Raw genomic sequence first — 55,540 nt, forward strand, 5'->3', positions numbered from 1 at the left:
GGCGTGACACCCAAAGATCTCATCCTACACATTATCGGCGTGATCGGCACGGCGGGCGGCACCGGCCATGTGATCGAATATCGCGGCAAAGTGTTCGAGGAAATGAGCGTAGAAGGCCGCCTGACTGTCGCCAATATGAGCATCGAGGGCGGCGCGCGCGCGGGCCTGATCGCGCCCGACGAGACGACCTTCGCCTATCTGAAAAACCGCCCGCTCGCACCGCAGGGCGAGGAATGGGACAAGGCCGTCGCATACTGGCGCACGCTCGCCACCGATCCGGGCGCGCAGTTCGACAAATCGGTGACGATCCTCGCCCGCGATATCGAGCCGACCGTGACATGGGGCACCAGTCCCGAAGACACCGTCGCCATTGGCGGGGTTGTCCCCTCGCCCGAGAGCTTCGCCGATCCGTCCAAGCAGGAGGCCGCAAGAAAGAGCCTCGACTACATGGGCCTCACCCCCGGCACGCCGATGCGCGAGGTGGAGGTGCAGAACGTCTTCATCGGCTCTTGCACCAACAGCCGCATCGAAGATTTGCGTGCCGCCGCCGACGTGCTGCGCGGACGCAAGAAGGCGGACGGTGTGAAATGGGCGATTGTGGTGCCGGGATCGGGCCTTGTTAAAGCGCAGGCGGAGGCCGAGGGGCTCGACAAGGTCTTCACCGAAGCGGGGCTCGAATGGCGCGAGCCGGGCTGCTCCGCCTGCCTCGGCATGAACCCGGACAAGGTGCCGCCGGGCGAACGCTGCGCCTCCACCTCGAACCGCAACTTCGTCGGCCGCCAAGGGCCGGGAAGCCGCACGCATCTGGTGAGCCCCGCAATGGCCGCCGCCGCGGCCGTGACCGGCAAGCTCACCGATGTGCGCGAGCTGACAGGCTGATCTTGAAACGCTGCACAAACAGGCGCATTTGAGTTCCATGACAGACAAGACCAAGAAGGCCGCCATTGCTGCGGCAGGTGCTATCGGTTCGGCGGCGATTGCTGCGGCGCTTCTGTATGTGAACAAGCGCAAGAAAAAGAACGAGCCGACCCAGCCCGGGCCGATCCCCAGCGGCGAGAAGCCCGAGACCGATTGATGGAAAAGCTGCGCGCCGTGGAAGGCCGGGCGATCCCGTTCGGCCGCAAGAATGTCGATACCGATCTCATCATCCCCGCGCGCTGGCTGAAGACGATCAGCCGCGAGGGGCTAGGCGCAGGCGCGTTCGAAGCGGTGCGTGCGGACGATCCCGCCAATGTGTTCGACAATCCCGAATTTGCGGGCGCGCCGATCCTGATTGCGGGCGACAATTTCGGCTGCGGCTCCAGCCGCGAACACGCTGCATGGGCGCTGCTCGATATGGGCGTGCGCGCGGTTATTGCGCCGAGTTTCTCGGACATTTTCGCAGGCAATGCGTTCAAGAACGGCATCCTGACCGTCGCCTTGCCGCAAGAGGCGGTGGACCGCCTGCTCGAAGTCGCCGCGACCGATCCGATCAGCATCGATCTGGAAGCGCAGAGCGTTACCACGCCGTTCCAGGACCGTTTCGCGTTCGAAATCGATTCGTTCCGGAAGCATTGCCTGCTCGAAGGGCTCGACGAAGTCGGGCTGACGCTGGAACGCGGCGATGCAATTGCCGCCTATGAGGCGAAGCAAGCGCAGCACCGCCCGTGGCTCGCGCGCGGAACAGGTGTTGCGGGCTAGGCTCACAGGTCTTATCCCGCTCATGCTGAGCTTGTCGAAGCATCGTCCTTCACTTGTGGTACCACGCCAAAAGGAAAAGCGATCCTTCGACAGGCTCAGGATGAGCGGATTTTCAAAGGGATGACTAACAAATGACCGATTTCAAAGACCGCGAACGCGCCGAAGAAGCCAAATATGCGATGGACGAAGAAACCGCGTTCAAGATCGCCGCGCGGCGCAATCGGCTGCTGGGTGAATGGGCCGCTGGTTTGATGAGCCTCACGCCCGAAGAAACCGAAGCCTATAAGAAGGCCGTCGTGCAGGCGGATTTCGAGGAAGCGGGCGACGAAGATGTCATCCGCAAGGTGCTGGGCGATCTGACCCAGGCCGGCACCGATATTGACGAAGCGACGGTGCGCGCCAAGCTTGAGGAAATGATGATCGAGGCCAAGCGCCAGTTCATGGCGCAAGGCTAAGCCCATGCCCATGCCCGCCGAAGACATCGCGGCGCTGATCAAGGCCGCCATCCCCGATGCGACGGTCGAGATGGAAGCGCTCGCCAATGATAACGACCACTGGCTCGCCCGCGTCACCTCGTCCGAGTTCGCGGGCAAAAGCCGCGTGCAGCAGCACAAGATGGTCTTCGCCGCACTCGGCGGGCGTATGGGCGGCGAGCTGCACGCCTTGCAACTGCACACCAGCGTTCCCAACTGACGGGTAACGACAGACAAACCGGGTGGGACACGTGACCGATCTAAACACCGAAACGAATGACCGCATCGCCAAGATCGTTGGCGAGAATGATGTTGTGCTTTTCATGAAAGGCACGCCGCTTTTCCCGCAATGCGGCTTCTCCAACCGCGCCGTGGCGATTCTCGACCACTGCAATGTCGCGTTCGAAAGCGTCGACGTGCTGCAGGACATGGAAATCCGCCAGGGCATCAAGGCCTTCTCCGACTGGCCGACCATCCCGCAACTATATGTCAAAGGCGAATTCGTCGGCGGCAGCGACATCATGATGGAAATGTTCGAAGCGGGCGAGTTGCAGACGCTGATGACCGAAAAGCAGGTTGCTAAGGCTGAGGGTTGATAAGGCTGCTCATGTTTGAGCAATCTCCCCTTCCCTAAATCCCGGTTGCCCTGAGCTTGCCTGCGCCCGCGTAGGCGGGTGTCGAAGGGCTGTCCTTCCTTTTTGGAGTGGGCACATACTCAGAAGAAAAGCAGTCCTTCGACAGGCTCAGGACAGTCGGGACCTTGGGGCTGAAACGGGATTTTAATGCTCAAACACGCTCTCACCCTTGCGGCCCTTTTTGTCGCCCCCACCACACTCGCGGCGCAGGACTTTTCCGCCGGGGAGGCCGCGCAGCGCACCGCTGACGAGATGCTCGCGGTCCAGCAGGCCACCGCGATTGCGCAGCGGCAGTTTTCCGGCATGGTCTCAGGCAATATCGGCTCAAGCTATCAAGGCGCGATAGCGCTGCCCGGTGCGCAGGATGGCGAGTGGCTTGCCATTATCGTGGGCCGGCGCGGCGACGGGCCGGATGCCGACTATGTCGCGCTCGCCGAGTACGAGATCGTGGGCGGCGCGATCATTTCCGAAGTGATCCACTTGTCAGGCGATGCCCCGCTGTTGGACGGCGTGGCCTCCGCGATGGCGCAGGCGCGCAGTTTCGCCCCGCGCGCGGTGCTGGCGACGAGCGCGGCATTGTGCGTGGACGAGGGATCGAACGGATCGGTCAACCTTTCCACCATCGTCCTGCCCCCGCGCGAGGATGCGAGCTTCGATGCCTATGTCCTCAACGGCCCGATCGAGGATGGCGCGGTGCCGCTGGGCAAGCATTGGCGCGTGTCGTTCGACGAATTCGGCATCAGCGGCGATCCGGAACTGCTCACCGATACGTGTGAAGTGGTGACGTGGACGCAAGAGACGCCGGGCTTGGAATTCATGATCCATGTTACCGAACATTCGGGCGCCGCGCCTTCGCCTGTGCACATTTTCCTCTCGACCCTCGTGCCTATGGAACTGGGCGTGGTGACAGGCGAGGTGCTTTGGCCGATAGAAGCTGGAACGCTGGGCGCGCCAACCGGATTGCCGGAGGCGGCGCGCGATCTGCCGGAGTAGGAAACGCCCATGTGCAACCTCTACAAAATGTCCAAATCGGCGGACGAGGTTGCACAATTTTTCTCCGACATCGCGCAGGACATGCGCGTCTCACCCGGCGGGAACGCGCCCGAAATGCTCTATCCCGGCTATCCCGGCATGGTGCTGGCAGAGGACACGCTGCAACCGATGGTCTGGGGCTTCCCGCTCCAGCGCAAGGGCGCGAAGGGTCAGCCGCTCAAGCCCAAGCCGGTCAACAATGCGCGCACCGACAAGCTGGGCAGCAGCTTCTGGAAGCCGAGCTTCGAAGCACGCCGCTGCCTGATCCCCGTCAGCGCTTTTGCCGAAGCCGAAGGGCCGACCGGCGGCAAGACGCGCACATGGTTCTCGCCAGCGGATGCGGAGTTGTTCGCCATCGCCGGTTTCTGGCGCGATACCACCGAATGGGGCCGCGCCTATACGATGCTGATGACGCAAGCGAATGCGACGGTGCGCGGCGTGCACGACCGGATGCCGGTGATCCTCGCGCCCGCTGACTGGCACAGCTACCTCACCGCCGAACCGCGCGACGCCTATGCGTTATGCGTGCCTTATGCGGGCGCAATGCGGAAGGATGCCACGGACGAGCCTTGGGCGGGCAGACGCTGAGTTTTTGTAGAGGGAAAGTCGGGGAGGCGGGACCGGGAGACTGGTCGGGTAAACCAAAGCAGTCCCGCCTCTATCGAAGACTTGGGTATCGCATTTTACTTTGCACACCCCGTGCCAGTTTCGCGCATTGGCAGATTCCTGCGGGAGACGATGGTTGGCGAAAAGTTAACGGGGTATCGCGGTGTAAAAAAGTTCGACATTCACCCGGCTAACCCGTCATTGCGAGCCGCAGGCGAAGCAATCCAGTTTCAACGCCGGACTGGATTGCCGCGTCGCCTAACGGCTCCTCGCAATGACGAGGTTGAAAGGGACTGCCGAAGGCCCGAGGGCGACCGCCCGACCGCAGATGCCGCGCAGCCGGAACGAAGTCCCGGCGGAGCGAACAGCATCGAGGACGATTGCGCGGATGCGCAATCGAAAAGCAAACAAGCCATTCTTTGCAACAGCAAAGAATGGCGCGCCCGGCAGGACTCGAACCTGCTGCCTCAAGATTAGAAGTCTCGCGCTCTATCCAGATGAGCTACGGGCGCGCGCTCCACGTGCGAATAGCGATGTTTGCTGTCCGCGCAAATGGAGATACACCGCGCAAATGAGCGATCATCCCCAAAAACTCGAAGGCGACGCGCTGCGGGCCGCGTCCTTCCGCTATTTCCCCTATGTCATGGCGGCCTTCGTCGCGATCTTGCTGCTCAGCAATATCATCGGGGCGGCCAAGCCGAGTTACGTCACGCTGCCTAACGGCACGCAGTGGGCGTTCGGCGCGGGGGTTTTGTTCTTTCCGATCAGCTACATCATCGGCGACGTGCTGACCGAAGTATATGGCTACGCCAATGCGCGCCGCGTGATCTGGACGGGGTTTGCCGCGCTTATCTTCATGGCGTTTATGGCATGGGTCGTCGTCGCGCTGCCGCCTGCCGAGGGCTGGCCGGGGCAGGAATCCTATGAATTCGTGTTCGGGAACAGCTGGCGCATCGTGCTTGCCAGCATTGTCGCTTTCTGGGCGGGGGAATTTGCCAATTCCATCGTCATGGCCAAGATGAAAGTCTGGACGAAGGGAAAGATGCTGTGGAGCCGCACAATCGGTTCAACCTTCGTGGGCCAGGGCATTGACAGCCTGATCTTCTATCCGCTGGCCTTTTACGGGCTGGCAGGATGGCCGATTGAGCAATTGTGGCAGGTCGTGCTGTCCAGTGGCTCATCAAGACGGGGTGGGAAGCGCTCCTCACCCCGGTTACCTATCAGGTGGTCGGTTTCCTGAAACGCCGCGAAGGCGTGGAGGTGTTCGATACCGACACCGATTTCTCGCCATTTGGCAGAGGTGGCGCTGGCCGTTGAGCGCGTAAGCTCAGTTGGCCAGCAACCAGATCAGCAAGTAGATCAGGATGAAGCTGCCGACACCGGCAACCGCACCGATGGCGAAGACGATGCGCACGATCAGCGGATCGACATTGAAATAGTTGGCAAGCCCGCCGCACACGCCGGCGATTTTCGCATTTCCCCTGTCGAGGCGGAAGCCTGCAGGGCGGTTGCCGTTCGAATTCTGGATATTGCTCACATCAGCACCTGTGAAATCGTGGTTGCGGTGGGGTTGGCAAAGCTGCTGACAAACAGCGTGGCGGTCAAGGCCATGGCGCCGAAAATGGCAGCGATGCGGTTAGAATACGTCTGGGTCATTATCGTTGTTCCTTTGTTTCGGTCGGGTCAGACCAGCGTGCCAGGGGTGGCGAAGCTGCTGACGAGAAGCGTTGCGGTGATCGCGAGTGCGCCAAGAGCAGCGAAAACGCGGGCAGAAATGTCGTTGGTCATGGTCATTGTTCTGTTTCCTTGTTCAGTAGTCTTGGTTGGATCAGACGAGCGTGCCGGGGGTGGCGAAGCTGCTGACAAAGAGCGTTGCGGTCATGGCGAAGGCGCCGAGGACTGCGAAAACGCGGGCGGTGAAGTCGTTGGTGTTGGTCATGTCAAAAAGCTCCTGTTGGATGGGGTCGTTGGTGTGTAGTTACGCGATCAGCATCAGCACGCTGGGCGAACCGGGGTTGGCAAAGCTGCTGATGAACAGCGTGGCCGAGATGACAACCGCGCCAAGTGCGGCGCCGATTTTGCCGAGAATGTCGTTCGAGTTGCTCATGGTCTATTTCCTATTCTGAGAGACTGTTGGTCTGTATCGTCCCATGCCGACTACTTTGCAGAGCGCGTGCCAAACTGGAAAAACCGCAGAATTCTGCCATTCCCGTTCATCGCGTAGACAGTTTACATTCTGTTACTCCCTATTCATCGGGAATTAATCCCAACATTTGGGAATTGAATTTCAGGTGGAACGGGCTCCCGCGCTGGAATAGGGACGATCCGACCTATGGCGCTCGACCGCATCACCCTTTCCCGCTTCCGCAACCACGCCGAAACCCGGCTTGAAGGCACGCGGGCGATCAATTTGCTGGTGGGCGAAAACGGCGCGGGGAAGACCAATGTGCTGGAAGCGCTCTCGCTCTTTGCTCCCGGGCGCGGAATGCGGCGCGCGGCGCTGGCCGATATGGCGGGAGTGGGGGGTGACGGCGCATTCGCGGCCAGTTGCCAGCTCGATACCGGCGATGGCGGGGAGCCGGTCAGGCTCGGCACCGGAATGCAGGCGGCGCGACCCGGCAGGCGGATCGTGCAGGTCAATGGCGCGGAGGCGACTGCGATCAGCCTTGGCGAATGGCTTGGCCTTGGCTGGCTCACGCCTGCAATGGACCGCCTGTTTATGGACAGCGCGGGCACGCGGCGGCGCTATCTTGACCGGCTGGCGGTGGCGCTGGAGCCAGGTCACGCGCGCTATGCCAGCCGCTACGAAGCAGCTTTGCGCGAACGCAACAAGCTGCTCTCGGCGGAGTACGCCCCCGATCCTGCATGGCTGGACTCGATAGAGGCGCAACTCGCGGCAGAAGGCGCAGGGCTAGCGCAAGGACGCGCGCGGCTGGTGGGCACGCTGATGGAAGAATTGCAGGCCCTGCCGCCGCAGCCCTTCGCGCGGCCTGCCCTCACCTATATCCCCGGCGGCGCGCTGGAAGAAGGCGAGTTGCGCCAGCAATTCGCCGACAACCGTACGCGTGAACGCGCGGCGCAGCGCACACTCATCGGCCCGCACCGCGATGAATTGCAGGTGGTGATGGACGCGAAATCCATGCCCGCCGCCGAATGCTCGACCGGCGAGCAAAAGGCGATGCTGATCGCCATCACCCTCGCCCATGCGGCATTGGCCGCGCGCGGGCGGCCCAGCCTGCTTTTGCTCGACGAAGTGGCAGCGCATCTCGATCCCGTGCGGCGCGATGCCCTGTTTGACCGATTGAGAGGCAGCGGCACGCAGGTCTGGCTCACCGGCACCGAACGCGTGCCGTTTGAGGGCATTCTGGAAGAGGCAGCGGTCTGGCGCGTCGCGGGCGGCGCGGTGGAGCGGCTTTCGTGAGCATGATTTACGGCGTGATGGCGCGCGGCAGCAAGCGCGTGCCGCCTGACTGGATCGCCGCGATGGACGAGCGCGCGGCGAAATGGCCCGCCGACTACTGTGAAAGCGACACGTCTGCCGCCGCGCACATCGCCATCGGCGAGCGCTCGCCCTATGCGGGTGCGCCTCCGCAAGGCTTCGTCCACAACGCATCCGGCACACTCGTTTTTGACGGGCGGCTGGACAATCGCGGCGAGCTGACAGCCGCCTTGGAGCTTGGCAAGGCGAGCGATGCCGAGGTCGCGCTTGCCGCTTGGCAGACATGGGGGGCAGACTTCGCACGGCATCTGGTCGGCGACTTCGCCATTGCCGCGCTCGATCCCGGTGGCGGGCATTTGACACTCGCCCGCGATGCGATGGGCATTCGCCCGCTCTTCGTCGCCGAGACGCAGGACTTTGTTGCTTTCGCCAGCAATATGGACGTGCTGCTCGCACTGCCATGGGTGGATCGCGCTCCCGAAGCGATGTGGCTGGTCGATTGCATGGAGCAGATCAAGGGCGAAGAGCCTTACACGCCCTATCAGGGCATCCGTATCATCAAGCCCGCGCACGCACTTGCGATCACAGCTTCACAGCGTAGCGAAACGCGGCACTGGTCGCCCCCGCCGCTCGACGACTTACTCGATATCACGGCGGACGAGGCAATCGCCGAATACCGCCGCCTGTTCGATCAGGCGGTCATTTGCCGTCTGCCAGCCAAAGGCGTCGTTGCCAGCGAATTCAGCGGGGGAATCGACTCTGGCGCCATCACGCTGACCGCCGCGCCGGTCTTGGCGGAAAGGGGGCAGCGTTTCCTGACACTGTCCCATGTCCTCGGCGAAGCGGCGGTGCTCAACGAAACGTTTCAGGACGAGCGCGAGCAGATCGAGGCGATGCGCGCGGTGATGCCCGAAACCGACCACCGCTGGCTCGACGATCAGCCGCAATCGCAGATTGCGCTCACGGCAGCGATGGTCGCCCGCCATGGCGGGCCGGCACAGCGCGATTTCGCATTTCTCCAGCCACGCCTTGCCGAAATCATGCGCGAGGAGGACTGCCGGGTCATCTTCTCCGGCCACGGCGGAGACCAATGCGCGACCGGCCAGGGCGAAGGCTATGGCGAGAGCCTCGCGAAAGCGGGCGCGTGGGAAGATCTCGCGCAAATCGCGGACTGGAAATGGCGCTTCCTGTGGCGAACCGGCCCCGGCCGCGCGATTCTGAAGCGACGTGCTTTCGCCCAGCGGCACGCGGTGCTGGGCCGTCGCCACCGCACGACCAAGCCGGCATGGATTTCCGATGCCGCATTGCGCGCACGTCACAACGCGCATCCCATGCGCCCGCTATGGGGCACCATTGGCGAACGCGAGCGTGAAGTCATCGCCAGCCCGCATATTGCCCAGCGCACGCAAGACACGGCTGTCGGCTCCGGGCCGAACGGCTTCGCGCACACCTACCCCATGCTGGACACCCGCCTCGTCGAATTCTGCCTGCGCGTTCCCGACCTGCTCAAGCGCACGCCCACGCAGCGCCGTGTGCTTGTGCGCGGCGCAATGAAAGGCCGGATGCCCGACAGCGTAAGGCTGCGCGACAACAAGCAGGGCGGCGCATCCATGCCCGTGGCCATTGCCGGCTTCTATGCGGAAATACCTGCGTTGCAGTCGTTGCTTGAGCAGAATCGCGATACCTGGTTGGGGCGCGAGCTTCTGGACCTGGACACCATCCTTGCCGAATTGGAGCGGGTGCGCGTGACTGCACAGCCCGGAGAAAAGGTGCGAACGGGCCAGTTTCGAAAGGCTATGCAATTGTGTCTTTGGCGCAAATCGCCAAATCCGCCCGCCGAGCTGCCCTGAAACCGATAGTGCAGATTGGTTGACCACGGGCAGTGATTGGTTGACTTTACAAATGGGTGCTGGCAACCCGTCCGAAACTAGCGCCTGTGGGGGAAAACCATGTCAAAGAAATCTTCGGACAGCACCAAGCTCGATTGGGAAAAGCCAACACTCGAAGTGGTCGCCATGACGAGCGATGTTCACGCCAACATGGCCATGGACGTTGACGAGGATTTTGACGGCCTGCCGTCCTGATCTTTCGCTCGATTATGAAACGCATAGCGGCTCCGGCATTCGGGGCCGTTTGTGTTTCGGGATGAGATAAATTGGCCAATGCGCTACACCGTGCATGGACTTGAGCTGCAGTCCGACTTGCCGTTGCCGCCGCTTGCTGCGGCAGGCAGCGCAAAGCAGTCGACTGCGACAGCTGAGATAATGGCCGGGTGTGTCCCCGAAGCTCTCGAAAATGCGGAAGTCACCCGCACACATTATCAAAGCGCGCCGGGAGAAGCGCTGCTGCGGGCACCCGGCGTCGGGCGGATGCTAATCAGTGGCGGGTCGGCGATCACCTATGAACTGGCCAGCCAGCAAAGCGCCGCCGATATGGCCGCGCATATCCTTGGCAGCGGCTGCGCGCTCCTGCACCAGCAGCGCGGTAATGTGGTGCTGCACGGCGCGAGCGTCTGCCTCGATGGAAAGGCGTTTCTGGTCTGCGGGCCTTCCGGAGCGGGTAAATCGACCATTGCCGCGCATCTGCTCGAAGCGGGCGGACAAACGCTTGGCGATGATGTTGTGCACATCGGCGAGGCGCCCGAATTTCTCGCCTTCCCCGGCCCCGCATCGGCCAAGCTTGCAGCAGATGCCTTGGCCAGCCTGCCCTCCTATGCCGCAAGCGAGAAGCTGGGCACTTGTCCAAGCGGCAAGGCGATCCTTGCAACAGCCGAACGGTTTGTGCTCGCGCGACAAAAGCTGGCCGGTATCATCGTTCTCGAATGGGCGTTCGCGCATGAAGAGGTTGCCGCCACACGCCTCCCGCACGGTGAAGCCCTCGCCGCGCTGCGCGACAACACCTTTCGCAAACGCTGCATCACCAGCGACATTGCACAGAGGCTGTTCAGCAAATGGAGCGCGATTGCGGATGGCGTGCCGATGTGGCGGATTACCCGCCCCGAAGGACGTGACACGCGCGGCGAAATCGTCAAGATTGCGAGCGAGCTTATCGCTCAGATGCAAAACCGGCCGGACAGGGCAGCGGGATCGCCCGAACCGGTCGACGGGGTGAGACAGTGACGGAGAAAACGGAAATGCAGCAGGTGTTCGCACCCGCAGAGGATGTCCTCATGTCGGATTCGGGCGAGAAGAAAGTCCTGATGTCGATGCAGCAGGGGCAGTTCGTGGAATTGAACGCAACGGGCAAGGCGATTTGGGAACGGCTCGACGGCCAATCCTCGCTCGCCGAAATTGCTGCGGCATTGCACGAGGTTTACGATATCCCGCAGGATCTGTGCGAGGCGGAAGTCCTGCAATTTGTCGGCCATCTGCGCGATCACAGACTGGTCGAACCGGTCGGCGCATAGCGGCGCGCCGTGCACGAAGATACGCGCATCCAGTACGGCCAGCTTGCACGGCTTGGCGATGCCTCCGTCAACGCGGCGATGCTCGCGCAGCTGGAGGGGAAGTCTTCCGATCAGGCACAGATGCTCCGCGCCAATCTGTTGCGGCGGAGCGGCGATCTGGCAGCGGCGCGCAAGATCCTTATCGGCGAGGATGGACAATCCATCGAGGAACTCGCCATTCCCGCAGGCCTGACGACCCCGCCCGACAACTTCATTGCACCGCTGATTGTGATCGACGATCTGCTTGCCCCCGAAGAGATGGCAACGCTGTTCCGTCACGCGTGCGAGCGCGAGGAGCATTTCAAAAAGGCGCGGCTGTCATCGGGCGACCAGCCGTACGATCCCGACAAGCGGGAGACGCTGCTTGATTGGCACTTTACCGAGCGAAAGGACTGGTTTCTCGCCTTCATCGAAGACAATCTTGCGCGCTTCCAGCAGGCGATGGGATTGCCGGGTTTCACGATCACCAAGTCTGAGATCAAGCTGACCAACCATGTGGAAGGCGGCTTCTTCAATACCCATCGCGACAACCACAATCCGCCAAATGAGGCGGGGCGCGCGCTGACATGGCTGTATTATTTCGGACACGAGACACCGCGCTTCACTGGCGGCGAACTGTTCGTTTTCGATTCCAACTTCGCCAAGGGCCAAATCTCGGACAGTTTCTTCACCAAGGTCGTGCCACGCCCCAACCGCTTTGTTGCTTTCCCCAGCTGGTTCTACCACGCGGTCGGATCGACGCAGGTGCCGGGGAACGGTTTTGCCGATGGCCGTTTCGCGGTAAGCGGACACGTCAGCAAGGGTGAAGACACAGCGCAATGGCCTGGCCTGTGAGCGCGCCGGACTTTCTGCCGATCCGCGTTCAGCGGGCGGGCGAGCATCTGCTGCTTCGCCTGATCGACATTGCGGATTTCGACTGGTCGGCGGGCTTCTTCCGCGACGGCGTGCCCATGAATGCAAAGGCGCACGCAATGCGCGCCTTTCCCGAATGGCAAGCCGCACTGGGTCAGCGCGATCCCGACTACAGCGACGTGACGTTGATCTTCCATGTCGCGCGCTGCGGATCGACGTTGCTCGCGCGCAATATCGAAGCGACGGGCCAGGCGCTGGTGCTGCGCGAACCGCCGTTCTTTTCGGTGCTTCATGGACGCGATGCGCCGGATGCGACGCCGTCCGCGCGGATGGATATCGCGCTCGCCATTCTGGAGCCTTGGCGCAGGTTTGCGAAGAGACGGGGCAAGCCGCTGGTTATGAAACTGTCGAGCCGTCTCAACCGCTTTATGCCGGAGCTTGTCGAGGCGATGCCCGGCGCGCGGATCATAGCGCTGCACCGCGAACCGCTGGCCGTGCTCGAATCGCTCGACCGCAAGCGTAGCGACCGTCCCGAAGTGGTAGCTGCTGCGAGGGAAGCGCCCCTCCCCGAACCACTCGCCGGGTTCCAAGGCGACCCGTACGTGCTGGGCAGTGCTAGCATCTATCTGCGTACGCTGGACGCGATGCGGGACTTGCCGGAGCGCGCGCTGGTGCTGGGCTATGCGGAGATGGCCGAAAGGTTCGGCGAAGTCCTGACGCATATCGGACTGGAGCAGGCTACGGCTCCAGAGTGGACTAGCGCCAGCAACGCCAAAGCGAGTGGCACAATGGCGGCGGAACCTTACGTTCCCGTCGCGCCTGCAAGGCTGGCAGACTTCGCCTCGGCTAACGGCCCTCTGATCGAGCGGCTTGAGAAACACTATACCGCATTCTGCGAAACGATCCGACAAACGGAGCCCGTGCTGTGAACGATGCCACTTTCACCTCCTTGGCGCCGATCGCTGAAAAGCGGCGCGACTACCGGCTCTGGCTGGTGATTGCGCTGACAATCGCGCTGGCGGTCTTTTTCTGGTCGGGCAGCCGTTATCCGGCGTTGAGCGAGAAGGCTCTGATGGGCGGCGACACCCCGCTCTCCGGCCTGTCCTTCGATATCGCCATCGAAGTGGTGCCGGGCTCCGGCTTCCTCTCCGTGCTGTGGGCGAACACGATCAACTGGATCGTCACCAATATGAAGGGCATGACCTTCGGCGTGCTGTTTGGAGCGATGGCGCTGACTTTGTTGTCGCTGATCCAGCGGCGCAGCTTCAAGAACGGCTTTGCCAACTCCGCGCTGGGCGCGGTGATCGGTGCTCCGCTCGGCGTGTGCGTCAATTGCGCAGTGCCGATTGCGATGGGTCTGCACGCCGGGCGCTTGCGGCTGGAGACAACGCTGTCCGCCATGCTCGCCAGCCCGACGCTGAACGTGATCGTGGTGACGATGAGCTTCGCGCTGCTGCCCGTGCAGGTGGCGGCGGTAAAGCTGCTAGCCGCGCTGGCGATGGTGCTGGTCGGCGTACCGCTGCTGTGCCGCTTCATCCTGAAGGATGAAACCGAGGCAACACGCCATACCAGCGCCGCCAGCGAAGTCGGGCAGAAGCTGACCGGCCTTTCCGGATGGCTGATGCGGCACCTCGCCCCGCGCGAATACGAGGCGGGCGAATATGGCGTAGTGGACACACTAATCTGGTTCGTGCGGCATTATGCGCGCAATTTCTTCTTCATCTTCATCGTCACCGTGCCGATGATGTTTCTGGCGGCATTGCTCGGCGCGCTGTTTGTCGAAATATTCAGCCCCAGCGCCTTTGTCGGCGTGCTGCCAAGTTCCAGCCTGCTGGCCATTGCCGGCGGGATGCTGATCGTCGCGCTTTTCCTCAGCTTTGCCCCTGCCCCCATGGCACTCGATGTCATTCTGACGGCAGTCTTGCTGAGTATCGGCATGAACGATGCCTATGGCGCGGCGGCGGTTGTCGCGCTGGGATCGTTCAGCGTTTACGCCTTCATCGTCATCTGGCGCGCGATTTCGCTGCGCACAGCGGTCTCGATGTGGCTGATGGTGGTCGCGGCGGCGGTTTGTGCGGGCTTGCTGGCGCAAGCACTGGCCGAACCGGCGCGCGATTTCCGCCTCGCCAGCTATCGCGCGATCATCGCGGCAAGCCCGCCGGTTGAGTGGCCCGAAGCCCCCGATACCGAGCAGGCGGTGCCGCTGGCCGAGCTGCGCCCGCTTCTTGACGAACAGACGGTGCGCGGAGAGCGCGTCGCTTTCACCAGCGAGGGCGAAAGCATTGCCGCGCTCGACCTGCTGCCGATCACCACCGCGCCTTCACCCACAAGCGATGGCCCCGTCTTCTCCCGCATCATCGGCCGCGATATCGGCATCGGCATCAGCGAGCCGCTGCATTCCATGGCGCGCTCCTTCTTCCACCAGTTTGACGGCGGCGTGGCAGCGGGGGACATTCACGGCGATGGCTGGACGGACATCGTCCTGCGCAAGAGCTTCCTTGCCACCGGCGCCGCGATCTACGCCAATATCGGCGGGACTTTCGTCCGCCAGCAGGCCGATCTCGGCCCGGTTGACGCGGCAATCGTCCACAATATCGCGCTGGCCGATCTGGATGCCGACGGCGCGCTTGATCTGTTCGTCTCGACGCGGGCTGACGGCAATTACCTGTTCTGGAACCGTGGCGGCGGTTTCGATGCCGGTGCCATGGTGAAGCTGGAAGGCGATGACCGTTCGATCACGCAATCGGTGGCCTTCGCCGATTTCAACCGCGACGGGGTGCTCGATATCGCGCTCGGCAATGCCGGGGTTGGCCTGTCCGCGCCCGGTTTCAACAACCACACCGCCGAAACGCAGCAGAATTTCATCCTCTACGGCGATGGCGAAGGCGGCTTTACGCGCGCGCCATTTGCTGATTTCAACGGCCAGACGCTGACCCTGCTTGCCAGCGATTTCGACCGCAACGGCACGATCGACATTTTGTCGGGTGATGACGTCGCAGTGACCGACGAATTCCAGCTGTTTGACCGCGAAGGCCAAATGTCATCGCCGCGCGGTGCCGAGGTGCCCTTCCCGTTCCGCTTGCGCACGTCGATGAGCTACGACGAAGGCGACTTCAACAATGACCTCGTCCCCGATTACTACGGCGGCCAGATCGCGCCCGCAGACCGCGCGGGGACAACGGGAGAGCGGATTGCCAATCTGCGCACGCTCTGCGCGCAAATGGGCGACGATGAAGGCTGGGACGCAGACAGGCGCGAGGCCTGCGTGGCGCAGCTCAACGCCATCGCGCAGCTGAAGGGCGGCTATCAGGCGGGCCTGCAATCGGGCTGCGAGACGATGCGTGACCCCGGCCTGCGCGTGCAATGCGCGGCGCGTGCCTTCACCCAGTATTACGCCAATGCGCGCAGCGATGCGCCGGACCAAGGGCTCTACCGGCGTTGCCGTCAGGACATGGCGGGCAATCCCCGCTTCGTTGAACTCTGCGATTCGCTGCTGCTGCGCACGCAGCCGCAACCGTCGAGCCGCGAGATGGAGCGACTGCTGGGCCCGAGCTACAGCGATCGCAACATCCTGCTCCTTGGACGAGCCGATGGCGGTTTTGACGAAGTAGCAGCACCGCAAGGGGTGAACCGCCCCGGCTGGACGTGGGATGCGCGCTTCACCGATCTCGATCAGGATGGCTGGCAGGATCTGCTGGTGATGACCGGATATTGGGCGCGCACACCGGAGGATGATCGCAATGTCTTCTACCGCAATGTGCGCGGGCAATTCGAGGATGCGAGCGCGGCTTTCGGGCTCGACGATCCGCTGCCTTCCTACAGCGCCGCACGGCTCGATTTCGACCGCGATGGCGATGTCGACCTGATCCGCTCGCTGTCCGGCCCCAATGTCATCGCCCACCGCAACGACCGCCCCGCCGGACGCGGGCTATGGGTACATTTGCGGCAGAGCGGCGGCAACACCATGGCGATTGGCGCGCGGGTTACGATCTGCACCGGCGGCGTGACACAGGTGACAGTGGGTTTGTGCCAGGTACGCCCGATCAAGGCGAGCGGCGGTTACCAGTCCTTCGACCCCATCGCCGCGCATTTCGGCCTCGGCAGCGCGGGTGCGGTGTCGCTGATCGCGGTGACATGGCCCGACGGCAGCGAAAGCCTCATCCGCCCTCGATCCTTGCGCGGTGGTGAGGTTGTGGTGACGCGGGGGCGTTAAGCGCCCTCGTCCTCCTCGGGCAGCGCGCCGATCACCGTATCGACCGTCGCCGCGACCATCGCGTCGACGCCCTCGGCGGTGGGGTGGATGCGGTCGGGCAGCAGCAGGTCGGGATTGGCGGCGAGGGGTTCCATAAAGAACGGCACCAAGGTCGCGCCATATTGTTCGGCGAGCGCGGGATAGAGCCCGTCAAACGCCGCTTGGTATTCCGGCCCCAGATTGGGCGGCGCGCGCATTCCCATCAGCACCACGGGAATGTCCCGCTCGGCGAAGGTCTGCAACATGGCTTCGAGATTGGCGCGGGTCTGTTCGGGTGAAAGCTGGCGCAGCAGATCATTGCCGCCCAGCTCCAGAATGGCCAGTTCAGGCGTTTCGCCCAGATTATCGAGCACGAAGGCGAGCCGGTCACGCCCCGCCTGTGTCGTGTCACCCGAAACGCCCGCATCGATCACCCGCGCATTGATCCCGCGCGCGCGCATCACCGCTTCGAGCCGTTCGGGATAGCCCTCTTCGTCTTCGAGATTGTATCCCGCCATCAGACTGTCGCCAAAACCGAGGATCACCCGCTCCGGCCCCATCACCGGCAGCACCTCTTCAATCGGCGCATCGACTTCCGCCTGCGCCTCGCTAACAGGCGGAGCTTCGGCACCGCACGCGGCCAGCGCCAGCGCGGGAATGATCGACGAAAAGCGCATCACGCTCTTCCACGGGATTAGGGATGGGTTGTTCATAGCCACTAGCTATGCCATCGGCAGCGCGTGACAAGCCCCCAAGATACATCCCCCGTCATTTCCGCACGCGATCTGCGCCTTACCCTGGGCGAAGGCGAAGCGGCTGTTGAAATCCTGCGCGGCATCGATCTGGATGTTGCCCCCGGCGAAACGCTGGCTTTGCTCGGCCCTTCGGGCAGCGGCAAAAGCTCGCTAATGTCGGTGCTGTCCGGATTGGAGCAAGCCACATCGGGCCAGCTCACGGTCGCGGGCAAGGACTTCACCACGTTGAGCGAGGATGAACTTGCCCTCGCCCGCCGTGGCCGCATCGGCATCGTGTTGCAGGCGTTCCACCTGCTGCCGACGATGAACGCGCTGGAAAACGTCGCCACGCCGATGGAACTCGCGGGCGATGCTGCGGCGTGGAAAAAGGCGGAGGCGGAGCTGACCGCCGTCGGCCTCGGCCATCGCCTCACCCATTATCCGGCGCAGCTTTCGGGCGGCGAGCAGCAGCGCGTTGCCATCGCCCGCGCCATCGCCGCGCGCCCGCCGCTGATCTTCGCGGACGAGCCGACCGGCAATCTCGACACCACCACCGGCACCAGCGTGGAAGACGTGTTGTTTGACCGCCGCGCGGAAACCGGCGCAACGCTGGTGGTGATTACCCACGATCCGAAGCTCGCCGAACGCTGCAACCGCGTGGTAACGCTGGGCGATGGCGTGATTGTGAGCGATACCGCTAATCCTCCCCCATCGGGGGAGGGGAACCATGCGTAGCATGGTGGAGGGGCACCCCCATCATTCGCGCGCGGTGATGCCGTTTTCAGCCACACCCTGCCCCTCCACCAGACTACGTCTGGTTCCCCTCCCCGTGCCGGGGAGGAACTGGTGAGCTGGGCCCGCGCCTGGACGATTGCGCGTCGCGACCTTTCCAGCGGGTTCCGCGGGCTGCGGCTGCTGCTCGTGTGCCTGTTCCTCGGCGTGGGGGCGCTTGCGGCCATCGGCTCGCTGACCTCGGCAATCCAGAACGAGCTTGACGGCCAAGGGCAGGCGCTGCTCGGCGGTGATATGGAAGTCGAGCTGTGGCAACGCCCGCTCAACGCAGAAGAAACCGCGCTGCTCGAACAATATGGCGAACTGTCGCCCGGCTACCGGATGCAGGCCATGGCCAGCACCGAAGAGGCTGCGGTTCCGGTCGAGCTGAAAGCGGTTGCGGGCAATTACCCGATGTATGGCACGCTGCTGCTCGAAAGCGGCGCGGCGCAGGCTCCTGAAGGCAATAATGCCTATCTCGCACCCGGCGCGGCGGAGCGTCTCGACGTGGCGGTGGGCGAGACGATCACTATCGGCACCGAAAGCGTCACCGTCAGCGGGATCATCGCCGAAGAGCCCGACCGGCTGAGCGAAGGCTTTGCCCTGGGCCAGACGGTGATCGTCGCGCGTGACCTTCCCGAGCGCGCGGGGCTCACAGCACCCGGCGCGCTTTACGAGACCAAGACCCGCCTGCGTTTTGACGGTGCTTACGACGCCGAAGCCATCGAAGAAGAGCTGCGCGTTGCCGCGCCCAATGTCTCCTACGATATCCGCACTGCCGGACGCGCATCACCGGGCGCGGACCGCTTTGTGAGCCGCATGGGCGAGTTTCTGACGCTGGTGGGGCTAGCCGCTCTGGTGATTGCAGGGATCGGTATTGGCGGCGGGGTCAATTCCTATCTGGAGGCACGACGCAATTCGATTGCGACGCTCAAAATCCTCGGCGCTACCTCGCGCGATATTTCCCGCATCTACGCGCTCGAAGTCGGCGCGGCTGCACTGGCGGGCTCGCTGGCGGGACTGTTGGTCGGCGTGCTCGTCACACCCTTGCTGGCGACCCTGCTCGGCTCGCTGCTGCCGGTTTCGACCACTTTCGTGATCGACCCGTGGGCGCTGGCCCGTGCGTTGCTGTTCGGCCTGCTGGTGGCGCTGATCTTTGCCGCGCCCCCGCTTGCCCGAGCCAAGACATTCCCCGCCATGGCACTGATGCGTGCGCGCGTTTCTCCGCTGGCGCGGCAGTGGAAGGATGCGGCGATCCCTGTCGGTATCGGGCTTATCGGCATCACCGTATTGGCGGTCGCCTTCTCGCCCACCCCGCTATTGTCGGCGGGCTTCCTCGGCGGAGCCGCCGCGATCCTCGGCTTTCTCGCGCTGCTCGGCTGGGCCATCCGCAAGGCGGCTGCGAAGGCGCCGCGCCCCTCCAACCCCATCGCCCGCGCTGCCATCGCCAATATGCACCGCCCCGGCGCGGCGACCGGTTCGCTGGTGACCGCATTGGGCTTCGGCCTTGCCGCATTCGTCCTGCTCGCCGCTTTGCAGACGAGCCTCGGCAACAACATCCAGCGCAGCGTGCCCGATTTGGCGCCCGACTATTTCGTGCTCGATATCCCCAAGGACGAGCTCGCGAATTTCAATGCCGTGGTCGAGGAAACCGTGCCCGGCGCGCAGATCGACGCGGTGCCGACAATGCGCGGGACGATCATTTCTTTCGGGCCGGAAGACAACCAGCAGATCGTCGCCGAGATCGAGGAACTGCCTGATGGCGCATGGGGTTTGCGCGGCGAACGCGGGCTGACCTATGCCGCCGCTTTGCCCGACGGCAATGTTATTACCGAAGGCGAATGGTGGCCCCCGCTTTATCGCGGCGAGAATCTCGTCTCGGTCGATGTCGATCTGGCCGAGGCCGCAGGGCTCAATATCGGCGATATGATCACCGTCTCGATCCTCGGCGTGGAGCGCACCGCGCGGATTGCCAGCTTCCGCCGGATCGATTGGGAGAGCCTTGGCTTCAACAATGTCTGGGTGTTTTCGCCCAGCACGCTGGAGGATACGCCGCACAATCTCGCCGCGACGATTTCCCTGCCCGAAGACGCAGAAACCGGCGGGCTGCTGCGCAATCTTGTGCGCGCTTTCCCAAGCTCAAGTGTAATTGAGGTTGGGCCGCTGCTGACCGAGGCGCGCGCCGTGCTCGATCAGGTGTCGCTGGCTATCCTTGCGGCGGCTTCGGTGGCGGTGCTGGCGGGCATAGCGGTGCTGCTGGGCGCGATTGCAGCGGCGCGGGCGGCGCGGATTTACGACACGGTGATCCTGCGCGTGCTTGGCGCGAGCCGTCGCCAACTGCTTGCGCTGCAATTCGCCGAGTTTGGCCTGCTCGCTGCGGTTCTGGCGGGCGTTGCCCTGGCACTGGGATCGGGCGTCGCGTGGCTTATCATCACGCAATTGTTCGAATTCGACTGGCTGCCTGATTGGGGCCAGATCTTTGCCGTCCTCGGCGGGGGGCTGGTGCTGGTGCTCGGTTTTGCGCTGGGAGCCTCTCTCCCGCTGCTGCGCGCACGACCGGCGCAAACGCTGCGGTCGCTTTAAGGCGCATACGAAAAGCCCGCCGCTGAGCTTCCTCACCGACGGGCCTTTTCTCGCCAAAATCGCGCTTATTCGAAGGTCGCGCTGACGCTTGCGGCGGGCGAGAGCCCAGCGTGCAAGGCCGACATAAAGCTCGACATGACCATCGCGCCCAGCGCAGAAAGCAAACCAAAGGCAACCAGCGCAAGGATAACCCCGCCCGACATCGCCGCCATGCTTTCTGTACCCGACGCACCCATCATGGTCGCTGCCAAGCCGCCACCGAGCACCGCGAAGACAAGAAACGACAGCACGATCAAGAGCACAGCGAAGACCAGCACCGTGGCGAATATCCGCAGGGCGTTGCCGCTGGTGAGGCTCCATGAGCGGGTGATCGCGTTGATCGGATTGCGTTCTCCCTCAACCGCGATGATCGGCATGGTGAGGATGAGACGGCACACGATCCAGAGGAACACCAGCACGGCAGCAAGCGCGCCGATGGTAGAGCCAAAATCGCCCGCGATGGAAAGGATCGCCACCACAATCGCCAGCGCGATGCCGATAATGAAATAGCCGACGATGAAAATCAGCACGAGGCCGAGCGCGGTCGGAATGCTCTTGATCCCGGTCATGAAAGACGTGCCGATATCGGGCGAGAGCAAGGGCGATGCCTGGTGCGCCAGCGAAATCTGCGAGGCGAAAGAGACAACGAAAAACGCGAAGTAAAAGACGAAAATCATTGCAAACAAGCCGATCCCGAGGCCCGCTGCTCCCGCCGGAGATTCGAAATCTCCCATCCCCGCCAACATGAATTGCGAACCGATCGCGCCGAAGACGACGAACATCAGCACGATTTGCAGTGCGAAATAGATCGCCCAAACACCCAGCAAGCCGCCGAAGCGCTGCTTCACCATGCCGAATGTGTTGGATATCACCTGCCCGATATTGAGTTCCATGATTGAGCCCCTTCCCCTGAAAACAGCAGGCAACAAGCCATCACAGTTTGGCAAGCAAGGCAAGCGCGAACAATCAACACTGCACCGCTTTGCGCTTTGAAAAGCCGCATGAAAAAGGGGGCCCGAAAGCCCCCTTTCCCAAATCCCGTTTGAACGATGCCGTTACCAGTTGAAACGCAGCGTTGCACCGTAGGTGCGCGGATCGTTCGGGTAGCCCGACACGCTGCGCGGCTGCGCGGGGCTGTCGAACACCGTACCGAAGTCGCGGTGGTCAAGCAGGTTGCGGCCCCAGAATTGCAGCGCGAAGCCGCTATCGTCTTCATAGGTGATCGACGCGGTCAGATTGCTCTGGCGTGCGGTGAAGGGCAGGCCGGCGTCGATCGCGGGCTGGCCGTTGGCAATCGTGCCGTCGGGCGCGCGCACTGCGAATGCGGGCAGGCCTTCGACCAGCTGGTACTCGGTCGACCACAGATAGTTCACGCGCGGGATGAGCATACCGCGACGCAGCTGTCCTTCATACTGCGCGCCGACAATCACGGTATATTCGGGGATGCCCGAAGGACGGGTGCCCGAAATATCGCCCTGCGCAGACTGGATGAAGCTGTCGAAGGTCGGATCGAGATAGGTGACCGCAGCGTTGAGGGTCAGGCCGTCAGCCGGGAACCACTGCGTTTCCAGTTCGACACCGAAGGTCGACTGGCTGCCCGCATTGGCCAGCACAAAGCCCGCACCGGTGAAGATGTTGGTCTGGAACCCTTCGATTTCCTGATCGAACACGGTCAGGTTGATCGAGGCGAAATCGTAATTCGCCTTGATGCCCGCTTCCATCACGGTCGATTCTTCGGGGCCGGCAAAGCGCGAACCATAGGTCTGGTTCGGCTGGGCAAGACCCGCATTGATGATCGCCTGACGATCCGCCAGCGAAGGACGGGCGTCACGCGACAGGTTGATCGAGCTGGCCTTGAAACCGGTGGCGTAGCTCAGATAGATGTTCACATCGGGCGTCACGTCATATGCGAGGCGCGCGGTGTAGCTGAAATTGCTGTCATTGGTCGTGCCGTCTTCAACGGAGTTGGGAACGCCAAGGAAAGGCGGCAGGAACTGCAATGCGCGCAGCGGGTTCAGCGGGTTTGCCAGCGGGTTGTTGACATTAGCGGCAGCAAACTGGCCAGCCTGGATCTGGATCTGCTGGAAGGCAGCAAAGTTCGCCGCGCTCGATCCGGCGAAGGCAGCAACTTCGGCAGCCGTCGCGCCGCGACCAAGACCAAGCACGGTTCCCACGGCCTGCGACACGAAGCCTTGGCCCAGCACCTGCCCGCGGAAAGGCGCCAGCTGCGGCGCATTGAAGTCGATCGACGAGAACACGTCGGTCGACACCGCATCCTGCGTGAAGACCTTGCTGTCATCGGTGTAGTTGCCGCCCAGCGTCAGCACCAGACCATCGACGATTTCGAAGTCGACCTGCCCGAACAGCGAGTAGGCTTCCGAATCCAGCGTGTAGTTTTCGGTGAAACCCTGACCCTGATTGAAGAAGGTGCCCACGAAGTTCTGGCCGAAGGATGCGCTGAAGACCTGCTCCAGCGGCACGGCGGTCGGGAACAGCGGCGACGGAGTGAGCACGAAAGCGCCACTCGACAGGTTACCGACGAGCAGGTTCGCGTAGTTGCGGAAGTCCGCGCCATACAGCAGCTGCTGGTAGGATTCGACGTCTTCGTTGATGTAGAACGCGCCCAGCAGCACATCGACACGGTCAGCAATCGAACCGGTGATGCGGAATTCCTGCGTAAAGGTGCCGATTTCCAGATCCTGCGAGTTCGGGAAAATCAGGTCGGCGCTGGAGAAGTCCGAGTCCTGGAAAGTCAGCGATTCGGTGGTGCGGCTGGCGGTGATCGAGGTCAGCGTCCAGTCACCCACTTCGTAATCGATCTGCGCCGAAATGCCGTGATTGACGATGTCGTTGGTCGAATCGAAGTTGTTGAACACGATATCGGCGAACGGATCGTTGGGATCGGTCACCTGGCCGCCGACGCCGAGAATGGCCGCGGTGGACGGGCCGCTTTGCGCATTGATAGCGGCGCAGCAGATTTCGTCGATGCTGTCATAGTCGGCGATCAGGCGGACGCGCAGATTGGTGCCGTTATCCACCAGCAACTGGCCCCGTGCGAACCAGCGGTCGCGGTTGTTCGAGGCGCTGCCGGTGTTCAAATCTTCGAAGAAGCCCTGACGGCTGTTGATGCCGCCAGCGATGCTGACCGCAACCATGTCCGACAGCGGGCCGGTGGCGTAGGCGCGCGCAACCACCTGATCGTAATTGCCATAGGTGAATTCGGCATTGCCGCCGAAATCGAACTGCGGTTCCTCGGTAACAACCGAGATTACGCCCGCCGAGGCGTTTTTCCCGAACAGGGTCGACTGCGGACCGCGCAGCACTTCGACGCGCTGCACGGCGGGAAGATCGCTGATCGAGGAGGCGGTGCGGCTGCGGAACACACCATCGATGAACACACCGACCGACGGTTCGATACCGACATTGTTCGCGCCGTTGCCGAAGCCGCGGATGAAGAAGCCGGTATTGGCCGAGGACTGGCGCTGGCCGACAGTCAGCGAGGGCACGACGGTTTGCAGATCGCGGATGTCGCGGATCACGTCACGCTCGAGCGTTTCGGCACCGGTCACCGACACGGCGACGGGAATTTCCTGCAGCGTCTGTTCGCGCTTGGTGGCGGTCACAACAATGGTGTTGCCTGTCTGCGCGGTCTCTTCTTCGCCCGGATCGGCGTCCTGCGCATAGGCAGCGCCCGGAACAATCAGTGCAGCAGCGGCGACGCCGCAAAGGAAATTGCGCGAATAACCGGCCTCACCGGCACGAAACTTGGTCATTGATTTCTCCATCTCTCCCGCGGGACATGGAAACCGTTGCCATCTCGCAACGTTTCTCCCATCCCCCTCAGCGACCTAAGGGTCAGGCCTTGTCTATTACGCAGCCTGTAACCGGCGCACAATTGACAGATTCGCAGGGCTTTCACAATGTTCAACACACTGTAACATTAGCGCAACAGGGAAAGGTCTGACGTATACGTAAGGCGCGTGCTTGCGGCTTTGCCTCCACCGCGCATCTTGCGGCTGGCGGCGTTAGCGTCTAGGGGCGCTCCCGTTCGCAGGTGCAACATTCCCGCCCTGCCGTTTTGACGCCTGCCAAGGCCCCTGTTCAGGAATATGCATAATGTCCGCGCCCCTTCGTAACGTGGCGATCATCGCGCACGTTGACCACGGCAAAACCACGCTGGTTGACCAGCTCTTCCGCCAGTCCGGCACCTTCCGCGAAAACCAGCGCGTCGAAGAACGCGCGATGGACAGCAACGAGCTGGAGCAGGAACGCGGGATCACCATTCTTGCCAAGCCCACGAGCGTAGAATGGGCGCCTCCGGGCGGTACGCATACCTACCGCATCAATATCGTCGATACGCCCGGCCACGCCGATTTCGGCGCCGAAGTGGAGCGTATCCTCAGCATGGTTGATGGCGTGATCCTGTTGGTCGATGCCGCCGAAGGGCCGATGCCGCAGACCAAATTCGTCACCGGCAAGGCGCTGGGCCTCGGCCTCAAGCCCATCGTCGTCGTCAACAAGATTGACCGCCACGATGCGCGCGCCACCGAAGTGCTGGACGAAGTGTTCGATCTGTTCGTCAATCTCGACGCGAATGACGAACAGCTCGATTTTCCTGTGCTCTATGCCTCCGGCCGCAGCGGCTATGCCAGTGCCGATCCCGAAGCGCGCGAAGGCGATCTGCTGCCGCTGTTCAATATGATCGTCAGCCACGTACCCGCCCCCGATCTCGACGAGGAAGGCGATTTCGCCATGCTCGCCACCCTACTCGATCGCGACGCTTTCCTTGGCCGTATCCTGACGGGTCGCATCGAAAGTGGGCGACTGGAAGTAGGAATGCCGATCAAGGCGCTGGACGTGTTCGGCAAGCAGGTTGAAGTTGGCCGTGCGACCAAGGTCTTCGCCTACAATGGCCTCGAGCGTGAGCCGGTGCTGCACGCCAAGGCGGGCGATATCGTCGCTATCGCTGGCCTGACGGATGCGACCGTTTCCAATACGCTTTGCCACCCGAATGTCACCGCGCCGATCCACGCCCAGCCGATCGATCCGCCCACGCTCAGCATGACCTTCTCGGTCAATGACAGCCCCTATGCGGGCCGCGAGGGCGACAAGGTGCAGAGCCGCGTGATCCGCGACCGGCTGGAGCGCGAGGCCGAGGGCAATGTCGCCATCCGCATCACCGAAAGCGCGGGCAAGGACGCGTTCGAAGTGGCAGGCCGCGGCGAATTGCAGCTCGGCGTGCTTATCGAAACCATGCGCCGCGAAGGCTTCGAGCTGTCGATCAGCCGCCCGCGCGTGCTCTACCGCGAAGAAAACGGCGAGCGGCTGGAGCCGTATGAAACCGTCGTCGTCGATGTCGACGATGAATTCAGCGGCACGGTTGTCGACAAGATGGCGCAGCGCAAGGCCGAGATGACCGAAATGCGCCCCAGCGGCGGCGGCAAGACGCGCCTCACCTTCATCGCCCCTTCGCGCGGCCTGATCGGTTATCACGGCGAGTTCCTCTCCGACACGCGCGGCACCGGCATCATGAACCGGCTGTTCGACAGCTACGGTCCGCACAAGGGCAAGATCGCCGGACGCCAGAACGGCGTGCTCATCAGCATGGAACAGGGCGAGGCGCAGGCCTATGCGCTCAACACCATCGAGGAGCGCGGCGTGCTGTTCGTCAGCCCCGGCGAGAAGCTGTATCAGGGCATGATTATCGGCGAAAACGCGAAGCCCGAGGATCTTGAGGTGAACCCGCTCAAGAGCAAGCAGCTCACCAACTTCCGCGCCAGCGGCAAGGACGAAGGCATCCGCCTCACCCCGCCGCGCAAGATGACGCTGGAGCAGGCCATCGCCTATATCGGCGATGACGAAATCGTGGAGGTGACCCCGCAATCGATCCGCCTGCGCAAACTCCACCTCGACCCGCACGAGCGCAAACGGGCAAAGCGCGCTGCGGGGGATTGAGTTAAGCAAAAGGCCCGGCCGTCTCTCGGCGGCCGGGCCTTGCCTTCGGGGCGACCCGAAGGCTCCTTGTTCCTGAGCAGTGGGGGGAAGCGGAGCTCAGGAACGGGGGTTCATTGTGTGTGCCCTCAGAAGCGTGTGGTGAACTCCACCAGCCCCTGCGGCAACAGATCGAGCGCCCAGACTTCGATCATCCGGTCAAAGCCCGTCACCACCAGCATTCCCGCCAGCAGCACCGCGCCGCCGAGCAGGGGCTTGGCGTAGCGGGCAATCGACTGCATCGACTTGCTGCGCTGGCCCAAGGCCTTGCGCGATCCGTAGGCGAAGACGAGGATCGAGGTCGCCACGCCTAGCCCGAAGACGAGGAAGATGCCGAAGGCGGAGAGCAGGTTCTCGCCCTGCGCCGCTGCGGCAATCGCGATGCCGAGCGTCGGCCCGACGCACGGTGCCCAGACAAGGCCGAGCAGGCCGCCGACCACGAACTGCCCGATAGCGCCCTCCCCGCTCGTGCGGCCCAGCATTCGCTGGCCAGCGCCCGTCAACGGAGCCGCCGCTGCGCTCAATGCCATCTGCGCGCGCGGCACGAGCAGCACCGCGCCCGCCACCATCAGCAGCCCGCCCGCCGTGTAGCGCAGCAGCTGCTCGTCCAGCCCGATCTGGAAACCGAAGGCGATTACCAGCAGACCGAAAGTGGAGAAGCTCAGCACCAACCCGCCAGCCAGCGCCGCCGGGCCCCAGCGGCTCTTGCCCATGGCGGTGGCGATAATGATCGGCACCAGCGGCAATACGCAGGGGTTGAGGATCGTCACCAGACCGGCGACGAAGGCGAGGGCGAGGCTGCCGAGCATGGCGCTGGTCTCCAGTCAGCCGGATCAGGCCGCGCCGAGCACGAAATTGCGCAGCCGCGTGCGGTTGGTCTCGGCCACCGAGCGACCGGTTTCCTCGCGCCCCTGGAACACCAGAATGGTCGACTGGCGGGGGATATTATGCGCGCGGCGGAAGGCCGCATTGCTATCGAAATCGACACGGATGAACAGCGCATCGGCAAGGTCGGGGTGGCTGCGCAGCTCGCGCAGGATCGGTTCCTGCGCGCGGCAGGTGGGGCACCACGGCGCGTGGACATCGACGATGATCGTCCGCCCCTCGCGCTGCGCCGCTTCGAACGTGCTCTGCGAATATTCGACCAACCGCGCCTGCGCCTGCGCCGCCACGGGAACCATCGCAAACAATGCCGCGACGGCGAGGATAAGGGTCTTGAATGGCTTCATCGGAAATCTCCTTCGAACGGGTGATAGGAGGCCATTCGAAGGGGATGTGCGGAGGGTTACACAGGTCACCGTGGATTTGATCCCGATCAATGCATGGAAGGGGCAACAGGCGCACCAAGACAGCACAACGCGGTAGGTCCAGCCGCCAGACACGAGAGGCTGCCGCATGAAAATCCTGTTCGTCCATCCCAATTACCGCTCCGGCGGGGCCGAGATTGCCGGCACATGGCCGCCCGCCTGGGTCGCTTATCTCTCAGGCCCGCTCAAGCGCGCTGGCTTTACCGACATCACCTTTATCGATGCGATGACCGAGAATGTCTCGGACGAGGAATTGCAGCGCCGTATCAATGAATTGCAGCCCGATGTGGTGGGGACGACGGCAATCACACCCAGCATCTATGCCGCAGAGCGGGTGCTGGAAATCGCAGCGCTCTGCGCGCCCGATGCGGTGCGCGTTCTCGGCGGTGTCCACGCCACTTTCATGTACAAGCAAGTGCTGACCGAAGCGCCGCATATCGATGTCATCGTGCGCGGCGAAGGCGAGGAGATCGCCGTCAACCTGTTCACCGCGATCAAGGAAGGGCGCTGGCCGCAAGACCGCGAGCGGATCAAGGGCCTTGCCTTCCGCGATGGTGACCAGATTATCGCCACCGGCGCTGCCGACACGATCAAGGATATGGCGTCCATCCGGCCCGACTGGGACATTCTCGACTGGCAGCAATATATCTACCTGCCGCTCAACACGAAGGTCGCCATTCCCAATCTGGCGCGCGGTTGCCCCTTCACTTGCTCCTTCTGCTCACAATGGAAATTCTGGCGCGATTACCGCGTGCGCGATCCGAAGGACGTGGTCGACGAGATCGAGGAATTGCACGTAAAGCACGGCGTCGGCTTCTTCATCCTCGCGGACGAGGAGCCCACGATCAACCGCAAGAAATTCATCGAATTCTGTCAGGAGCTCATTGATCGCGGCCTGCCCGACAAGGTGAAGTGGGGGATCAATACCCGCGTCACCGATATCTACCGCGACCGCGAATTGCTGCCTTTCTATCGCAAGGCGGGGCTGGTCCATGTCAGCCTTGGCACCGAAGCGGCTGCACAAATGAAGCTCGACCGGTTCAACAAGGAAACCAAGGTCGAGGAAAACAAGAACGCCATCAAGCTACTACGCGAAGCGGATATCTTCGTGGAAGCGCAATTTATCGTCGGGCTCGACAATGAAACGCCCGAGACGCTCGAAGAAACCTATCGCATGGCGTGGGACTGGCAGCCCGACCTCGCCAATTGGGCGATGTACACGCCCTGGCCCTTCACCCCGCTGTTCGAGGAGATCAAGGATCAGGTCGAGATCCACGATTTCAGCAAATACAATTTCGTCACTCCCATCATGAAACCCACCGCGATGGAGCGCGGCGAACTGCTTGACGGCGTGATGAAGAATTACCGCCGCTTCTATATGCAGAAAGCGCTGTTCCATTATCCGTGGCGCGGTACCGGTTTCCGGCGGCGTTATTTGCTCGGCTGCCTCTACGCCTTCCTGCGCGCCGGGTTCAAACGCACCTTCTATGATCTGGGCAAGGCGGGCTATTGGGGCCCGCAAACGAAGAAGCAGCTGGACTGGCATTTCGACGAAACCCGCGAAGTCGCAGCCGCTGCCGCAACCGACTGGCAGACCAATGCCGACAAGGCCGCGCAGGCACAGGCGCGGCGCGATGCGGTGCGCAAGCAGATGAAAGAACGGGCAGAGACACGCCAGCGTGACCGGCTGGATGTCGGCGCAGCTGCATCGGACGATTAGCATGACAGCGGCCCCCAGAATGGCGGGCTGCTCGCCCGCGCTGATCGGGCCCAATGCGGTGCTGCAAATGGTCGCCGCAATGGATCGGCGGCTGGGGAGCGAAAGCCGCGAGATCATCATGCGGGCGGCGGGGATCGCCTTAATGCCCAGCGGGCACGACATGATCCCCGAACGTGATGCCATGCGGCTGCATCAGGCGCTGCTCGCGCTCGCGCCGCGCCATGCAACCGAGATTGCGCGCGAGGCGGGGATCGGCACGGCGGACTACATCATCGCCAATCGCATCCCCGCCCCTGCGCGTTGGCTCTTGCGGCTCCTCCCGGCTCGCCTCGCCGCGCCGCTGCTGATGACGGCAATCCGCAAACACGCCTGGACATTCGTTGGTGCCGGCGCATTCAATGCGGAGACACCATGGTCGTTTTCGATCGACCGCGGCGGCCTGTCCGAAGCCTCGCCACCGCCGACGGCCTATGTCTGGTATGCAGCAGTATTCTCCCGCCTGTATCAGGAACTGGTAAGCCGCCGCTGCGAATGCCGCGATTGCCAGAGCGGAGCGTGGCATAGCCCCCGCCATTCCTTTCGCATCACACCTTTCGCGGTGTGAAGCGGCGCAACCGCGCCCTCCCCCTTCCCCTCTATGGCGCACTCGCCTAAGGGCTGGCGGATGGAAATGTCCGACCTTCGCATTGCGCTGTTCAGCGGCAATTACAACTACGTCCGCGACGGGGCGAACAAGGCGCAGAACCGGCTGGTGGAAACGCTGCTGGCGCACGGTGTCGATGTGCGGGTCTATGCTCCGACGGTGCCGGAGCCTGCATTCGAGCCGACGGGTACGCTCGTATCGGTGCCCTCCTTCGCCATTCCGGGGCGCGGTGAATACCGCATTCCGTGGAGCCTTTCAGGCGAGGCGCTGCGCGATCTGGAGGCGTTTGATCCGCACGTCGTCCACATCTCCAGTCCCGACCGCGCGGCGCGCAAGGCGGCGGACTGGGCGAAGGCGCGCGGCAAGCCGTTGGTCTGCACCATCCACACGCGGTTCGAGACCTATCCCGAATTCTACGGCTTCGGCTTCCTGCAACCGGCGGTCGAGGCGTGGCTGCGGCCGCTCTACGCCAAATGCGACCTGCTGTTGGTGCCGAGCCCGACCATGGTGCCCGTGCTCAAGGAGCAGCGGATGAACGAGGAGGTCGCGATCTGGTCACGCGGGGTGGAGAAAGGGATATTCCATCCCGGCGCGCGTGATCTGGAGTGGCGGCGCGGCATAGGTCTGGCGGACGAACCGCCAGTCATCGGCTTCCTCGGGCGGCTGGTGCTGGAAAAAGGCCTTGGCATTTTCGCCGAGACGCTCGCCGAATTGCGCACGCGCGGGGTGCCGCATCAGGTGATGGTGGTGGGCGACGGCCCCGCGCGCAGCTGGTTCGCCGAGCGCGCTCCGGATGCGGTGTTCACCGGCTTTCAGGGCGGCGCCGATCTGGGCCGCGCGGTGGCGAGCATGGATATGCTCTTCAACCCCAGCACGACCGAGACCTTCGGCAATGTGACTCTGGAAGCGATGGCCTGCGGGGTGCCGGTGGTGGCGGCGCAGGCGACGGGCAGCAGCGGCTTGCTAGAGAACGGGCGGACGGGACGGCTGATGCCTCCCGGCGACCCGCAAGGCTTCGCCGATGCGCTGGCGGCCTATTGCCGCGATCCGGCTCTGGCAAAGGCGCATGGGGAAGCTGCGGCGAAGGATGCCGAACCCTATGACTGGGAAACGATCAACCTCTCGGTCGCCGAACAATATCTCCGCCTGCTGGCAGAGCGCGGCTCAGCGTAGCACGCCCCTTGCCCGCATGGCGCGCGCATAGAGCGTGAGGCCAAGCATGACGACGAACACCACCGCCACCATGATGTAAACGGTCGAGGGCTCGCTCATTCCGGGGATCGGATTGGCAATCCCGTAAGCGTTCGATACCAGAAAGGCGATGATCGAGGCGACGAAGACGGGAAAGGCGAATCGGCTGCGCAGCAGCAGCAGCACCGCGCCCGCAAGGCCGCCCCAGACGCCAACCGCCCAGATTGCGTCCATCCACACCGGAAAGGCGGCAAAATAGGCCAGCGCAGCATCGGTATCCACCCCGGCAGGCGCCATCGCCGCTTCGATATAGGCGCGGTCCGCCGATTGCGTCATGAAGTAATCGTAGCAGCCGAATGATGTAAACAGCACGGCAACAACCGCCACTGCCCACAAATGCCACGGCGTCTGCACTCTTTCCGGTTCCAACATAAACCCCTCCCCGAGTTTCTTCGGGAAGGGGTATCATGAGTTGCCGGAAAGGAAAATCCGGTGAACGAAGTTACATCCGCTCGATCTTGCGGGCGAGCGCGTCGATCAGGTCAATGATCTGGTCCTGGTCGATTTCCTTCATCCCGCCTTTCGAGGCCTTGTTGGTGAGCACCGTCGCCAGATTGCCTAGCGAGCGGAACAGATCGGCTGAAGCCTTGGGCTTGGCACGCTGCGCGCGGCGGCCCAGCCGTTCCCACAACTCGGTCACTTCGTCCGCGCGGTCTGCCAGTTCGGCAAGGCCCGCTTCGGTCGCCTGGTAGAGCTTGCGCGCATCGTCGCTTTCCTCAACCGCGATCACGCCTTCGTCATTGAGCATTTGCAGCGTCGGATAGACGATGCCTGGCGACGGCGAATAGGCGCCGTCGGTCATCTCTTCCAAGGCCTTGATCAGTTCGTATCCGTGGCGCGCTTCCTCCGCGAGCATGGCGAGCAGCACGAGGCGCAATTCGCCCGAGCCGAACATCCGGCGGCGCTTTTGCGGCGGACCGCCAAAGGTTTCACTTGTGGTGCGGCGCGATGAGCCTCCGCGGCGCTGGCCGAAAATGCCACCGGGGCCGAAGAATCCTTGCGCACCAAACGGGCCTTGCGCGCCGAAGGGTCCTCGCGGTCCGAACGGGCCGTCGCGCCCGAAGGGGCCATCCGCTCCAAAAACGTCATCCAGCCGCACTTTTGCGCGGCGGCTCCGGGGGGAGCAATCGTCGTCCTCGATTTCGATCTCGACCTCCACATCGAAGTCCTCGCCCTCGGGAAAATCATCGATCTCCACATCGACATCTTCCATGTCTTCCGGTTCGATCACTTCCTCGGTCGGCGCGGCGCGCTTGCCCTGCTTGGGCGGCTTCGGGGGTTTGGGCGGCTTTGCGCCCGTTGCATTGCGTTTGGCCATGGCCATGTCTCCAATCTCGTCCCACAGTTAAGATATATCTTAGACCTATCATAACAAGAGGCGGGTGAAAATTTTTGGCCACCGCTACCCCGCCCTGCTTCCAGCCATTAGACGTTTAGCCATGGCCGACCTTTTCGCTGATGATCCGCCCCAGCGCGCGCCCGATGAGCCAAGCGAGGACGCGCCGCTGGCTGATCGCCTGCGACCACGCTCGCTTGAGGAAGTGATCGGGCAGGAACATCTTACCGGCCCCGAAGGCGCGATTGGCCGGATGGTGGCCGCGGGCAAACTCTCCAGCATGATCCTGTGGGGGCCGCCCGGCACCGGCAAGACGAGCATTGCCCGCCTGCTCGCCGATGCGGTGGGGATGCGATACGAGGCGGTGAGCGCGGTCTTTTCCGGCGTCGCCGACCTCAAGAAGGCCTTTGCCGCCGCCGAGACCGCACAGAAAGCGGGACAGCGGACGCTGCTGTTCGTGGACGAAATCCACCGCTTCAACCGCGCGCAGCAGGACGGCTTCCTGCCCTTCGTCGAACGCGGCGCGGTGACGCTGGTCGGCGCGACGACCGAGAACCCCAGCTTCGAGCTGAACGCCGCTTTGCTCAGCCGCGCGCAGGTGCTTGTCCTGAAAAGGCTTGATGCGGCGGCTTTGGGCAAATTGGTGGAGCGGGCGGAGGCGCTAAAAGGTCCGCTTCCGCTCACACCAGAAGCCCGCGAGGCGCTGATCGCCACCGCCGATGGTGACGGGCGCTTCCTGCTCAATCAGGCAGAGACGCTGTACAACGCGCAGATCGACGCGCCGCTCGATCCCGCCGCGCTCGGCCAGTTCCTGCAACGCCGCGTCGCGGTGTATGACAAGGACCGCGAAGGCCATTACAACCTCATCTCTGCCCTACACAAGGCGGTGCGCGGATCAGACCCGCAGGCGGCGCTGTATTATCTCGCGCGGATGCTGGTGGCGGGGGAAGAGCCGCTCTTCCTCGCACGCCGCCTCATCCGCATGGCGGTGGAGGATATCGGCATGGCCGACCCCGCCGCGCTCACCCAATGCATGGCGGCAAAGGATGCCTACCAGTTCCTCGGCAGCCCCGAAGGCGAGTTGGCGCTGGTGCAAGCCTGCATCTACCTCGCCACCGCGCCCAAATCGAATGCGGTCTATGTGGCACAAAAGGCCGCTTATCGCTGCGCGAAGGAAACGGGCAGCCTGATGCCGCCGATGAACATCGTCAATCCGGCAACGGGGATGATGAAGAAGCTCGGCTACGGCCACGGCTACACCTACGATCACGATGCAGATGAAGGCTTTTCCGGCGACAATTACTGGCCGGAAGAAATGGAGCCGCAGGAATTCTACAAGCCGGTCGAGCGCGGGTTCGAACGCAAGGTGCGCGAACGGCTCGACTATTGGGCGCGGCTGCGCGAGGAGCGGCGTGGTTAGGGATTTCGAGCATTTCATCGCGGTCGACTGGTCGGGCGCGCGGGGGGAGCGGCACAGGGCGATCACCATGGCGGTTGCGCATCGCGACGGCGGGCCGCCGGTGCTGGTCGAGCGGCGAAAGGGTTGGTCGCGCGAGGAGGTGCTGCACGTCTTGCGCGACGAATTGCCGGACAACACACTGGTCGGGCTCGATCTAGGGATCGCCCTGCCCTTTGCCGATGCCGGTGCGTTCTTTCCCGGCTGGAATCGCTCGCCCGCCGATGCGAAGGCGCTCTGGGCGCTGATCGACAGCATTTGCGAAGGCGACGCGCATCTTTCCGCCAGCAGCTTTGTCGATCACAAGCAGGCGAGCGCCTATTTCCGCCGCCATGGCGGGCGCGAGGGCGCGCATTTCGGCGGAGGGCGCGGGCGTTTCCGGGTTGCAGAAGAAGCGCAGGCCAGGATGGGGTGCAAGCCCTATTCGAACTTCAACCTCGTCGGCGCGGCGCAGGTGGGCAAGTCGAGCCTTACCGGGATGCGCGTCTTGCACCGGCTGGATGGCAAGGTGCCCGTTTGGCCCGTCGACCCGTTGCCGCATGGCGGCCCGGTCATCGTGGAGATTTACACCGCGCTCGCGGCAATGGCGGCAGGGCGCAGCGCCGCGCGCAGCAAGATCCGCAGCTATGAAGAACTGGACGAGGCGCTCGGCAATCTGGGCAGTCCGCCCGTGGGCCGAACCGGCGATGTCGACGACCATGCCACCGATGCGCTCATCACCGCCGCTTGGCTGCGCAAAGTGGCAGGCGATATTGCGCTGTGGTCGCCCAAGGGCCTCACCCCGCAAATAGCGCGCACAGAAGGCTGGACGTTTGGCGCCGCTTGAGGCAAAGGCGCGGGCCCGATCTGGTTCCGCCGGTTTAGCTCAGTTGGTAGAGCAGTTGATTTGTAATCATCAGGCCAGGGGTTCGAATCCTCTAACCGGCACCAGTTTTGGCCAGAGAAAACCGTCCGGGGGACGGTTTTCCGTCAAAACTCCCGAGCGCAAGCGAAGGGTCTCTTGTCGAAATCGCGCATCCGCGCCTTCGTCCTCGCGGCTACTCCCTCCGCCGGGACTGCGTTCCGGCTGCGCGGCATCTGCGGGTCGCGCCGTGCGCTCGGGCGCTGGTGCGCGTGCTCAGATTAGATGGCGTAGCCTGTTTAGACTAGTCAACGCCCCACCGCGACATAGGTGAAGCCGTGCTCTTCCACGTCCTTGCGGCTGTAGAGATTGCGCAGATCGACCAGTAGCGGCGTTTTTAGGAGGCCCTTCACGCGTTCCAGATCGAGCGCGCGGAAGGTGTCCCATTCGGTCACGATCACCGCTGCATCCGCGCCTTCCAGCGCCTCATAGGGGCCATCGCAATAGTGCACGTTGTCGAGGACCTTGGCCGCCTGCTCCATGCCCTCGGGATCGTGCGCCTTCACGGTAATCCCTGCGTCCTGCAAGGCCTGCACCACGCTGATCGCGGGGCTATCGCGCATATCGTCGGTATTGGCTTTGAACGTCAGGCCGAGCACAGCGACGGTCTTGCCGTGCAATTCGCCGCCGCCCATCGCGTTGATGACCTTACGGCCCATGCTGCGCTTGCGGGTATCGTTGCTCGCCACCACGCTTTCGACAATCCGCAACGGCGCTTCATAGTCCTGCCCCGTCTTGATGAGCGCGAGCGTATCCTTGGGGAAGCACGATCCGCCATAGCCGGGGCCGGGCATCAGGAAGCGGTTGCCGATGCGGGTATCGAGCCCGATACCCTTCGCCACATCGCGCACATCCGCGCCGACTTTCTCGCACAGATCGGCGATTTCGTTGATGAAGCCGATCTTGGTCGCAAGGAAGGCGTTGGCGGCGTATTTGGTCAGCTCGGCGCCGCGACGGCTCATCGTCACCAGCGGGGATTCGTTGCGGGTGAGCGGGCGGTAGATTTCGCGCAAAACCCGCTCGGCGTGTTCGTCATTGACGCCGATCACCACGCGGTCGGGACGCTTGAAATCGTCGATTGCCGCGCCTTCGCGCAGAAATTCGGGATTGCTCGCGACGGAGAATTCCAGCTCGGGCGCGGTTTCGCGGATAATCCGCTCGACCTCGTCACCGGTGCCGACGGGCACGGTCGATTTGTCGACCACCACCACGCCAGCTGGCAGCAGCGGTGCCATTTCCTTGGCCGCAGCGTAGACATAGGACAGGTCGGCATGGCCATCGCCGCGCCGCGAGGGTGTGCCGACCGCGATGAACACCGCATCGGCGCCGGGAAGCGCTTCAGCCAGATCGAGCGTGAAAGACAGGCGGCCCGCCGCCACATTCTTCGCTACCAGCTCGTCAAGGCCCGGCTCGAAAATCGGAATTTCGCCATTCAGCAGCGCGTCGATTTTCGACTGGTCTTTGTCGACGCAAACCACATTGTGCCCGAAATCGGCAAAACAGGCGCCGGAAACAAGGCCAACATAGCCGGTGCCGATCATTACGATGCGCATAGAAAATCCGTCCTAGCGTGAAAGGTCAGGGGAGCGCCCTACCCCACAGGGCGTTAACAAGACAAGAGTCGCCGCTTTTGCTCAGCCGCGCCCGCGATAGGGAGCCACGCCCTGATCGGGCAGCCACAGGCCCTCAGGTGGCGCGCCGCTCTGCCAGAACACGTCGATCGGGATGCCACCGCGCGGATACCAATAGCCGCCAATGCGCAGCCATTTTGGCTGCATTTCGTTGAACAGCCGCTGGCCGATCCCCACGGTCACATCCTCGTGAAAGCCGTTGTGATTGCGGAAGGAGCCAAGGAAGAGCTTGAGGCTCTTGCTCTCCACAATCGTGTCACCCGGAGCATAATCGATCACCAGATGTGCAAAATCAGGTGCGCCCGTCACGGGGCAGAGCGAGGTAAATTCGGGCGCCGCGAAGCGCACCAGATAGAGCTCTCCGGCGCGCGGATTGGGCACGTAATCGAGCACCGCCTCTTCCGGCGAAGCGGGAAGCGGGGTCTGCTGGCCGAGAAATTGCGGCTGGCCTTTGCTGTCGTCAGTCATGCGCAAAGCCTTTGCCGTGAGAGGCGCTGCGACACAAGCGGGCTTTATACCGCTGTCGCCTCGCACTATGCTCGCCCGCATGAGCGAAGACAGCGCCAGCACCGGTGATGCCATTGTCCGCAGCACGCTGGACATTGTGCTCGAACCGCTGCGGCTTTCGATTGGCCCAGGCAATGCACGGATGAACTGGCGGCTGACGCTCACCAATACGGGTGAGGCGCATATTGTCGGCCTGCGCACTTGGAGCGATCTGGTGACCACGCGAACCGCTTCGCCCGACAGGGAGGATTTGTCCGGCCCCGACACAATGCAGGCTCGGCTGCACCAGATCCGGATGCTGGCGCCGGGCGAAGCGGCGTCGCTTTCGGGTGAATGGCAACTGCCGCGCGAAAAATTCGTGCCGTTTCTGGGACTTGCGCACAAAGTCCTGCCGCTTGTCCGTATCCGAATGGTCGGCGCGGGGATTTTGCCGGTGAAGCGGGCCTATCTTGTAGGCAGACGCCCGACACAGGACGACACGATGCCCGAAGCATTGGCTTGCGACGGAGCCTTGCAGGTCCATTCCAGCCTCGTCGCCGCGCTAGTGGGCAAGCGCAAGAGCCGCGCCGCCATTGCCAGCGGGAGCGACGCGGCCTAGTCCGGCAAGCCATGGATATTCTCGTTACGACTGAGTGGCTGGCAAAGAGGCTGGGCGATCCTGACTTGGCGATCCTCGATGCCTCCGCACATCTCCCCGATGCGGGCCGCGATGCTGCGGCAGAGTTCGCGCATGGCCACATACCCGGCGCGCGCTTTCTCGATCTCAAAGGCCTGTTCGATCCCGATAGTCCTGTGCCTTCCGCCATTCCCACCCGCGCGCAAGTCGAAGCGCGGCTTGGCGCGCTGGGTGTGCAAGCGGGTGCAACGATTGTTGTCTATGACAATTCCGCCTTGCGCTCTGCCGCGCGAGCATGGTTCGTTCTGCGGCTCTATGGCATTGCGCCGCTCTACGTGCTCGATGGCGGAATGCAGAAATGGCAGGCCGAGGCGCACCCAGTCGAGAGCGGCGAAGGATTCGCCGAACCTGCCCCCTTCGCCAGCAGCGGCGGGACGGGAGAGGTACGGTTCAAGGCAGATATGCTCGCCAATATCGACAGCCGCGCCGAGCAGGTCGTCGATGCGCGCGGTGCAGCGCGGTTTCGCGGAGAGGAAGGCGATTTCCGCCCCGGTGTTGCCGCTGGCCACATTCCCGGATCGCGTAACTTGGCCTTTGGCGAAGTGTTGAACACGGACGGCACATTCAAGGATGCGGAGGGTATTCGCGCCGCATTTGCCGGTGCAGGAATCGACCTTGATGCCCCCATCACCGCCACTTGCGGCAGCGGCATCACCGCCTCGGTATTGCTGCTGGCGCTCGCTCTGATCGGCAAGGACGGCGCGCTGTATGACGGCAGCTGGAGCGAATGGGGCGGAGACCCATCGCTACCGGTGGCAACAGGAGACGCGGATTGAGCGACGACACGCACAAGCCTGCCACTCGGCTGGTCGAGGTCGGGCGGCGCAAGCAATGGACACGCGTCGAGGGACAACCCGGCGGTGTCGTCAATCCGCCGGTGTGGCGCAGCAGCACGCATCTTTACGACAGCACGGCCGATCTGGCGCAGGGGCGCCCGAATGCCGATGGGCACTTCTATTACGGTAGACGCGGCGGGCCGACGCAGTGGGCGCTGGCCGAGGCGCTGACCGCGCTCGAACCGGGAGCGGACGGCACCGAGCTCTTCCCCAGCGGCGTCGCGGCGATCAGTTGCACGCTGATGGCGTTGCTGCGTCCGGGCGATGAATTGCTGTTCGCCGACAACGCGTATGAACCCACACGCACGGCCGCTTTGGGCCTGCTCAAACGCTTCGACATTGCCGCGCGCGCCTTCGACCCGCTTGATGTGGATGGTTTCGCCCAAGCCATCGGCCCTGCCACCAAGGTCGTGATGCTGGAAAACCCCGGCAGCCTAACGATGGAAGTGTGCGACATCCCCGCGCTCACCGCGATCGCGCGGGAGAAGGGCGTGCTCTCGGTGATCGACAACACCTGGGCCTCACCGCTGGGATTTCCCGCGCTGGAGCGGGGCTGCGATGTGACGGTGATGAGTCTCACCAAACACGTTGGCGGGCATTCCGACCTGATGATGGGCAGCGCCTCTGCCAAGCGACCGCTTATCGAGCGCATCCGCAACCACGCGCAATTCCTGGGCCAAGTCGTCTCGCCCGACGATGCCGCGCTGGCCCTGCGCGGTCTGCGGACAATGGGGGTGCGACTTGAGCAAGCGACGAAAAGCGCACTTGCGGTGGCCGAGTGGCTGCAAAGCCGTTCTGAAGTCGCCAGCGTCCTTTGCCCGATGCTCCCCGGCGCGCCGGGCTATGACATCTGGCAGCGCGATTTCTCCGGCGGCTGCGGGCTGTTCAGCTTCACTTTGCGCGATGCCGACGTGAAGGCGCGCGCCAGTTTCCTCGATAGTCTGGAACTCTTCGGCATCGGTTTTAGTTGGGGAGGGTATGAAAGCCTTGCGATCCCGGTCGATCCCGCCCGGGTGCGCGATTTCAACGCTTGGCCGAGTGACGCCGACGCCGGAAGCGGCCTTGGAGTGCGGCTGAGCATCGGGCTGGAAGACCCCGGCGATCTGATCCGCGATCTCGAACACGCCTTTTTTGCGATGGAAACCCAATGACAGCAATAACACCTGCCTCTCCAGACATAGAAAGCTCAACGTCCGGTAGCAGCGAAGCCGTCCCCATGACGGACCCAGAGACCGGCGAAACCATCATCGATCCGGATACTGGCGAGCCATTGCTGGCCATTCCGCAAACCCGAGTAGAGGCGTCGCCGGAAGTTTCCGAACCCGTTGAGGCAATCACCACGGCAAGCGATCTTGGGGAAGCGGTTAGCGGCAGGAGCGAGACGGTTGGCGGCATGGTCTCATCGATGCAAGACATGGCCATCGAAGTCGGTTCTATGCGCATATCGTTATGGGATGCATTTGTGGTGATAGCCGTCATCGCGGTCATCATCACCGCCGCGTGGCTCATCACCGGCGTTATGCGCAGCGGTGTGCGCCGGATAACAAAATTCGACGAGTCCCAGCGCGTGCTGCTGGAGAAAATTGCCACCATCGTCATTTGGGTCGCCGCATTTCTGATCGGCATCGACATTCTCGGCATCGATTTAACCGCGCTCGCGGTCTTTTCGGGCGCGTTCGGCCTCGCCATCGGTTTCGGCCTGCAAAAGACCTTCGGCAATCTCATCGCGGGTATCATCCTGCTGATGGACAAGTCGATCAAGCCGGGAGACGTGATCGCGATTGCCGATCAAGCGGGCAATGAAACCTTCGGGCAAATCCGCAAGATCGGCATCCGCGCGGTCTCCATCACGACGCGGGATGAGCGCGAATATCTGATTCCGAACGAAAACCTGATGGTCAATCAGGTGGAAAACTGGTCCTATTCCAGCCGCAAGGTGCGCATGCAAGTCAATGTCGGCATCTCTTATGGCTGCGACCAGAAGCTGGCACAGAAGCTGATGCTGGAAGCCGCGGCGAGCTGCAAACGCGTGCTCGAAAGCCCGAAGCCGACCGTGTGGATGGCCGAATATGGCGACAACAGCGTCAATTACACCATCCATTGCTGGATCGAAGACCCGGAAATGGGCGTGGGCAATGTCCGTTCCGAAGTGCTGAACCGGCTGTGGGATCTGTTTCAGGAGAACGGCATTGAAATCCCGTTCCCGCAGCGCGACCTTAATCTGCGCGACAATGCGCAGTTCCAGCAGTTGGTGGCGGCGATTTCGCAGCGGGTGGACGCCAAGCGCGAACCGGGCGGCTAAAGCTCACCTTCGCACTGCACAATGCATTCTCGTTGGCGCTGAGCGCATCGCGCGTTCATTTGGGGCGCCATGCAAAGTGGCACCATATATCTCGTTGGCGCGGGGCCGGGCGATCCTGACCTGCTGACCCTGCGCGCCGCGCGGCTGATCGAGCGCGCGGAAATTATCGTGCATGACGGACTGGTCGATCCCGCCATTCTGGCGCTCGCCCGTCCCGATGCGGAGCTGGTTTCCGTCGCCAAACAACGCGCGCGGCATACTCTGCCGCAAGACCAGATCAACGCCCTGCTGGTGCGCGAGGCGCTGAAAGGCCGCGATGTCGTGCGCCTGAAAGGCGGCGACCCGTTCATTTTCGGGCGCGGCGGGGAGGAAATGGAAGACGCCCATGCCGCTGGAGTACGGGTGGAAATCGTCCCCGGCATTACCTCCGCCAATGGCGCGGCAGCAGCATCGGGCATCTCGCTCACCCACCGCGACAGCGCGAGCATTGTCAGCTTTGTCGCCGGCCAGTGTAAAGGCCTGTCCGAACAGGACTGGTCGGGCCTTGCGGGCGTGGGCCGCACGCTGGTGATCTATATGGGCGTCAAAACCGCCCCGCAAATCGCCGAGAAGCTGATGGCCGACGGGCTTGCACCCGATATGCCGCTGGCGGTGATCGAGAACGCCTGCCGCCCCGAAATGCGTGTGCTGCGCGGCCCGCTGGCGGCATTGTCCGATCTCGTCGAAGCCGAGCGGGTGAAGAGCCCTGCTCTCATCGTGATCGGCGAAGTGACGGCGCGCGCTGATGCCACCGTGGCAGCAACAGTTTCGGAGTATGCGCTGTGAAAATCCTCACCGGAAACGATCTCAAGACCGGCGCGGTGGTGTGGTGGAACGGCCAGGGCTGGTCGCTCCATATCGCCGACGCCGCCGATGCGGGCGAGCACGCCGCCGATATCCTCGCCGTGGAGGAAGCCGCGCGGCGCGTCAACGCCTCCTACGCCATCGACGCCGAGCTGACCGACGACGGCCCGCGCCCCGCACATATCAAAGACCGCGTCCGCGCCCTCGGCCCGACCGTGCGGCCCGACCTTGGATACAAAGCCGCCGAAGAGCGCGGCTGGGACTGGGTGATCTAGAATGTACCAATACGACCAATACGATCAGGCCATGGTCGATGCCCGTGTGGACGAGTTCCGCGACCAGGCGCGTCGCCGCCTTGAAGGCAAGCTGACCGAAGACCAGTTCAAGCCGCTGCGGCTGATGAACGGCCTCTATCTGCAACTCCACGCCTATATGCTGCGCGTCGCCATCCCTTATGGCACGCTGTCGAGCCGCCAGATGCACGCGCTCGCCGACATCGCGGACAAATACGACAAGGGTTACGGCCATTTCACCACGCGGCAGAACATCCAGTACAACTGGATCAAACTGGAGGATGCGGGCGACATTCTGGCCGATCTCGCCAAAGTCGAAATGCACGCGATCCAGACGAGCGGGAATTGCATCCGCAATATCTCCTCCGATCACTTCGCGGGCGCTGCGGCGGATGAATTAGTCGATCCAAGGCCTTACGCCGAATTGCTCAGGCAATGGTCGAGCTTCCATCCCGAATTCAGCTACCTGCCGCGCAAGTTCAAAATCGCGGTGATCGCGTCGGAGAAAGACCGCGCGGCGATGCGGCTGCACGATATCGGCATCAATATCGTCGAGCAGGACGGCGAGTTGGGCGCGGCCTTCTATGTCGGTGGCGGGATGGGGCGCACCCCGATGATCGCCCCGATGATCCGCGACTTCGTCCCGCTCGACCAGCTGGTGACCTATGCCGAGGCCGCCTTGCGCGTCTACAACCGCTACGGCCGCCGCGACAACAAGTACAAGGCGCGCATCAAGATCCTCGTCCACGAACTGGGTGCGGAGGAATATGCGCGGCAGGTCGAAGAAGAGTTTGCGCATTTGCTGGATCAGGGCATCGAACCGCCACTGGCGGAGCTTGAGCGGATAAAGGGGTATTTCGAGCTTCCCCCTTCCCTTCGTCATCGCCGCACAGGCGTGGATCCAGCTGCCTTTGCGCAGCGGATCGAACAAAAGCTGGATTCCCGCCTGCGCGGGGATGACGGCTTTGCAAAGTGGGCGAGAAGGAACCTTCACCCGCATCACCAGCCCGATTACGTCTCCGCCGTCATCAGCCTCAAACCCGTCGGCGGCATTCCCGGCGATGCGACGGCAGAGCAAATGCACCTGATGGCAGACCTCGCCAAGGAATACAGTTTCGACGAATGCCGCGTAATGCACACGCAGAACATCGTGCTGCCCCATGTCGAAATCTCGCGGCTGCCCGATCTTTACGCGCAACTGGAAGCAGCGGGGCTCGGCACGCCCAATCTTGACCAGGTGGACGATATTATCGCCTGCCCCGGCCTCGATTATTGCAGCCTCGCCAATGCCCGCTCGATCCCGATCGCGCAGAGCATTTCGAAGCGCTTTGCCGAAAGCGGCAAGGGCGATGCGCTGGGCGAGCTGAAGCTCAAAATCTCCGGCTGCATCAATGCCTGTGGGCACCACCATGCGGGCCATATCGGCATTCTCGGCGTCGACAAGAAAGGCGTCGAGAATTACCAGCTGCTGCTCGGCGGGAGCGAGGCGGAGGACGTTTCGCTCGCCAAGATCACCGGGCCCGGCTTTGACGAGGCGGGGATTGTTGATGCGGTAGAGAAAGTCGCCGACACCTATCTCGCGCAGCGGCAAGAAGGAGAGCGTTTCCTCGACACCTACCGCCGCCTCGGCATGAGCACGTTCAAGGAGGCGCTTTATGGTTGATCCCGTTCTCGGCACCGGCCCAGATGCCGTGCAGCTGCGCTTCCGTGACGATCCGGTGGCCGATGGCGCACAGGTGACGGTCGACTCGTTCCTCGAACAGGATGACGCCACCGCTGTACGGATCGAGCCGGGCGATGATGCCCGCGAATTGCTGCCGCATCTCGCGCGCCTGCAACTGGTCGAGGTAAACTTCCCCGTGTTTGGCGACGGGCGCGGTTATTCCGCTGCCCGCTTGCTGCGCGAACACGGCTACACCGGCGAAATCCGCGCGGTTGGCGATGTCGGGGTGGACCAGATCGCTGCAATGCGCCGCTGCGGGTTTGACGCTTTCGCACCCGACCGACCTCTCGACGAAGCCGATGTCGAAGCGGCACTTGCGCGTTTTCCGAACGTCTATCAGCCAACCACCGACGGAGCCGTGCCGATCTGGAAGCTGCGTCATGGGTGAGGCCGCGCGCCGTGTGGATGTGATCGACACCGCTCCTGCCTTTACGCAGGCGGATGCGGACGCGCTCAATGCGCGCTTCGATGGGGTCGACACGCTTACCATGCTGCGCGAGGTTTTCGCCGACGGAACGCTAGGCCGCGTGGCCGTCGTTTCCAGTTTCGGCACGGAAAGCGCGGTGCTGCTCGATCTGGTGGCGCGTGCGGACCGGAGCATTCCGGTGATCTTCGTCGATACGCTGAAGATGTTCCCCGAGACGCTCACCTACCGCGAGACGCTGGTGGCGCATCTGGGCATTGAGAATTCGCTCACGGTCACGCCTGAAGCAGCAGTTTTACAAGCGAAGGACGAAACGGGCCTCAGATGGTCATACGATCCCGATGGCTGCTGCGCGATCCGCAAGGTCGAACCGATGGCGCGCGCCAAGGCAGGCCTCGACACATGGATTTCGGGCCGCAAAGCATTCCAGTCGCACACGCGGCAGAACATCGCGCGTTTCGAGGTCGAGGAAGGCCGGTTGAAGCTCAACCCGCTCGGCGACTGGGTTAAAGCCGATTTGGAAGCCTATTTCGAAGAGCACAACCTGCCGCGCCACCCGCTGGAAGCGCAAGGTTTCCTCTCGGTCGGCTGCGCGCCCTGCACATCCCCCGTCGCGCCGGGCGAGGACCCGCGCGCGGGCCGCTGGCGCGGCTGGGACAAGACCGAATGCGGCATTCACGGGGCCAAAGGCGCCGATGGTGAAAACAGCGCGCTACCGCCGGGTTACGAACCCTTTTTGTGATTGCCTAGCTGGCGCGCAGCAGTAGGCCGTAGGCGACCAGCGTATCGATCACATCGTTCAGCTCTTCGGCATCGCTGACACTAAAATCGCTTTTGCGCATCGATCCTGCGGCGATTTTCTCGCGCAACTGATCCGCAAGTTCGTCGCTCATCGGGATGCTTGCGCCCGATAAAACGATCTGCTGCTCGACCCCGCCATCTTCGGTCGGTGCCGCTTCGAAGCTAAACAGGATGTGCTCGCGGATGGTGAGCAGATCGTCCGGCCCGATGCCGTTGGCGAGCGATAGCAGCGCGCCGCGGAGACGTGGCCCCTGCCCGCGCACGAAATTGCCCGAAAACGCGGCCAAGGTCGCATCGAAGCTCGCCTTCTCCGCCAGTTCGTTCACCAGGTGGCGGAAGGTCTGCGCGTGGCGCTCGGTCACTTCGCCACCTTCGAAGAACAGGTCACGCGGCAGCGAGTGGCGCATTTCGGGAATCCGCAGGCTCGCCTCGGCCACGGCTTCCAGCATGAACTCTGCCCAGGTCTGCACCAGAATGCCGACGGTGATGTGCAGGCTCGGTTCATCGCCATGGTTGGGCGCACGGTGCGCGGTGCCGCGCGGCACGTAGAGACACTCGCCGGGGTTGAGGACGAATTTCTCCTTCAACTCGCCGGTATCGTGCACGCCTTTGCGAAAGCCCTCGCCCTTGAACGGCAGACCGTCGCGGTCGCCGTAGATTTCCCATTCCTTCGCGCCGGAAATCTGGATCACGAACACATCGTGATCGTCATAATGCACGCCGAAACCGTGGGCGCTGGGTGGAGTCAGGTAAATATTGGTCTGGATGCGCGCGCCGAATTGCCGCTCCAACGCGAGGCAGAACTGGTAGAGCTTGCCGTCGGCCAGATGCAGCTGTGGCAAGACAATGGTGGCACCGTCGCGGAAATTGTCGAGCACCGACCCGCGATCGACCACGCCATTGGCAAAGGTATATTCGCTTTCGGGCAGGCCTTCGCCCGATTTCGCCATGCTGATCGATGTCGGCGGCAACTCGCTATCGGACAGAATCTCGTCAATGCGGTCAAGGCTCAACAACGCCGCTGCGGCCTCGGATCTCTGCGGTTTGCGATAATATTTCCGCTCGTAATACTGGGCGAAGAATTCTTCTGCCGAAAGCGGTGCAATCATCATCGCCAGCGCATCCTGCGCCGAAGTATCGAGGCTCATTTTTCCATTCCGGTTTCAGGTGCCAGAAACGCAACGGGGGCCAGCAATGCCAGCCCCCGATTTGGTCTTCAGCGTATCTGCGAGATTATGCGCAGGAGCCGCGACCACGGCCACGACCGGCACGGTCGCTATCGTCGCTGTCGGTCACGCCGGTGCGGCCATAACCGACGCCGTCGCTCGGATCGCTGTCGCTGGTGCCATTGGTAGCCCCGCGACCGCGACCGCCGCAATCGCTGTTCGCGCCGCTATCCGAATCGGAGATGCCCGAAGAGCCACGGCCATAGCCAGCGCGGTCATTGGCGTCCGAATCGGTAATTCCCGTACGGCCATATCCGGCGCGGTCATTCGGATCGCTGTCCGTGCGGCCGGTGCGTGCCTGCTGCGCAATTGCCGGAACGGCGATAACGGTTGCCGCCGCTGCGCCTGTGATCAGGCCCACGAACGAACGACGCGAAACAGGCTTTGCCCTTTTTGCCATTGGTTTTCCCCCAACTCATGCCTTCGGCGTCCCTGCCGAAGGTTTCCAGAGCGCCGATGTCCCTATCCGCGCTTCGATAGCGGGATAGTAGAATTGCAACGGCAAATGGCAAGCCCTCCAACCAAAAATGTCAGCAATTGTCATAACCACGCATTGTCGCGATACCATTGCGCGGTCTGGTGAAGCCCGCGTCGCGTTTCGACCATTGGCCGCCAGATGGCGCGCGGCACCGCCTTTGCGGGATCGGACACCCAGTCGGGATGTGCCATGTAGCGGGCGCGGTCGGGCGTCAGCTTGGCCTTGGCCCCGCGCAGCGCACGATCAAGTTTGGCCGCGCCAATCAGTACGGCTTCGGGCATCGCCGGTGCCCAGACCCGTTTGCCCATCGCTTGCCCGATGGCGTGCGCGAAATCCTTATGCGACCAGCCAGCTGGCGTGCCGTCATCGGGCTCCAGAATGCGCTCCCGTGCGGCATCTCCAGCATTTACGAGCGCAAGCAGCAGCCGGGCCAAATCGTCGACATGGATGAAAGACGCGCGCCCCGCGGGTGGCATCGGCATCACCCGCAGTCGCGCGGCGCGGAACAGTTCGAAGATTTCGGTGTCGCGCGGGCCATAAACGCCGGGCGGGCGTACGATCGTCCATTCGAGACCGGAGACTTGCACCACTTCCTCGGCCAGCCGCTTGGAATGGCCATACATCGACAGTCCTGGCTCACGCGCGGCGAGCGAGGAGACGTGGATGAAACGGGACACCCCCGCATCACGCGCGGCGGCAACAACATTCTGCGTACCCTCGACATTGCCCGCGCGAAAGCCCGCTTCGTCGGGCGCGTTCACGACCCCGGCAATATGCACCACCGCCGCGCATCCCTGCACCAGCTGGGCAAGCGCGGCGGTGTCAGAGAGATCGCCACGGACCCAGCGTACACGATCGCGCGGCGCCTGTTCGCGCCGGGTCAGCGCGTTGACCGGAAGACTTTGCACACCCGCCAGATCAAGCACGGCCTGACCGACAAAGCCGGTGCCACCGGTAATGGCGATGGTCACATCAGCACCAGATGATCACGGTGGATGACCGCCGAGCGCGGGCTATGACCGAGAATCTCCGCGAGCGCGTCGCTCTGCTGTCCCTTGATCGCCTCGACATCCTCGATGTCGTATTCGACCAACCCCTTCGCGATTTCGCGTCCGGTCAGATCGAGCACCTGGATGATGTCACCGCGCTCGAAATCTCCCGAAACGCCCGTGATCCCCGCAGCCAGCACGCTTTTGCCGCGCCGCAACGCCTCAACGCAACCGTCATCCACGCTGATCGCGCCGCTAAAACGCATTCGCCCGCCGATCCACGCGCGTCGCCCGCTTTCCTCACGCTGCGGCACAAACAGCGTACCCGCCTGCGAGGCCATCGCCCGCGCCAGCGGCATCTCGTGTCGTCCGTCAATGATGGCCAGCGCAATGCCCGCCCGCTCGGCAATTTCGGCAGCGAGCAGCTTGGCGGTCATTCCGCCCGATCCAAGGCCGGAACCCGATCCGCTATCGGCCATGGCATGGATTTCCGGCGTTACCCCGCGCACTTCAGCCAGCCGTGTCGCGTCGGGCTCGCTAGGATGCTTGTCATATAAGCCGTCAACATCGGTGAGCAGGAAAATGCCGTCGGCATCGCAAGCCTGCGCGACCCGCGCGGCGAGCCGGTCATTGTCGCCGAAGCGGATTTCCCCGGTAGCAATCGTATCGTTCTCGTTCACCACCGGCACCACACCGCTTTGCAGCAAGCGACGCATGGTGCTGGAAATATTGAGATAGCGCCGGCGGCTTTCGAAATCGTCGAGAGTCAGCAGCATCTGCGCGGCGATCAGATTGCGCTCGGCCAGCAGGCTTGACCAGACCGAAGCAAGTTCGATCTGGCCGACCGAAGCAGAAGCCTGCGCTTCTGCCAGCGTCTTCCTGCCCCCGCCTTCGAATTGCAGCCGCTTGGCACCGATGGCAATCGAACCGGAGCTGACGACCACCACGTCCATCCCCAATTCGCGCGCGGTCCAGATATCGTGGACGACCGTGCGCAGCCATTCCATTTCCACCCGCCCGGACGCGTCCACCAACAACGCGCTGCCGATCTTGATGACCAGCGTTTTGCAGATCGTGGGGTCACGAAAGTCGAGAAGCGTCTGGATAGGCATGGGGAAAAGACTAGGCCAAGCTCCAGCTGCGGGCCAGAAGGATTTTCTGTCTGTGCATGGCGCTCAGCTTGCCGGTGCGATCAGATGGGGGACCACGGCTTGTCTTCGGCAGGCTGGCCGCCATCTTCCTCGGGCAGCGTATCGGGCTGTTCGGTCATGGTTTTCTCCGGCAGATAGCCGAGTACGGCATCCAGCAGCTGACTGATGCCCGCGCCGGTTGCACCCGAGATCACGAACACATCATCCGCGCCCGCCTTTTTCAGCTCCTCGCCAAAGGCTTCGCCCAGCTCGGCATCGGCCAGATCGAGCTTGTTGAGCGCCACCAGCCGTGCTTTGTCTTCCAGACCCGCGCCATAGGCTTCGAGTTCGCTATCAATGATCCGCATCGCTTCCACCGGGTCTTCACCGGCGATGTCGATCAGGTGGATCAGCACGCGGCAACGTTCGATATGGCCGAGGAAGCGGTCGCCGATGCCAGCGCCTTCCGCCGCGCCTTCGATCAGGCCGGGAATATCCGCCAGCACAAATTCGCGGCCCTTGTGGTTCACCACACCCAGCTTGGGCACCAGCGTGGTGAAGGCGTAATCGCCAACCTTCGCACCCGCATTGCTCACCGCGTTGATGAAAGTTGATTTGCCCGCATTGGGCAGACCGACAAGCCCCACATCGGCGAGCAGTTTCAGCCGCAGCCACACCCACATTTCCTCGCCAGGCATCCCCGGCTGGTGCTGGCGCGGCGCGCGGTTGGTGGATGTTTTGTAGGAAGCATTGCCGCGCCCGCCCATGCCGCCTTCGAGCAGCACGATCTCCTGCCCTTCATGGGTGAAATCGGCGAGCACTTCTTCCTTGTCTTCGGACAGGACCTGCGTTCCTACGGGCACTTCGATCACCAGATCGTCCGCGCCTGCGCCATATCGGTCCTTGCCCATGCCGTGGCCGCCGCGCGACGCCTTGAAATGCTGGGTGTAGCGGAAATCGATCAGAGTATTGAGGCCGGGCACCGCGCGCATGATGATATCGCCACCCTTGCCGCCATTGCCACCATCGGGGCCGCCATATTCGATATACTTCTCCCGCCGGAAGCTGACCGCTCCCGGGCCGCCGGGGCCGGACTTCAGGAAGATCTTGGCTTGGTCGAGGAAGTGGATCGGAAATCTCCAGAGGTAAGGCAAGGCGGATGGAGCCTAAAGCGCTTCTAGTATCGGTATCGGGTCGCGTCCAGCGGCCCGCAAGGGCGTCCGCCCGCCCGCAGCAGGCGCAGCTTGCGCGCGCCTCTGGCGAGGACAAGAGCGCTGATGCGCTCTCGCGAAGCAAGAAACCTAACTGGTGGAGCCGAGGGGGATCGAACCCCTGACCTCGTCATTGCGAACGACGCGCTCTCCCATCTGAGCTACGGCCCCGTTCCAGTTTATCCGCTTTGCACAACGCTGCGCGAAGGCGCGGCTCTTAGCCCGTTGCAGCGACGCCGAAAAGAGGGAAATTCGCCCCAGGGAAGGCGTCGGCGTTACCCTTCGTCACTGCCCGATGCGGTTGGCGGCACAACGATGTCCTCCCCCGGAATCGGTTGCACCACGGGACGCGACACGTTGCCTTCGTCCACCGGGATGATCGGTATGGTCGCCCCGCTCTCGTCGCCGGGAACGGATACCAGGCTATCCGCAGTGAAGCCCTGCGCGGTCACGCCTGCGTTCTGTTGCTGCAAACCGCTGCCATACAGGGCAACCCAGCCGGGCTGCGACGGGCCATATTCCGCGCCATATCGCGCATCCCACGCGGCGGATTGCTGCTCGTATTCCTCATATGCGGAAAAGAATGCTTCAAACGCCATTTCATAGCGTTGCAACCCCGTCATCGCGAACATGGAGAAGCTTTCCGGCGGAGCGGCAAGGTAATCGTTCGCCACTGCCAGCGCGGTGGCGCAGAAATTGGCGCGAACAGCGGGTGCGGCAAAGTAGTTATAGACCCCTGTCATGCGCGCTTCACGGTCGCGGATCGCCTGCCGCCGATCACCGCCGGCAGCCTGGCGGTAACGGGTATCGAGCCGGGTGTTAACGCTGGTCAGCGCGCTCGCATGCGTGCGCAGCATGGCGCCATAAGCATCAAGAATCGGCTGGTGCTCTGCCCGCGTGCAATTGAGCGCCGCCACATTCCAGCCGGAACGGAAGTGCCAGATCGTTTCGTCCTCGCTCAGGCCGACATTCACGGTCTGCCGCACGCCCATCGCGTCCTTGCGCGGAATTTCCATTGTGTAAGGTGCCTGTGATGGCGGGATCGGGCGATAGGGAATGGTTTCAACCACCACCGGCGGAGGGGGAGGCGGCGGCGGAGGAGGCGGCGGAGGTGGAGGCGTCGTCGCGCAGGCGGCGAGCAGTGCGGCACCGCCCGCTGCGAAAGCCGCCTTGGCCGCCAACCGGCGGATGGTCAAAGGGGGACGGGATGCAGAGCCCTTCGTCATGTTACGCGCAAATCCTCTCATGCGGGCATTATGCCCGTGCTGTGCCTGAAGCGTAGCTGACTATCGCGCGCGCGCCACAAAGAAAATGCCCGGAGTGCAGATTTGCACCCCGGGCACGTTCAAGCGAATCTGGCTTGCGGTGAATAGCCGCGAGCAGCGCGTCCTATTCGCGCGCAGCGCCCATGAAGCGCAGCAGGAAGAGGAACATATTGATGAAATCGAGATAGAGGTTGAGCGCCCCCATGATCACCATCTTGCCCAGCGGATAGGCTGCCGCCACCGAAGGGTTGGTCATCTTCAACTGCTGGATCGTCAGATACTCGGTCTTCAAACGCTGCGTATCGTAGGCGGTGAGGCCTGCGAAAATCAGCACGCCGATGAAGCTGATCGCCAGATCAAGCGTGCTCGAACCGAGGAAAATGTTGATGACGCTGGCAATGATCAGGCCGATCACACCCATGATCAGGAAGCTGCCCCAGCCGGACAGATCTTTCTGCGTGGTATAGCCGAACAGGCTCAGACCGGCGAAGGCACCGGCCGTGGCGAAGAACGTCGCCGCGATCGATGAGCCGGTATAGACGAGGAAAATCGTCGAGAGCGAGAGGCCCATCAGGACGGCAAAGCCCCAGAACATCGCCTGCAACGTTCCGGTCGAAAAACGGTCACGACCAAAGCTCATCGCGAAAACGATGGCGAGCGGCGACAATGCCACCAGCCACATCAGCGGACCACTGGCGAACTGGATCGCCAGCCCGCTCTGCGCGGTCAGCATCGCCACAATGCCGGTCAGCAGCACTGCCGACGCCATGTAGTTATAGATCGAGAGCATATGCTTGCGCAGGCCGGCATCGAAGGTCGTGCGGCCAGTGACATCGCCCGTTTGGCTCGGAGACACTCCGAAACCCTGCCGGGTCTGGTTGTCATTCCAATTTGCCATGTTTCAAAACTCCTTGTGCCCGGCCACCCCATAGTGGGCCGGATCACCGATGATATTGGCATATTGGACACGATTTTCAAGGGAAACCGGACGCGTGTTACACAGTATCCTGTTAACCAAAAGAACGGATCAATCGCGCGCTTCCCGCGCCATTTCCACGCTGCGATCACGCGCAGCGCGCAAGGTTTTGGTCACCAATTGCGTCATCGCCTCGGCATCATCGAGCACATCCAGACCGGCCCGAGTCACTCCGCCGGGGCTGGCGACCATATCCGCCAGCCTGCCGGGCGAATGTTCGGACTGCGCCGCCAGCGCGGTCGCGCCTTCGGTCATTGCAATCGCGAGCTCGCGCGCCTGATCCTCGGGCAAGCCCAACCGCACCGCTGCCGCACCCAGAGCATCGATAAAGCGATAGACAAAGGCAGGGCCACTCCCGGCCAAGGCTGTCACCAGATCAAAGCGATCCTCGCCCACCCATGCGGGCGTGCCGAGATGCTGCATGAAGGCAAACAGCGCTTCGCGCGCCTCGTCGTCCAGACCCTCCTCCGCCAGCGCCACGGGCGATTTGCCCAGCGCGCAAGCAAGATTGGGCATCACCCGCACCACTGCACCCGCAGCGGGGAAGTGGCGGCGCAGTACATCCAGCTCCACCCCTGCCAGAACGGAGAGGACAACCGTGCCCTCGCCCGCAACACCTTGCAGGGTCGGCGCAATTCGAGAAAGCATTGGCGGCTTGAAACCCAGCAGCACGGCGTCGAAATGCCGGTCCTCCGGCACTTGGCGCAGCAATTCGACATCGCCGGGCACCGTTGGGCGTGACGGTGTTACCACGGTAAAGCTTTCGCGCGGAACGCCGCCCGCGAGCCAGCCTTCGAGCATGGCGCCGGCCATATTGCCGCAGCCGACTAACAGGATTTTCGCGGTGTCTGCCATATGCGCTCCCAATGTGCGACCGCAGACATAATCGTGCGGAAGAAAGTCTCAAGCCTCTCCCATCGCATCGACCATGGCCGCGTCCAGCGCGGCGCGCGGTGACTTGTCGCCCCACAGCACGAACTGGAAAGCCGGATAGAAGCGGTCGCTTTCCGCAATCGCCGATTCGATGGCCATTTGCGCCATGTCGATGCTCAGCATTCCGTCATCGCCCAGCATCAGGCCGTGGCGATAGAGCAGCATCCCGCCTTGCGACCAGATGTCGAAGTGTCCGAGCCAAAGCTGTTCATTGATGAGCCCGAGCAATTCGAACGCGGTTGCCCGCTTTTCATCGCTGACGCGAATCTCCGGTAGGCAAAGCAATTGCAGCACGCGGTCTTCCCGCCGCCAGATCGCACGGAGCTGGTAAGTCGTCCAACTGCCGGGAATCTGAGCGGAAACTTCCTCTTCAATGGTCTGTTCATAGGCCCAGCCATTCGCTTCGAACACGGCACAAAGCATTTCGACAGGCGCCGCATCATCGGCTTCCTCGATCCGTGCGCGGGCAGTATTCATCGGGCGGTTCGGCGCTGGAAAATCATGCCATCCTTAATGCCTTGGCAAGCATAATTCGCGCAATCGGGGGGTCCGTAAACGGCTGGGCAAAACCCAACTGGCCTGTTTACAAGATGTGCACAACCTCCGCCCGTCTCCGGCAAAGACGGTGTCTGCTGGGCCTAGTCGATGGCCCGTACTTCCTCGCCTTCGGCGCTGGTGAAGCGGAAGGAATCGACGCCCGCCGCCGCGAGTTCGCTGACAAACTGGTTGGCGGCCTGCCGCGATTCGAACGGCCCGGTGAGCAAGCGGTTCGTGGCATTCCACGGCGCGCTATACGCCTCACGCCCGTCGAGCAGACCATTGGCACTGCGCACTATGCGCCGCCAGTCGAACCGGAAGGCGGCCGTGTCCTGCCCGGTTGCCACCTGCACCCAATGACGGCTGGGATGCGCGGGCGGAGCAGGCTCCGGCGCAGGCTGCGGCGGCGGGGCCGGGCGCGCAGGCTCGATCGTGGTGATGTCCACCGCACCAGCCGCAGGGACGACCGGAAGGCCGCCGGGGGGCAGGCGGAAATCGGCGAAGGCCTCGGCCAGTTCCAACTGTTCGCCGGTGCGTTCTTCGGGTTCGGCAAATGCGACCGGCTCGGTGATGGTGAAAGACGGGCGCGGAAGCTCGCTGGGAGGCATCTGCGCGGGCGGTGCTGGAGGAGTGGCCGCGCTGGCGGCATCGGCCATCGCTTCGATCTCCCGCGTAGCTGCGACAACCGGTGAAGCTTCGCGCGGCGGCGGAGCGGGAATTTCGACTGCGGGCGTCTGCGCCGCAGCAAGCGCGGGAAGCTCACCCGATGGTTCGCGCAGTGGTGACGGTTGTGGCGGCTGCGGCGGCTGCATTTCAGCGAAGGCTTCAACCGCAGGCTCTCCAGCTGGCAGTGCCGGAGCAACGGCCGTTTCGGCAATGGCGGGGCCAAGCGGCTCGCCCGATGGCGTGAGGCGGTCATTCGCGGAAAGCTCCGCAGCAGAAGTATCGGGAGCGTCCGCCATTGCGAGCACCTCTACGCTGTCCTGACCGATCTGTGCCACCGCAGGAAAGCGGCCTTGATTGGCAGCGGCGGCCTGTTGTGCAGGGGTAAGGCGCGGCATATATTGCAGATAGGGTGCAAGTCGCTGCGACAAGCGCGGCGGCAGCATCGTTTCGGCAATCGTCAGCGCTTCCTCGTCGCGCCCGAGAATGGCGAGCGCAAAAGCACGGGTACGGAAAGCCCGCCTGTCCTGCCGCTGCAGCAGCGGCAACAGCGTGGTTTCCGATGCCTCCGCGTCGCCCGAAATCGCGTAGGACAGCGCGAGGCGGCGGATGACCTCGTCATCCTCCTCGCGCGAGAGAGCCTGCCGGTAAAGCCGCTGTGCGCGACTGTTGTTGCCCACCAGATCATACGCCAGCCCGCGCTCCGCCGCATAGGGTGCGAGATAGCCGCCTTGCAGATTCGCGTTGTCGAACAGCTGGATGGCCGTCACCGCCTCGCCGCGTTGCACGGCGATCAGCGCAAGGCCGGTAAGCACGCGCGGGTCGTCGGGCCGTTCCTGCTGCGCGCGGTTGAAGAAGCTGAGCGCCGCGTTGGGATCGCCGAGTTGCAAGGAGGCATTGCCCGCCGCGATCAACGCCGGGACGTTGCGCGGATTGCTCGATAGGCGGGCAAGTGCGTCGGACAGCTCGCC

General features: G+C 63.0%; 55 protein-coding genes, 3 tRNA genes and 1 pseudogene (2 of these 59 only partly in view). 35 read left to right on the forward strand and 24 right to left on the reverse strand.

From position 1 onward, the window contains the following. From leuC to ACS0VV_RS10015, 8 genes are all read left to right on the forward strand, one after another. Positions 1-879, forward strand: the 3' portion of a protein-coding gene (gene leuC, locus ACS0VV_RS09980) for a 3-isopropylmalate dehydratase large subunit (protein ID WP_483532560.1). Its footprint begins 555 nt before the window's first position; 879 of the gene's 1,434 nt are visible here — the last part of the coding sequence; the start codon falls outside the window, past its left edge; the stop codon is at positions 877-879. A 37-nt stretch (positions 880-916) separates the two neighbouring features. Beyond that, positions 917-1,075, forward strand: a complete 159-nt coding sequence (locus ACS0VV_RS09985; RefSeq protein ID WP_483532561.1) for an isopropylmalate isomerase — start codon at positions 917-919, stop codon at positions 1,073-1,075. Beyond that, positions 1,075-1,680, forward strand: coding sequence for a 3-isopropylmalate dehydratase small subunit (gene leuD / locus ACS0VV_RS09990; RefSeq protein WP_483532562.1), 606 nt, complete (start codon positions 1,075-1,077; stop codon positions 1,678-1,680). Before ACS0VV_RS09985 ends, leuD begins: the two co-directional genes overlap by 1 nt. Before the next feature lie 131 nt (positions 1,681-1,811). Then, positions 1,812-2,135 carry a DUF1476 domain-containing protein gene (locus ACS0VV_RS09995; RefSeq protein ID WP_483532563.1) on the forward strand — a complete coding sequence of 108 codons (324 nt, stop codon included), beginning with the start codon at positions 1,812-1,814 and terminating at the stop codon, positions 2,133-2,135. A 4-nt stretch (positions 2,136-2,139) separates the two neighbouring features. Further along, a complete protein-coding gene (locus ACS0VV_RS10000) occupies positions 2,140-2,373 on the forward strand; it encodes a BolA/IbaG family iron-sulfur metabolism protein (protein WP_483532564.1) in 234 nt (77 codons plus the stop codon). A 31-nt stretch (positions 2,374-2,404) separates the two neighbouring features. Next, entirely contained in the window at positions 2,405-2,749 is a 345-nt protein-coding gene (gene grxD / locus ACS0VV_RS10005; RefSeq protein ID WP_483532565.1) for a Grx4 family monothiol glutaredoxin, read from the forward strand. Positions 2,750-2,935: 186 nt separating this feature from the next. After that, a complete protein-coding gene (locus ACS0VV_RS10010) occupies positions 2,936-3,781 on the forward strand; it encodes a hypothetical protein (protein WP_483532566.1) in 846 nt (281 codons plus the stop codon). 9 nt (positions 3,782-3,790) lie between these two features. Continuing rightward, positions 3,791-4,408, forward strand: a complete 618-nt coding sequence (locus ACS0VV_RS10015; RefSeq protein WP_483532567.1) for an SOS response-associated peptidase — start codon at positions 3,791-3,793, stop codon at positions 4,406-4,408. Between the two features lie 453 nt (positions 4,409-4,861). Here the strand turns inward: ACS0VV_RS10015 and ACS0VV_RS10020 are convergent. After that, positions 4,862-4,938: transfer RNA gene (locus tag ACS0VV_RS10020), tRNA-Arg, on the reverse strand. A 59-nt stretch (positions 4,939-4,997) separates the two neighbouring features. Here ACS0VV_RS10020 and ACS0VV_RS10025 point away from each other — a divergent pair. Continuing rightward, a pseudogene (locus tag ACS0VV_RS10025) lies at positions 4,998-5,743 on the forward strand (queuosine precursor transporter). Positions 5,744-5,753: 10 nt separating this feature from the next. On the opposite strand, the gene ACS0VV_RS10030 reads toward ACS0VV_RS10025, so the two are convergent. The 3 genes from ACS0VV_RS10030 to ACS0VV_RS10040 form a co-directional block, all read right to left on the reverse strand. Continuing rightward, positions 5,754-5,963: a PspC domain-containing protein gene (locus ACS0VV_RS10030; RefSeq protein ID WP_483532568.1), complete on the reverse strand. Its 210-nt coding sequence runs from the start codon at positions 5,961-5,963 to the stop codon at positions 5,754-5,756. Next, entirely contained in the window at positions 5,960-6,082 is a 123-nt protein-coding gene (locus tag ACS0VV_RS10035; protein ID WP_483532569.1) for a hypothetical protein, read from the reverse strand. The genes ACS0VV_RS10030 and ACS0VV_RS10035 overlap by 4 nt, the downstream gene beginning before the upstream one ends. 322 nt (positions 6,083-6,404) lie before the next feature. Next, positions 6,405-6,533, reverse strand: a complete 129-nt coding sequence (locus ACS0VV_RS10040) for a hypothetical protein (protein ID WP_483532570.1) — start codon at positions 6,531-6,533, stop codon at positions 6,405-6,407. 225 nt (positions 6,534-6,758) lie between these two features. Here ACS0VV_RS10040 and recF point away from each other — a divergent pair, with 225 nt between their 5' ends. From recF to ACS0VV_RS10080, 8 genes are all read left to right on the forward strand, one after another. Then, positions 6,759-7,847 carry a DNA replication/repair protein RecF gene (gene recF, locus ACS0VV_RS10045; RefSeq protein WP_483532571.1) on the forward strand — a complete coding sequence of 363 codons (1,089 nt, stop codon included), beginning with the start codon at positions 6,759-6,761 and terminating at the stop codon, positions 7,845-7,847. Between the two features lie 2 nt (positions 7,848-7,849). Then, positions 7,850-9,715, forward strand: a complete 1,866-nt coding sequence (locus ACS0VV_RS10050; protein ID WP_483533524.1) for an asparagine synthetase B family protein — start codon at positions 7,850-7,852, stop codon at positions 9,713-9,715. Positions 9,716-9,814: 99 nt separating this feature from the next. After that, on the forward strand, positions 9,815-9,949 hold the full coding sequence (locus tag ACS0VV_RS10055) for a hypothetical protein (protein ID WP_483532572.1): 135 nt from the start codon (positions 9,815-9,817) through the stop codon (positions 9,947-9,949). 180 nt (positions 9,950-10,129) lie between these two features. Continuing rightward, positions 10,130-10,984: a hypothetical protein gene (locus ACS0VV_RS10060; protein WP_483532573.1), complete on the forward strand. Its 855-nt coding sequence runs from the start codon at positions 10,130-10,132 to the stop codon at positions 10,982-10,984. Then, positions 10,981-11,271, forward strand: a complete 291-nt coding sequence (locus ACS0VV_RS10065) for a PqqD family protein (RefSeq protein WP_483532574.1) — start codon at positions 10,981-10,983, stop codon at positions 11,269-11,271. Before ACS0VV_RS10060 ends, ACS0VV_RS10065 begins: the two co-directional genes overlap by 4 nt. Positions 11,272-11,280: 9 nt before the next feature. Then, a complete protein-coding gene (locus ACS0VV_RS10070; protein ID WP_483532575.1) occupies positions 11,281-12,144 on the forward strand; it encodes a 2OG-Fe(II) oxygenase in 864 nt (287 codons plus the stop codon). After that, positions 12,129-13,091 (forward strand): hypothetical protein, encoded by a 963-nt coding sequence (locus tag ACS0VV_RS10075; protein ID WP_483532576.1) that lies wholly within the window; start codon positions 12,129-12,131, stop codon positions 13,089-13,091. Before ACS0VV_RS10070 ends, ACS0VV_RS10075 begins: the two co-directional genes overlap by 16 nt. After that, positions 13,088-16,375, forward strand: a complete 3,288-nt coding sequence (locus tag ACS0VV_RS10080) for an FG-GAP-like repeat-containing protein (RefSeq protein ID WP_483532577.1) — start codon at positions 13,088-13,090, stop codon at positions 16,373-16,375. The genes ACS0VV_RS10075 and ACS0VV_RS10080 overlap by 4 nt, the downstream gene beginning before the upstream one ends. Here ACS0VV_RS10080 and ACS0VV_RS10085 read toward each other — a convergent pair. After that, positions 16,372-17,106: a GDSL-type esterase/lipase family protein gene (locus tag ACS0VV_RS10085; protein ID WP_483532578.1), complete on the reverse strand. Its 735-nt coding sequence runs from the start codon at positions 17,104-17,106 to the stop codon at positions 16,372-16,374. The two genes, ACS0VV_RS10080 and ACS0VV_RS10085, sit on opposite strands and share 4 nt — an antisense overlap. Before the next feature lie 27 nt (positions 17,107-17,133). On the opposite strand from ACS0VV_RS10085, the gene ACS0VV_RS10090 reads away from it, so the two are divergent. Continuing rightward, positions 17,134-17,862 (forward strand): ABC transporter ATP-binding protein, encoded by a 729-nt coding sequence (locus tag ACS0VV_RS10090; protein WP_483532579.1) that lies wholly within the window; start codon positions 17,134-17,136, stop codon positions 17,860-17,862. A gap of 111 nt (positions 17,863-17,973) precedes the next feature. After that, the gene (locus ACS0VV_RS10095) at positions 17,974-20,481 is read left to right on the forward strand and encodes an ABC transporter permease (RefSeq protein WP_483532580.1); all 2,508 of its coding nucleotides are present in this window, start codon (positions 17,974-17,976) and stop codon (positions 20,479-20,481) included. Positions 20,482-20,546: 65 nt separating this feature from the next. Here the strand turns inward: ACS0VV_RS10095 and ACS0VV_RS10100 are convergent, their stop codons facing one another. Both ACS0VV_RS10100 and ACS0VV_RS10105 read right to left on the reverse strand, forming a co-directional pair. Further along, positions 20,547-21,413 (reverse strand): glycerophosphoryl diester phosphodiesterase membrane domain-containing protein, encoded by an 867-nt coding sequence (locus ACS0VV_RS10100; protein ID WP_483532581.1) that lies wholly within the window; start codon positions 21,411-21,413, stop codon positions 20,547-20,549. A 162-nt stretch (positions 21,414-21,575) separates the two neighbouring features. After that, positions 21,576-24,293 (reverse strand): TonB-dependent receptor, encoded by a 2,718-nt coding sequence (locus ACS0VV_RS10105; RefSeq protein ID WP_483532582.1) that lies wholly within the window; start codon positions 24,291-24,293, stop codon positions 21,576-21,578. 343 nt (positions 24,294-24,636) lie between these two features. On the opposite strand from ACS0VV_RS10105, the gene typA reads away from it, so the two are divergent. Beyond that, positions 24,637-26,475 (forward strand): translational GTPase TypA, encoded by a 1,839-nt coding sequence (gene typA / locus ACS0VV_RS10110; RefSeq protein WP_483532583.1) that lies wholly within the window; start codon positions 24,637-24,639, stop codon positions 26,473-26,475. 125 nt (positions 26,476-26,600) lie between these two features. Here the strand turns inward: typA and ACS0VV_RS10115 are convergent, their stop codons facing one another. Both ACS0VV_RS10115 and ACS0VV_RS10120 read right to left on the reverse strand, forming a co-directional pair. Continuing rightward, positions 26,601-27,320 (reverse strand): cytochrome c biogenesis CcdA family protein, encoded by a 720-nt coding sequence (locus tag ACS0VV_RS10115; protein WP_483532584.1) that lies wholly within the window; start codon positions 27,318-27,320, stop codon positions 26,601-26,603. Between the two features lie 24 nt (positions 27,321-27,344). Continuing rightward, positions 27,345-27,740: a thioredoxin family protein gene (locus ACS0VV_RS10120; RefSeq protein WP_483532585.1), complete on the reverse strand. Its 396-nt coding sequence runs from the start codon at positions 27,738-27,740 to the stop codon at positions 27,345-27,347. A 166-nt stretch (positions 27,741-27,906) separates the two neighbouring features. On the opposite strand from ACS0VV_RS10120, the gene bchE reads away from it, so the two are divergent. Genes bchE through ACS0VV_RS10135 form a run of 3 tightly spaced genes read left to right on the forward strand, consistent with a single transcriptional unit; the run spans position 27,907 to position 31,354 of the window. After that, positions 27,907-29,538 carry a magnesium-protoporphyrin IX monomethyl ester anaerobic oxidative cyclase gene (gene bchE, locus ACS0VV_RS10125; RefSeq protein ID WP_483532586.1) on the forward strand — a complete coding sequence of 544 codons (1,632 nt, stop codon included), beginning with the start codon at positions 27,907-27,909 and terminating at the stop codon, positions 29,536-29,538. A 1-nt stretch (position 29,539) separates the two neighbouring features. After that, positions 29,540-30,142, forward strand: coding sequence for a bacteriochlorophyll 4-vinyl reductase (bchJ, locus tag ACS0VV_RS10130; RefSeq protein ID WP_483532587.1), 603 nt, complete (start codon positions 29,540-29,542; stop codon positions 30,140-30,142). A 60-nt stretch (positions 30,143-30,202) separates the two neighbouring features. After that, positions 30,203-31,354, forward strand: coding sequence for a glycosyltransferase family 4 protein (locus ACS0VV_RS10135; RefSeq protein WP_483533525.1), 1,152 nt, complete (start codon positions 30,203-30,205; stop codon positions 31,352-31,354). On the opposite strand, the gene ACS0VV_RS10140 is transcribed toward ACS0VV_RS10135, so the two are convergent. Beyond that, positions 31,346-31,804: a hypothetical protein gene (locus tag ACS0VV_RS10140; protein WP_483532588.1), complete on the reverse strand. Its 459-nt coding sequence runs from the start codon at positions 31,802-31,804 to the stop codon at positions 31,346-31,348. The two genes, ACS0VV_RS10135 and ACS0VV_RS10140, sit on opposite strands and share 9 nt — an antisense overlap. A 70-nt stretch (positions 31,805-31,874) precedes the next feature. After that, positions 31,875-32,750: a PadR family transcriptional regulator gene (locus tag ACS0VV_RS10145; protein ID WP_483532589.1), complete on the reverse strand. Its 876-nt coding sequence runs from the start codon at positions 32,748-32,750 to the stop codon at positions 31,875-31,877. Between the two features lie 121 nt (positions 32,751-32,871). On the opposite strand from ACS0VV_RS10145, the gene ACS0VV_RS10150 reads away from it, so the two are divergent. From ACS0VV_RS10150 to ACS0VV_RS10160, 3 genes are all read left to right on the forward strand, one after another. Beyond that, entirely contained in the window at positions 32,872-34,188 is a 1,317-nt protein-coding gene (locus ACS0VV_RS10150) for a replication-associated recombination protein A (protein ID WP_483532590.1), read from the forward strand. Next, complete coding sequence (locus ACS0VV_RS10155) at positions 34,181-35,050, forward strand: hypothetical protein (RefSeq protein WP_483532591.1); 870 nt, start codon at positions 34,181-34,183, stop codon at positions 35,048-35,050. The genes ACS0VV_RS10150 and ACS0VV_RS10155 overlap by 8 nt, the downstream gene beginning before the upstream one ends. 28 nt (positions 35,051-35,078) lie before the next feature. Beyond that, positions 35,079-35,154, forward strand: a tRNA-Thr gene (locus ACS0VV_RS10160). Positions 35,155-35,373: 219 nt separating this feature from the next. Here ACS0VV_RS10160 and ACS0VV_RS10165 read toward each other — a convergent pair. Next, positions 35,374-36,678: a UDP-glucose dehydrogenase family protein gene (locus tag ACS0VV_RS10165; protein ID WP_483532592.1), complete on the reverse strand. Its 1,305-nt coding sequence runs from the start codon at positions 36,676-36,678 to the stop codon at positions 35,374-35,376. A gap of 81 nt (positions 36,679-36,759) precedes the next feature. Continuing rightward, a complete protein-coding gene (gene queF, locus ACS0VV_RS10170; protein WP_483532593.1) occupies positions 36,760-37,224 on the reverse strand; it encodes a preQ(1) synthase in 465 nt (154 codons plus the stop codon). A gap of 79 nt (positions 37,225-37,303) precedes the next feature. On the opposite strand from queF, the gene ACS0VV_RS10175 reads away from it, so the two are divergent. The 9 genes from ACS0VV_RS10175 to ACS0VV_RS10215 all read left to right on the forward strand — a co-directional run bounded on the left by ACS0VV_RS10175 (position 37,304) and on the right by ACS0VV_RS10215 (position 45,102). Continuing rightward, entirely contained in the window at positions 37,304-37,861 is a 558-nt protein-coding gene (locus tag ACS0VV_RS10175; protein ID WP_483532594.1) for a hypothetical protein, read from the forward strand. Between the two features lie 11 nt (positions 37,862-37,872). Continuing rightward, on the forward strand, positions 37,873-38,715 hold the full coding sequence (locus tag ACS0VV_RS10180) for a sulfurtransferase (RefSeq protein WP_483532595.1): 843 nt from the start codon (positions 37,873-37,875) through the stop codon (positions 38,713-38,715). Next, a complete protein-coding gene (gene metC, locus ACS0VV_RS10185) occupies positions 38,667-39,926 on the forward strand; it encodes a cystathionine beta-lyase (RefSeq protein WP_483532596.1) in 1,260 nt (419 codons plus the stop codon). Before ACS0VV_RS10180 ends, metC begins: the two co-directional genes overlap by 49 nt. 65 nt (positions 39,927-39,991) lie before the next feature. Continuing rightward, complete coding sequence (locus ACS0VV_RS10190; RefSeq protein WP_483532597.1) at positions 39,992-41,077, forward strand: mechanosensitive ion channel family protein; 1,086 nt, start codon at positions 39,992-39,994, stop codon at positions 41,075-41,077. Between the two features lie 69 nt (positions 41,078-41,146). Further along, positions 41,147-41,902 (forward strand): uroporphyrinogen-III C-methyltransferase, encoded by a 756-nt coding sequence (gene cobA, locus ACS0VV_RS10195; protein WP_483532598.1) that lies wholly within the window; start codon positions 41,147-41,149, stop codon positions 41,900-41,902. Further along, positions 41,899-42,195, forward strand: a complete 297-nt coding sequence (locus ACS0VV_RS10200) for a DUF2849 domain-containing protein (RefSeq protein WP_483532599.1) — start codon at positions 41,899-41,901, stop codon at positions 42,193-42,195. The genes cobA and ACS0VV_RS10200 overlap by 4 nt, the downstream gene beginning before the upstream one ends. Position 42,196: 1 nt before the next feature. Beyond that, positions 42,197-43,876, forward strand: a complete 1,680-nt coding sequence (locus ACS0VV_RS10205) for a nitrite/sulfite reductase (RefSeq protein ID WP_483532600.1) — start codon at positions 42,197-42,199, stop codon at positions 43,874-43,876. Beyond that, positions 43,869-44,324: a DUF934 domain-containing protein gene (locus tag ACS0VV_RS10210; RefSeq protein WP_483532601.1), complete on the forward strand. Its 456-nt coding sequence runs from the start codon at positions 43,869-43,871 to the stop codon at positions 44,322-44,324. The genes ACS0VV_RS10205 and ACS0VV_RS10210 overlap by 8 nt, the downstream gene beginning before the upstream one ends. Further along, the gene (locus ACS0VV_RS10215; RefSeq protein ID WP_483532602.1) at positions 44,317-45,102 is read left to right on the forward strand and encodes a phosphoadenylyl-sulfate reductase; all 786 of its coding nucleotides are present in this window, start codon (positions 44,317-44,319) and stop codon (positions 45,100-45,102) included. Before ACS0VV_RS10210 ends, ACS0VV_RS10215 begins: the two co-directional genes overlap by 8 nt. Positions 45,103-45,106: 4 nt before the next feature. Here ACS0VV_RS10215 and ACS0VV_RS10220 read toward each other — a convergent pair whose 3' ends face one another. The 11 genes from ACS0VV_RS10220 to ACS0VV_RS10270 all read right to left on the reverse strand — a co-directional run. Next, a complete protein-coding gene (locus tag ACS0VV_RS10220) occupies positions 45,107-46,309 on the reverse strand; it encodes a cupin domain-containing protein (RefSeq protein ID WP_483532603.1) in 1,203 nt (400 codons plus the stop codon). A gap of 85 nt (positions 46,310-46,394) precedes the next feature. Next, positions 46,395-46,748: a hypothetical protein gene (locus ACS0VV_RS10225; RefSeq protein ID WP_483532604.1), complete on the reverse strand. Its 354-nt coding sequence runs from the start codon at positions 46,746-46,748 to the stop codon at positions 46,395-46,397. A 179-nt stretch (positions 46,749-46,927) separates the two neighbouring features. Further along, positions 46,928-47,836, reverse strand: a complete 909-nt coding sequence (locus ACS0VV_RS10230) for an NAD-dependent epimerase/dehydratase family protein (protein WP_483532605.1) — start codon at positions 47,834-47,836, stop codon at positions 46,928-46,930. After that, positions 47,833-48,966 carry a glutamate 5-kinase gene (proB, locus tag ACS0VV_RS10235; RefSeq protein ID WP_483532606.1) on the reverse strand — a complete coding sequence of 378 codons (1,134 nt, stop codon included), beginning with the start codon at positions 48,964-48,966 and terminating at the stop codon, positions 47,833-47,835. Before proB ends, ACS0VV_RS10230 begins: the two co-directional genes overlap by 4 nt. An 80-nt stretch (positions 48,967-49,046) precedes the next feature. Further along, positions 49,047-50,114 (reverse strand): Obg family GTPase CgtA, encoded by a 1,068-nt coding sequence (gene cgtA, locus ACS0VV_RS10240; RefSeq protein ID WP_483533526.1) that lies wholly within the window; start codon positions 50,112-50,114, stop codon positions 49,047-49,049. A 176-nt stretch (positions 50,115-50,290) separates the two neighbouring features. After that, positions 50,291-50,366 (reverse strand) — tRNA-Ala (locus ACS0VV_RS10245). A gap of 104 nt (positions 50,367-50,470) precedes the next feature. Beyond that, positions 50,471-51,421: a hypothetical protein gene (locus ACS0VV_RS10250; RefSeq protein WP_483532607.1), complete on the reverse strand. Its 951-nt coding sequence runs from the start codon at positions 51,419-51,421 to the stop codon at positions 50,471-50,473. 163 nt (positions 51,422-51,584) lie between these two features. Beyond that, on the reverse strand, positions 51,585-52,358 hold the full coding sequence (locus ACS0VV_RS10255) for a Bax inhibitor-1/YccA family protein (protein WP_483532608.1): 774 nt from the start codon (positions 52,356-52,358) through the stop codon (positions 51,585-51,587). A gap of 129 nt (positions 52,359-52,487) precedes the next feature. Further along, the gene (gene proC, locus ACS0VV_RS10260) at positions 52,488-53,291 is read right to left on the reverse strand and encodes a pyrroline-5-carboxylate reductase (RefSeq protein WP_483532609.1); all 804 of its coding nucleotides are present in this window, start codon (positions 53,289-53,291) and stop codon (positions 52,488-52,490) included. Between the two features lie 48 nt (positions 53,292-53,339). Next, positions 53,340-53,846 carry a type III secretion system chaperone family protein gene (locus tag ACS0VV_RS10265; protein WP_483532610.1) on the reverse strand — a complete coding sequence of 169 codons (507 nt, stop codon included), beginning with the start codon at positions 53,844-53,846 and terminating at the stop codon, positions 53,340-53,342. A gap of 161 nt (positions 53,847-54,007) precedes the next feature. After that, a protein-coding gene (locus tag ACS0VV_RS10270; RefSeq protein WP_483532611.1) for a tetratricopeptide repeat protein crosses the window boundary here: on the reverse strand, positions 54,008-55,540 show its 3' portion. Its footprint extends 117 nt past the window's final position; only the last 1,533 of its 1,650 coding nucleotides appear in the window; its start codon lies off the right edge, out of view; it ends in the stop codon at positions 54,008-54,010.

The organism is Aurantiacibacter sp. KMU-128 (assembly GCF_056933515.1).

What these genes read in the sequence shown, in the direction of transcription:
- ACS0VV_RS10205 (WP_483532600.1), top strand. Translation starts at nt 42,197, where the DNA reads ATGTACCAATACGACCAATACGATCAGGCCATGGTCGATGCCCGTGTG.
- ACS0VV_RS10210 (WP_483532601.1), top strand. Translation starts at nt 43,869, where the DNA reads ATGGTTGATCCCGTTCTCGGCACCGGCCCAGATGCCGTGCAGCTGCGC.
- leuD (WP_483532562.1), top strand. Translation starts at nt 1,075, where the DNA reads ATGGAAAAGCTGCGCGCCGTGGAAGGCCGGGCGATCCCGTTCGGCCGC.
- ACS0VV_RS10165 (WP_483532592.1), bottom strand. Translation starts at nt 36,678, where the DNA reads ATGCGCATCGTAATGATCGGCACCGGCTATGTTGGCCTTGTTTCCGGC.
- ACS0VV_RS10040 (WP_483532570.1), bottom strand. Translation starts at nt 6,533, where the DNA reads ATGAGCAACTCGAACGACATTCTCGGCAAAATCGGCGCCGCACTTGGC.
- ACS0VV_RS10060 (WP_483532573.1), top strand. Translation starts at nt 10,130, where the DNA reads ATGGCCGGGTGTGTCCCCGAAGCTCTCGAAAATGCGGAAGTCACCCGC.
- bchJ (WP_483532587.1), top strand. Translation starts at nt 29,540, where the DNA reads ATGACAGCGGCCCCCAGAATGGCGGGCTGCTCGCCCGCGCTGATCGGG.
- ACS0VV_RS10035 (WP_483532569.1), bottom strand. Translation starts at nt 6,082, where the DNA reads ATGACCCAGACGTATTCTAACCGCATCGCTGCCATTTTCGGCGCCATG.
- ACS0VV_RS10105 (WP_483532582.1), bottom strand. Translation starts at nt 24,293, where the DNA reads ATGACCAAGTTTCGTGCCGGTGAGGCCGGTTATTCGCGCAATTTCCTT.
- ACS0VV_RS10145 (WP_483532589.1), bottom strand. Translation starts at nt 32,750, where the DNA reads ATGGCCAAACGCAATGCAACGGGCGCAAAGCCGCCCAAACCCCCGAAG.
- metC (WP_483532596.1), top strand. Translation starts at nt 38,667, where the DNA reads ATGGGGCGGAGACCCATCGCTACCGGTGGCAACAGGAGACGCGGATTG.
- ACS0VV_RS10175 (WP_483532594.1), top strand. Translation starts at nt 37,304, where the DNA reads ATGAGCGAAGACAGCGCCAGCACCGGTGATGCCATTGTCCGCAGCACG.
- bchE (WP_483532586.1), top strand. Translation starts at nt 27,907, where the DNA reads ATGAAAATCCTGTTCGTCCATCCCAATTACCGCTCCGGCGGGGCCGAG.
- cobA (WP_483532598.1), top strand. Translation starts at nt 41,147, where the DNA reads ATGCAAAGTGGCACCATATATCTCGTTGGCGCGGGGCCGGGCGATCCT.
- ACS0VV_RS10075 (WP_483532576.1), top strand. Translation starts at nt 12,129, where the DNA reads ATGGCCTGGCCTGTGAGCGCGCCGGACTTTCTGCCGATCCGCGTTCAG.
- ACS0VV_RS10190 (WP_483532597.1), top strand. Translation starts at nt 39,992, where the DNA reads ATGACGGACCCAGAGACCGGCGAAACCATCATCGATCCGGATACTGGC.
- ACS0VV_RS10215 (WP_483532602.1), top strand. Translation starts at nt 44,317, where the DNA reads ATGGGTGAGGCCGCGCGCCGTGTGGATGTGATCGACACCGCTCCTGCC.
- ACS0VV_RS10010 (WP_483532566.1), top strand. Translation starts at nt 2,936, where the DNA reads ATGCTCAAACACGCTCTCACCCTTGCGGCCCTTTTTGTCGCCCCCACC.
- ACS0VV_RS10050 (WP_483533524.1), top strand. Translation starts at nt 7,850, where the DNA reads ATGATTTACGGCGTGATGGCGCGCGGCAGCAAGCGCGTGCCGCCTGAC.
- ACS0VV_RS10150 (WP_483532590.1), top strand. Translation starts at nt 32,872, where the DNA reads ATGGCCGACCTTTTCGCTGATGATCCGCCCCAGCGCGCGCCCGATGAG.
- ACS0VV_RS10135 (WP_483533525.1), top strand. Translation starts at nt 30,203, where the DNA reads ATGGAAATGTCCGACCTTCGCATTGCGCTGTTCAGCGGCAATTACAAC.
- ACS0VV_RS10265 (WP_483532610.1), bottom strand. Translation starts at nt 53,846, where the DNA reads ATGAATACTGCCCGCGCACGGATCGAGGAAGCCGATGATGCGGCGCCT.
- ACS0VV_RS10085 (WP_483532578.1), bottom strand. Translation starts at nt 17,106, where the DNA reads ATGAACAACCCATCCCTAATCCCGTGGAAGAGCGTGATGCGCTTTTCG.
- ACS0VV_RS10140 (WP_483532588.1), bottom strand. Translation starts at nt 31,804, where the DNA reads ATGTTGGAACCGGAAAGAGTGCAGACGCCGTGGCATTTGTGGGCAGTG.
- ACS0VV_RS10100 (WP_483532581.1), bottom strand. Translation starts at nt 21,413, where the DNA reads ATGGAACTCAATATCGGGCAGGTGATATCCAACACATTCGGCATGGTG.
- ACS0VV_RS10015 (WP_483532567.1), top strand. Translation starts at nt 3,791, where the DNA reads ATGTGCAACCTCTACAAAATGTCCAAATCGGCGGACGAGGTTGCACAA.
- ACS0VV_RS10055 (WP_483532572.1), top strand. Translation starts at nt 9,815, where the DNA reads ATGTCAAAGAAATCTTCGGACAGCACCAAGCTCGATTGGGAAAAGCCA.
- ACS0VV_RS10255 (WP_483532608.1), bottom strand. Translation starts at nt 52,358, where the DNA reads ATGGCAAATTGGAATGACAACCAGACCCGGCAGGGTTTCGGAGTGTCT.
- ACS0VV_RS10000 (WP_483532564.1), top strand. Translation starts at nt 2,140, where the DNA reads ATGCCCATGCCCGCCGAAGACATCGCGGCGCTGATCAAGGCCGCCATC.
- proC (WP_483532609.1), bottom strand. Translation starts at nt 53,291, where the DNA reads ATGGCAGACACCGCGAAAATCCTGTTAGTCGGCTGCGGCAATATGGCC.
- ACS0VV_RS10250 (WP_483532607.1), bottom strand. Translation starts at nt 51,421, where the DNA reads ATGACGAAGGGCTCTGCATCCCGTCCCCCTTTGACCATCCGCCGGTTG.
- typA (WP_483532583.1), top strand. Translation starts at nt 24,637, where the DNA reads ATGTCCGCGCCCCTTCGTAACGTGGCGATCATCGCGCACGTTGACCAC.
- ACS0VV_RS10220 (WP_483532603.1), bottom strand. Translation starts at nt 46,309, where the DNA reads ATGAGCCTCGATACTTCGGCGCAGGATGCGCTGGCGATGATGATTGCA.
- proB (WP_483532606.1), bottom strand. Translation starts at nt 48,966, where the DNA reads ATGCCTATCCAGACGCTTCTCGACTTTCGTGACCCCACGATCTGCAAA.
- recF (WP_483532571.1), top strand. Translation starts at nt 6,759, where the DNA reads ATGGCGCTCGACCGCATCACCCTTTCCCGCTTCCGCAACCACGCCGAA.
- ACS0VV_RS09985 (WP_483532561.1), top strand. Translation starts at nt 917, where the DNA reads ATGACAGACAAGACCAAGAAGGCCGCCATTGCTGCGGCAGGTGCTATC.
- ACS0VV_RS10120 (WP_483532585.1), bottom strand. Translation starts at nt 27,740, where the DNA reads ATGAAGCCATTCAAGACCCTTATCCTCGCCGTCGCGGCATTGTTTGCG.
- ACS0VV_RS10180 (WP_483532595.1), top strand. Translation starts at nt 37,873, where the DNA reads ATGGATATTCTCGTTACGACTGAGTGGCTGGCAAAGAGGCTGGGCGAT.
- ACS0VV_RS09995 (WP_483532563.1), top strand. Translation starts at nt 1,812, where the DNA reads ATGACCGATTTCAAAGACCGCGAACGCGCCGAAGAAGCCAAATATGCG.
- queF (WP_483532593.1), bottom strand. Translation starts at nt 37,224, where the DNA reads ATGACTGACGACAGCAAAGGCCAGCCGCAATTTCTCGGCCAGCAGACC.
- ACS0VV_RS10115 (WP_483532584.1), bottom strand. Translation starts at nt 27,320, where the DNA reads ATGCTCGGCAGCCTCGCCCTCGCCTTCGTCGCCGGTCTGGTGACGATC.